Annotated in this window: 47 protein-coding genes (1 of these 47 running past the window's edge); 28 read left to right on the forward strand and 19 right to left on the reverse strand. The window is 64.5% G+C overall.

What is annotated here, in order from left to right; genetic code table 11:
* The first annotated feature begins 87 nt into the window (after positions 1–87).
* Both IVA79_RS30190 and IVA79_RS30195 read left to right on the forward strand, forming a co-directional pair.
* Positions 88–579, forward strand: a complete 492-nt coding sequence (locus tag IVA79_RS30190) for an acyl-CoA dehydrogenase family protein (protein WP_249816240.1) — start codon at positions 88–90, stop codon at positions 577–579.
* 332 nt (positions 580–911) lie between these two features.
* The gene (locus IVA79_RS30195; protein WP_249816243.1) at positions 912–1403 is read left to right on the forward strand and encodes a septal ring lytic transglycosylase RlpA family protein; all 492 of its coding nucleotides are present in this window, start codon (positions 912–914) and stop codon (positions 1401–1403) included.
* A 106-nt stretch (positions 1404–1509) separates the two neighbouring features.
* On the opposite strand, the gene IVA79_RS30200 is transcribed toward IVA79_RS30195, so the two are convergent.
* On the reverse strand, positions 1510–3249 hold the full coding sequence (locus IVA79_RS30200; protein ID WP_247559978.1) for a methyl-accepting chemotaxis protein: 1740 nt from the start codon (positions 3247–3249) through the stop codon (positions 1510–1512).
* 224 nt (positions 3250–3473) lie between these two features.
* Here IVA79_RS30200 and IVA79_RS30205 point away from each other — a divergent pair, with 224 nt between their 5' ends.
* The 4 genes from IVA79_RS30205 to IVA79_RS30220 all read left to right on the forward strand — a co-directional run bounded on the left by IVA79_RS30205 (position 3474) and on the right by IVA79_RS30220 (position 9963).
* Positions 3474–4856 (forward strand): ethanolamine ammonia-lyase subunit EutB, encoded by a 1383-nt coding sequence (locus IVA79_RS30205; RefSeq protein WP_247559980.1) that lies wholly within the window; start codon positions 3474–3476, stop codon positions 4854–4856.
* 158 nt (positions 4857–5014) lie between these two features.
* Positions 5015–6601, forward strand: a complete 1587-nt coding sequence (locus IVA79_RS30210; protein WP_247559982.1) for a B12-binding domain-containing radical SAM protein — start codon at positions 5015–5017, stop codon at positions 6599–6601.
* The gene (eutC, locus tag IVA79_RS30215) at positions 6598–7389 is read left to right on the forward strand and encodes an ethanolamine ammonia-lyase subunit EutC (RefSeq protein WP_247559984.1); all 792 of its coding nucleotides are present in this window, start codon (positions 6598–6600) and stop codon (positions 7387–7389) included. The genes IVA79_RS30210 and eutC overlap by 4 nt, the downstream gene beginning before the upstream one ends.
* Positions 7390–7596: 207 nt before the next feature.
* Entirely contained in the window at positions 7597–9963 is a 2367-nt protein-coding gene (locus IVA79_RS30220; protein WP_247559986.1) for an MMPL family transporter, read from the forward strand.
* Between the two features lie 121 nt (positions 9964–10084).
* Here the strand turns inward: IVA79_RS30220 and IVA79_RS30225 are convergent, their stop codons facing one another.
* Complete coding sequence (locus IVA79_RS30225) at positions 10085–10582, reverse strand: hypothetical protein (protein ID WP_247559988.1); 498 nt, start codon at positions 10580–10582, stop codon at positions 10085–10087.
* Positions 10583–11043: 461 nt separating this feature from the next.
* Here IVA79_RS30225 and IVA79_RS30230 point away from each other — a divergent pair, with 461 nt between their 5' ends.
* The 9 genes from IVA79_RS30230 (at position 11044) to IVA79_RS30270 (ending at position 18625) form a co-directional block, all read left to right on the forward strand.
* Positions 11044–11277, forward strand: a complete 234-nt coding sequence (locus IVA79_RS30230) for a hypothetical protein (protein WP_018315694.1) — start codon at positions 11044–11046, stop codon at positions 11275–11277.
* 192 nt (positions 11278–11469) lie between these two features.
* Entirely contained in the window at positions 11470–12354 is an 885-nt protein-coding gene (gene hpnC / locus IVA79_RS30235) for a squalene synthase HpnC (protein WP_247559990.1), read from the forward strand.
* Entirely contained in the window at positions 12344–13183 is an 840-nt protein-coding gene (gene hpnD, locus IVA79_RS30240; protein WP_247559992.1) for a presqualene diphosphate synthase HpnD, read from the forward strand. The genes hpnC and hpnD overlap by 11 nt, the downstream gene beginning before the upstream one ends.
* The gene (gene hpnE, locus IVA79_RS30245) at positions 13183–14439 is read left to right on the forward strand and encodes a hydroxysqualene dehydroxylase HpnE (protein WP_247559995.1); all 1257 of its coding nucleotides are present in this window, start codon (positions 13183–13185) and stop codon (positions 14437–14439) included. The genes hpnD and hpnE overlap by 1 nt, the downstream gene beginning before the upstream one ends.
* Positions 14440–14489: 50 nt before the next feature.
* On the forward strand, positions 14490–16442 hold the full coding sequence (gene shc, locus IVA79_RS30250; RefSeq protein WP_247559997.1) for a squalene--hopene cyclase: 1953 nt from the start codon (positions 14490–14492) through the stop codon (positions 16440–16442).
* Positions 16439–17188, forward strand: a complete 750-nt coding sequence (locus IVA79_RS30255; RefSeq protein WP_247559999.1) for a phosphorylase — start codon at positions 16439–16441, stop codon at positions 17186–17188. The genes shc and IVA79_RS30255 overlap by 4 nt, the downstream gene beginning before the upstream one ends.
* Positions 17189–17371: 183 nt before the next feature.
* Positions 17372–17647 (forward strand): AbrB/MazE/SpoVT family DNA-binding domain-containing protein, encoded by a 276-nt coding sequence (locus IVA79_RS30260; RefSeq protein ID WP_247560001.1) that lies wholly within the window; start codon positions 17372–17374, stop codon positions 17645–17647.
* The gene (locus IVA79_RS30265) at positions 17634–18026 is read left to right on the forward strand and encodes a type II toxin-antitoxin system VapC family toxin (protein WP_247560003.1); all 393 of its coding nucleotides are present in this window, start codon (positions 17634–17636) and stop codon (positions 18024–18026) included. Before IVA79_RS30260 ends, IVA79_RS30265 begins: the two co-directional genes overlap by 14 nt.
* A gap of 116 nt (positions 18027–18142) precedes the next feature.
* Entirely contained in the window at positions 18143–18625 is a 483-nt protein-coding gene (locus tag IVA79_RS30270) for a hypothetical protein (protein ID WP_247560005.1), read from the forward strand.
* A gap of 1162 nt (positions 18626–19787) precedes the next feature.
* On the opposite strand, the gene hpnH is transcribed toward IVA79_RS30270, so the two are convergent.
* Both hpnH and ispH read right to left on the reverse strand, forming a co-directional pair.
* Positions 19788–20948 carry an adenosyl-hopene transferase HpnH gene (gene hpnH, locus IVA79_RS30275; RefSeq protein ID WP_247560007.1) on the reverse strand — a complete coding sequence of 387 codons (1161 nt, stop codon included), beginning with the start codon at positions 20946–20948 and terminating at the stop codon, positions 19788–19790.
* A 36-nt stretch (positions 20949–20984) separates the two neighbouring features.
* Positions 20985–21911 (reverse strand): 4-hydroxy-3-methylbut-2-enyl diphosphate reductase, encoded by a 927-nt coding sequence (gene ispH, locus IVA79_RS30280; RefSeq protein WP_247560009.1) that lies wholly within the window; start codon positions 21909–21911, stop codon positions 20985–20987.
* 464 nt (positions 21912–22375) lie between these two features.
* Here ispH and IVA79_RS30285 point away from each other — a divergent pair, with 464 nt between their 5' ends.
* A complete protein-coding gene (locus IVA79_RS30285) occupies positions 22376–24964 on the forward strand; it encodes an MMPL family transporter (protein WP_247560011.1) in 2589 nt (862 codons plus the stop codon).
* Here the strand turns inward: IVA79_RS30285 and IVA79_RS30290 are convergent.
* Complete coding sequence (locus tag IVA79_RS30290) at positions 24932–25558, reverse strand: DUF2147 domain-containing protein (protein ID WP_247560013.1); 627 nt, start codon at positions 25556–25558, stop codon at positions 24932–24934. The genes IVA79_RS30285 and IVA79_RS30290 overlap by 33 nt on opposite strands.
* 141 nt (positions 25559–25699) lie before the next feature.
* On the opposite strand from IVA79_RS30290, the gene hpnO reads away from it, so the two are divergent.
* Positions 25700–27091, forward strand: a complete 1392-nt coding sequence (gene hpnO / locus IVA79_RS30295) for an aminobacteriohopanetriol synthase HpnO (protein WP_247560015.1) — start codon at positions 25700–25702, stop codon at positions 27089–27091.
* A gap of 111 nt (positions 27092–27202) precedes the next feature.
* Here the strand turns inward: hpnO and IVA79_RS30300 are convergent, their stop codons facing one another.
* The gene (locus IVA79_RS30300) at positions 27203–28822 is read right to left on the reverse strand and encodes a GMC family oxidoreductase N-terminal domain-containing protein (protein WP_247560017.1); all 1620 of its coding nucleotides are present in this window, start codon (positions 28820–28822) and stop codon (positions 27203–27205) included.
* Between the two features lie 173 nt (positions 28823–28995).
* Here IVA79_RS30300 and IVA79_RS30305 point away from each other — a divergent pair, with 173 nt between their 5' ends.
* Complete coding sequence (locus tag IVA79_RS30305) at positions 28996–30168, forward strand: M20 aminoacylase family protein (RefSeq protein ID WP_247560019.1); 1173 nt, start codon at positions 28996–28998, stop codon at positions 30166–30168.
* A 73-nt stretch (positions 30169–30241) separates the two neighbouring features.
* Here IVA79_RS30305 and IVA79_RS30310 read toward each other — a convergent pair whose 3' ends face one another.
* Both IVA79_RS30310 and IVA79_RS30315 read right to left on the reverse strand, forming a co-directional pair.
* On the reverse strand, positions 30242–31870 hold the full coding sequence (locus IVA79_RS30310) for an inorganic phosphate transporter (RefSeq protein ID WP_247560021.1): 1629 nt from the start codon (positions 31868–31870) through the stop codon (positions 30242–30244).
* Positions 31871–31968: 98 nt separating this feature from the next.
* Positions 31969–33366: a UdgX family uracil-DNA binding protein gene (locus tag IVA79_RS30315; protein ID WP_247560023.1), complete on the reverse strand. Its 1398-nt coding sequence runs from the start codon at positions 33364–33366 to the stop codon at positions 31969–31971.
* 164 nt (positions 33367–33530) lie between these two features.
* Here IVA79_RS30315 and IVA79_RS30320 point away from each other — a divergent pair, with 164 nt between their 5' ends.
* The 3 genes from IVA79_RS30320 to IVA79_RS30330 are packed head-to-tail and all read left to right on the forward strand — an operon-like array spanning position 33531 to position 39353.
* Complete coding sequence (locus tag IVA79_RS30320; RefSeq protein WP_247560025.1) at positions 33531–34319, forward strand: DNA repair protein; 789 nt, start codon at positions 33531–33533, stop codon at positions 34317–34319.
* The gene (locus IVA79_RS30325) at positions 34216–35808 is read left to right on the forward strand and encodes a DNA polymerase Y family protein (RefSeq protein WP_247560028.1); all 1593 of its coding nucleotides are present in this window, start codon (positions 34216–34218) and stop codon (positions 35806–35808) included. The genes IVA79_RS30320 and IVA79_RS30325 overlap by 104 nt, the downstream gene beginning before the upstream one ends.
* On the forward strand, positions 35805–39353 hold the full coding sequence (locus IVA79_RS30330; protein ID WP_247560030.1) for an error-prone DNA polymerase: 3549 nt from the start codon (positions 35805–35807) through the stop codon (positions 39351–39353). The genes IVA79_RS30325 and IVA79_RS30330 overlap by 4 nt, the downstream gene beginning before the upstream one ends.
* Before the next feature lie 153 nt (positions 39354–39506).
* Here IVA79_RS30330 and IVA79_RS30335 read toward each other — a convergent pair whose 3' ends face one another.
* Positions 39507–40277: an SDR family oxidoreductase gene (locus IVA79_RS30335; protein WP_247560032.1), complete on the reverse strand. Its 771-nt coding sequence runs from the start codon at positions 40275–40277 to the stop codon at positions 39507–39509.
* Between the two features lie 321 nt (positions 40278–40598).
* A complete protein-coding gene (locus tag IVA79_RS30340) occupies positions 40599–40886 on the reverse strand; it encodes a hypothetical protein (protein WP_247560034.1) in 288 nt (95 codons plus the stop codon).
* Positions 40887–40943: 57 nt separating this feature from the next.
* On the opposite strand from IVA79_RS30340, the gene IVA79_RS30345 reads away from it, so the two are divergent.
* From IVA79_RS30345 to IVA79_RS30355, 3 genes are all read left to right on the forward strand, one after another.
* Positions 40944–42368 (forward strand): CoA transferase, encoded by a 1425-nt coding sequence (locus IVA79_RS30345; protein WP_247560036.1) that lies wholly within the window; start codon positions 40944–40946, stop codon positions 42366–42368.
* A 145-nt stretch (positions 42369–42513) separates the two neighbouring features.
* Positions 42514–43764 carry an efflux RND transporter periplasmic adaptor subunit gene (locus tag IVA79_RS30350; protein WP_247560038.1) on the forward strand — a complete coding sequence of 417 codons (1251 nt, stop codon included), beginning with the start codon at positions 42514–42516 and terminating at the stop codon, positions 43762–43764.
* Between the two features lie 29 nt (positions 43765–43793).
* Positions 43794–46910: a CusA/CzcA family heavy metal efflux RND transporter gene (locus IVA79_RS30355; RefSeq protein WP_247560040.1), complete on the forward strand. Its 3117-nt coding sequence runs from the start codon at positions 43794–43796 to the stop codon at positions 46908–46910.
* Positions 46911–46913: 3 nt separating this feature from the next.
* On the opposite strand, the gene IVA79_RS30360 is transcribed toward IVA79_RS30355, so the two are convergent.
* From IVA79_RS30360 to IVA79_RS30390, 7 genes are all read right to left on the reverse strand, one after another.
* Complete coding sequence (locus IVA79_RS30360; RefSeq protein ID WP_247560042.1) at positions 46914–47876, reverse strand: amidohydrolase family protein; 963 nt, start codon at positions 47874–47876, stop codon at positions 46914–46916.
* 46 nt (positions 47877–47922) lie between these two features.
* Positions 47923–48480 carry a hypothetical protein gene (locus IVA79_RS30365; protein ID WP_247560044.1) on the reverse strand — a complete coding sequence of 186 codons (558 nt, stop codon included), beginning with the start codon at positions 48478–48480 and terminating at the stop codon, positions 47923–47925.
* 83 nt (positions 48481–48563) lie between these two features.
* Positions 48564–48914: an addiction module antidote protein gene (locus IVA79_RS30370; protein WP_247560046.1), complete on the reverse strand. Its 351-nt coding sequence runs from the start codon at positions 48912–48914 to the stop codon at positions 48564–48566.
* Positions 48914–49204, reverse strand: a complete 291-nt coding sequence (locus tag IVA79_RS30375) for a type II toxin-antitoxin system RelE/ParE family toxin (protein ID WP_247560048.1) — start codon at positions 49202–49204, stop codon at positions 48914–48916. The genes IVA79_RS30370 and IVA79_RS30375 overlap by 1 nt, the downstream gene beginning before the upstream one ends.
* Before the next feature lie 106 nt (positions 49205–49310).
* Positions 49311–50741, reverse strand: a complete 1431-nt coding sequence (locus tag IVA79_RS30380; protein WP_247560050.1) for a TolC family outer membrane protein — start codon at positions 50739–50741, stop codon at positions 49311–49313.
* Positions 50742–50927: 186 nt separating this feature from the next.
* Positions 50928–51707, reverse strand: coding sequence for an enoyl-CoA hydratase (locus IVA79_RS30385; RefSeq protein WP_247560052.1), 780 nt, complete (start codon positions 51705–51707; stop codon positions 50928–50930).
* 110 nt (positions 51708–51817) lie between these two features.
* Positions 51818–52489, reverse strand: coding sequence for a hypothetical protein (locus IVA79_RS30390; RefSeq protein WP_247560056.1), 672 nt, complete (start codon positions 52487–52489; stop codon positions 51818–51820).
* Between the two features lie 291 nt (positions 52490–52780).
* Between IVA79_RS30390 and IVA79_RS30395 the strand changes: the two genes are divergently transcribed.
* Together IVA79_RS30395 and IVA79_RS30400 are read left to right on the forward strand one after the other, a co-directional pair.
* Entirely contained in the window at positions 52781–53326 is a 546-nt protein-coding gene (locus IVA79_RS30395) for a sigma-70 family RNA polymerase sigma factor (RefSeq protein ID WP_247560058.1), read from the forward strand.
* A gap of 2 nt (positions 53327–53328) precedes the next feature.
* On the forward strand, positions 53329–53967 hold the full coding sequence (locus IVA79_RS30400) for a DUF1109 domain-containing protein (RefSeq protein ID WP_247560060.1): 639 nt from the start codon (positions 53329–53331) through the stop codon (positions 53965–53967).
* 10 nt (positions 53968–53977) lie between these two features.
* Here the strand turns inward: IVA79_RS30400 and IVA79_RS30405 are convergent, their stop codons facing one another.
* Positions 53978–55078 carry a DUF2336 domain-containing protein gene (locus IVA79_RS30405; RefSeq protein WP_247560062.1) on the reverse strand — a complete coding sequence of 367 codons (1101 nt, stop codon included), beginning with the start codon at positions 55076–55078 and terminating at the stop codon, positions 53978–53980.
* A gap of 63 nt (positions 55079–55141) precedes the next feature.
* Complete coding sequence (locus IVA79_RS30410; protein ID WP_247560064.1) at positions 55142–56299, reverse strand: GGDEF domain-containing protein; 1158 nt, start codon at positions 56297–56299, stop codon at positions 55142–55144.
* Between the two features lie 439 nt (positions 56300–56738).
* Here IVA79_RS30410 and IVA79_RS30415 point away from each other — a divergent pair, with 439 nt between their 5' ends.
* Both IVA79_RS30415 and IVA79_RS30420 read left to right on the forward strand, forming a co-directional pair.
* Entirely contained in the window at positions 56739–57308 is a 570-nt protein-coding gene (locus IVA79_RS30415; protein ID WP_247560066.1) for a sigma-70 family RNA polymerase sigma factor, read from the forward strand.
* Positions 57305–57671 carry the 5' portion of a hypothetical protein gene (locus tag IVA79_RS30420; RefSeq protein WP_247560069.1) on the forward strand. The gene runs 329 nt beyond the window's last position, so only the first 367 of its 696 coding nucleotides appear in the window; it begins with the start codon at positions 57305–57307; its stop codon lies off the right edge, out of view. The genes IVA79_RS30415 and IVA79_RS30420 overlap by 4 nt, the downstream gene beginning before the upstream one ends.

The raw sequence follows: 57671 nt of genomic DNA on the forward strand, positions 1-57671 counted from the left end.
TGCGCTACGCATGGCTCCGCGCGCCGCCCTCCTACCGCAAGTCCCTTACCCGGACAGATCGAACAGGCTTGACTTACAAATCCCCATATGAGGGTGGGCAAAGGCGCCCTCGCGCCGTGCCCACCACCTCTCTCAGTCGCAAGGAATGCGTGGGCACGCTTCGCTTTGCCCACCCTACCATACTTTCGATTGTGGAGAGACCACCATGGACTTTCAACACGCACGGCCTTCGGCAAGCCGCTCGCCGAGCAGGGCTCCGTGCGCGAGGATATCGCGCTCTCCTTCTGCGAGATCGCCCAGGCGCGGCTGTTGACGCTGCAGGCCGCCGACAAGATGGATCGCGAGGGCAACAAGGCGGCGCGCGATTTGATCGCCGCCGCCAAGATCGTGGTCCCCAGCATGGCCGCCCGTGTCATCGATCGCGCCATCCAGATCCACGGCGCTGCCGGCGTCTCGCAGGATACGTTCCTCGCCCGCGCCTATGTCTACGCCCGCTTCATCCGCATCGGCGACGGGCCGGATCAGGTGCATCTCGCCGCGGTGGGCAAGGAGCTGATCAAGCGCGGCGGGGTGGAGTAGGCTCGAGCCTCCTGTTGCCGAACAACGATATGCAACGTGTCCTGCAGTCTTGCGCTGTTGGAAAGTCGCGCAATGCGCTTCTATCGCCGAGCACGTAAGACTCCGGAGCGGAGACTCGTGGCTCTCGGTGTCATGTTGCTGACGCAATCCCTGTCTTAGACGGTGGCAACTAAAACACTGTGTGGGGACTGCTCTGGTTCCCGCAACGGTTCCGCAGCCAGGGTTGGCTGGAATCCGCACAAGATTGGCGCAAGTTCCGAAACGCTTTCGCGTTCGCTTGCCCATGTTGCGGCGTCGTGAACCGGACGATCGAGAAAATCAAAGGAGATATAATGGTGTTCCGCTCGAGCGCCGCGATTTGCGGCGCCCTGATTGCGCTTGTCGTTTCTGTGTCCGTCGCGCGAAGCGAAACAAATAGGGTTCATTCAAGCGCCGTCGTCGATGCCGCCTCTGGGGATGCGATCGTTGGCGCAGCATCCACGTATAATCCGTTCAAGCCCGGCAAGGAGGAGGGCGGCCCGAGCACAGCCTCCGGCGAGCGTTATGATCCCTCGGTTTGGGCGGCTGCCATCAAGACGAACTTGCGTCAGAAATTTGGTGGAATCAAATTTGGAGCGCGACCGAAATATGCTCTCGTCGAGGCCGTCGGTAAGAAGGTCATCGTCAAGATCAACGACGTGGGGCCGCTCAGGCCCGGTCGCATCATTGACCTCAATGAGCGGACGATGCGCCACTTCGATCCGAGCATGGAGCTTGGAGTCATTCCTGACGTCGCGGTCAAGCCGCTGTCCGGTGACGATTGGACCACTGGGCCGGTGGGCTGAACGCTCAGCCAAGTCATTGATCTCGCTAACCCCGGCTACTGTGCATGGGGTTGTTTTTCAGTTTTTCTTTTGGGCGCCGCCGTCGTCGTGAACGGTGGACGCTTCGTCACCCCGCCTTGGCGATGCGGCCGTCCGCCGACCCCGACCGCAAGTTCCGGAAGAACGTCTCCACCTCGCGCGACAGCGTGTCCGCCGTCTCGGTCAGGCTGCTGGCCGCCGTCAGCACCGAAGCTGCCGCGGTGTCGGTCTCGCCGATGGCGTCGCGGAGCGAGGTGATGTTCGCCACCAGCGTCGCGTTGCCCTGTGCGGCGCTTTGCGCGTTGGAGGATATCTCGCGGGTGGCGGCGTCCTGCTGACTGACGGCGCCGGAGATCGCCGAAGTGACCTCGTTGATCTCGCGCACCGCGCCGCCGATCTCGCTGACGGCGTCGACCGCGTTGCGGGTCGAAGCCTGGATCATCGCGACGTTCTCGCTGATGTCGGCGGTCGCCTTCGCGGTCTGTCCTGCCAGCGCCTTCACCTCATGGGCGACGACGGCAAAGCCGCGGCCGGCATCGCCGGCCCGCGCGGCCTCGATGGTGGCGTTGAGCGCCAGCAGGTTGGTCTGCTCGGCGATCGCCTGGATCAGGCTGAGCACGCCGTCGATGCGCTGCGTGGCCGCGGCAAGGCTCTCGATCTCCGAGATCGACTTCTCAGTGCGCTGGCCGGTCTGCTCGACCGCGCCGGCGCTCTGCCGCACCTGGCGGCCGATTTCCACCACCGAGGCCGACAGCTCCTCGGCCGCGCCCGCCACCGCCGTGACGTTGTGCGAGGCCTGCTCGGTGGCGTTCGCCGCCGTGCCGGCGCGGCTGGAGGCGTCCGCGGTGACGCGGGTGATGGTCTGCGCCGTCTCGCGCATGACGGAGGCGTTGTCGCTGAGGCCGCGCATGATCGCGCCGATCGCTTCGCCAAACGCCTCGACGGATCGCTCGATGTGACGGGCGCGCTCCTCGCGCGCGGCGGAATCCTGCGAGACCTGCGAGGCGAGGTTGCGGTTGCGGTCCATCGCATCCTGGAAGACCTGTATCGCGCGGGCAAGCGCGCCGATCTCGTCGGCGCGACCCGAGTGCGGCACCACGACGTCCTCGGTCCCGTCGGCGACCTGCTTGATGGTGGCGGTGATCGCGGCAAGCGGCCGGGCGATCGAGCGGGCGATGATGACGATGCCGATCACGACGAGGGCCAGAGCCACGCCGCCGAGGCAGGTGAGCACGAAGGACAATTCGCGATTGGTCTCGGTCTGCTGCGCGATTTGCCTCCCGCGCTCGGCATAGACCTTGGACAGCGCCTCGAGATCCTTGTTCAGGGCCGAGCGTACGCTGCGGTTGGCGTCGTTGTCGCCCCATTCGCGGCCGGCGGCCGCATTGATCTCGACGCCGCGGCGCACCAGCTCCTTGCGGAACTCGACGAACTGCTCGATGCGCTTCTTGAAGGTCGCGAACTGCTCGGCATCGTCGGCTTTGACGATGGTCTCCCAGCGCTTCACGACGCCCAGGATCTGCTCGTTGAACTTGAGCAGGCCCTCGCCGTATTTCTTCACGACGGCAGGCTCAGTCGACATGTAGACGCCGCGCGACTCCATCACGACCGCATAGACCAGCGAGTTGACCCGCTCGACGTTCAGCGCGGCGGCGTTCGCCGTTTCGATCGCGCTGGCGAGGTCCGCGCTGCGGCGGCTGTTGTAGTCGGACAGCCCCGCGATCGCCGCCGTGAGCAGTGCGAACAGCGCGAAGATCGCATAGAGCTTGTTGGCAAGCGTGAAGCGGCCGGCGAGGCCGGCGGCATTCCCAGATCGGTCTGATGGCATGGTGTTCAAGGAGCCTGAGATGGCCTGGAGCGGCCCGGTGAGCACGGTCGTTTGGATTTGATGCAAAACTATGCAGAATGAAGATGGATGCAGCGTTAACGGGCAGGCTTTGCGCCTTCGCCCTAAGTCGAAAGAAAGGTAAGATATTTCAGCGTCTTGATCTGAAGGTATAGTCTTGGGATCGCGCTGGACTCGGCCATTGGCCGACGAACCCGGAGGAGCCCTTGGTCTACCGCCACACCATCGACGCCACGATCCACACCTTCGCGGACCTGCGCGACCTCCTTGCCAAGGCGACGCCGCCGCGCTCCGGCGACCGGCTGGCCGGGATCGCCGCCGACACGGCCGAGCAGATGATCGCGGCGCGGATGGCGCTCGCCGACGTACCGCTCGCAAGATTCCTGCAGGAAGCCGTCATTCCCTATGAGGCCGACGAGGTCACCCGTCTCGTCATCGACAGCCATGACGCAAAGGCCTTCGCGCCGGTGGCCTCCCTGACGGTCGGCGGCTTCCGCGACTGGCTGCTGTCGGATGCCGCCACCCCAGATGTCCTGCGCAAGCTGGCGGGCGGCATCACGCCGGAAATGGCGGCCGCCGTGTCAAAGCTGATGCGCAACCAGGATCTGATCCTGGCCGCCCGGAAATGCGAGGTCACCACCGCCTTCCGCAACACCATCGGCCTGAAGGGCCGGATGAGCACGCGGCTGCAGCCGAACCATCCGTTCGACGATGCCAGGGGCATCACCGCCTCGATCCTCGACGGCATCCTGCTCGGGGCCGGCGATGCCTGCATCGGCATCAATCCCGCGAGCGACGATCCGGCCGTCATCGCGCAATTGCTGCGCCTGCTCGACGAGATCATCGCGCGGCTGAAGATCCCGACGCAGGGCTGCGTGCTGACCCATGTCACGACGACGCTATCGCTGATCGGGCAGGGCGTGCCGGTCGATCTCGTCTTCCAGTCGGTCGCCGGCACCGAGGCCGCCAACCGCAGCTTCGGCATCGACCTGGCGCTTCTGAAGGAGGCGCAGGAGGCCGGGCTGTCGCTGCGACGCGGCACCGTCGGGCAGAACGTGATGTATTTCGAGACCGGCCAGGGCTCGGCGCTGTCGGCGGGCGCCCATCATGGCGTCGACCAGCAGACCTGCGAGGCGCGCGCCTATGCGGTCGCCCGCGCCTTTGCCCCGCTCTTGGTCAACAGTGTGGTCGGCTTCATCGGCCCGGAATATCTCTATGACGGCAAGGAAATCATCCGGGCAGGCCTGGAGGATCATTTCTGCGGCAAGCTGCTCGGCCTGCCGCTCGGGATCGACATCTGCTATACCAACCATGCCGAGGCGGACCAGGACGACATGGACAATCTGCTGACGCTGCTCGCCGCCGCCGGCGTCACCTTCATCATGGGCGTCCCCGGTGCCGACGACGTCATGCTGAACTACCAATCCACGTCTTTTCACGACGCGCTCTATGTCCGTGACGTCTTCGGTTTGCGCCGCGCGCCGGAATTCGACGACTGGCTGGCGCGGTCGGGCATTACGGGGGCCGATTTCCGGCTTGCCGGCGATGCAGGCCTGCTGCCTGATTTTGCCTCGCGGCTGATCGCGTGAGGCGGTACGAAGCTCAAACTCTCCCCTTCAGGAAACCATCGGCGCCTCCCGGAATTATGCTTGTGCCACGATATTGAGAAATTCCGGCGACAGCATTACGCTATCTGTCTGGCTGGCAATTTCCGCACCATTCGGTCGAGCGTGGCGGGGGAGCTTTGATGCGAGCTGAAAGTAACGGAACGTCCCGGCGGATCCTCTGTGTATTTCCGCGCTACACCTCGTCGTTCGGTACGTTCGAGTATTCCTATCCGTTGACCGATGGTGTCCGTGCATTCATGCCGCCGCAGGGGCTGCTGCTGATCTCGGCCTATCTGCCGAAAGACTGGCAGGTCAAATTCGTCGACGAGAACCTCCGCCCCACGACCAGGGAAGAGTTCGAATGGGCCGAGGCGGTCTTCGTCAGCGGCATGCACATCCAGCGCCAGCAGATGAACGACATCTGCCGCCGCGCGCATGAGTTCGACCTGCCGGTCGCGCTCGGCGGCCCCTCCGTCAGCGCCTGTCCCGACTACTACCCGTCGTTCGACTATCTCCATGTCGGCGAGCTCGGCGATGCCACCAACCAGCTGATCGAGATTTTGTCGCGCGACACCTCGCGCCCCGAGAGCCAAGTCGTGCTCACGACCAAAGACCGCGTGCCGATGACGGAGTTTCCGATCCCGGCCTACGAGCTCGCGGACGTGAAGAAGTATTTCCTCGGCAGCATCCAGTATTCCAGCGGCTGCCCCTATCAGTGCGAGTTCTGCGACATCCCCGGTCTCTACGGCCGCAACCCGCGCATCAAGTCGCCGCAGCAGATCATCGCCGAGCTCGACCGCCTGCGCGAATGCGGCATGACCGACACGGTCTATTTCGTCGACGACAATTTCATCGGCAACCGCAAGGCGGCGATGGACCTGTTGCCGCATCTGATCGAATGGCAGAAGCGGACCGGCTACGTTGTCCGGCTCGCCTGCGAGGCGACGCTCAACATCGCCAAGCGTCCCGAGATTCTCGAGAAGATGCGGGAGGCCTATTTCATCACCATCTTCTGCGGCATCGAGACGCCCGACCCCGATGCGCTGCACGCCATGCACAAGGACCACAACATGATGGTCCCGATCCTGGAGGGCGTGCGCACCATCAACGCCTACGGCATGGAGGTCGTGTCCGGCATCATCATGGGACTCGACACCGACAAGCCGAATACGTCGGAGGCCCTGCTCGCCTTCGTGGAGGATTCGCGTATTCCGCTGCTCACGATCAACCTGCTTCAGGCGCTGCCGAAGACCCCGCTGTGGGACCGGCTCGAGCGTGAGGGGCGGCTGGTCGAAGACGACGGCCGCGATTCCAACGTCGATTTCCTGTTGCCCTATGACGAGGTCGTCGCCTCGTGGAAGCACGCCATGGCGGTCGCCTACGCGCCCGAGAAGGTTTACGCGCGCTACCAGCATCAATGCGACCACGTCTATGTGAACCGCCTCAAGGTGCCGACGCCGGACGAGATGAAGACCTGGCCGAACATCCGGCGCGGCCTCGTCATGCTGCGCAACATCTTCTGGAAGGTCGGCGTGCTCGGCGACTACAGGCGCGTGTTCTGGAAGTTCGCACTGGGGCGCATCAGGCGCGGCGACATCGAAGGCCTGATCGGCTGCGCCACGATCGCGCATCACCTCATCACCTTTGCCCGCGCGGCCTCCAGCGGCAAGCAGAACGCCTCGAACTACTCGATCCGGCTGCGCGAGGCCGCTGTTCCCGCCGAATGAGTGACAAGTCCGCTCTGGCTCGCCCGACCATCGACCTCAGGTCATTCACGCCCGCACGTGTCGCGCTCGGGCGCAGTGGCGCAAGCGTGCCGACCAAGGCGCTGCTCGATTTCACGCTCGATCATGCCCGCGCCCGCGATGCCGTGCACGCCGCCTTCGATGCGCCGCGTCTGCTCGCCGATCTCGGCGCGCTTGGACTTGCCGTCGCCGAGGTCAGGAGCCAGGCGATCGACCGCAGAGACTACCTGAGGCGGCCGGATCTGGGACGACGGCTTGAACCCGGCTCGGCCGAGCTTCTGGCGCGGGCAGCCTCGGCCCCGTGCCAGCTCGCGCTCGTGATCGGCGACGGCCTGTCCGCGGCCGCGGTCCATGCCCATGCGGTGGCCCTGGTGAGGCACTTGCTGCCGCTGCTCGCGGAAGCGGAAGGGGATGGCGTCGCGGTCGGCCACGTCGTCGTCGCCTCGGGCGCGCGCGTCGCGCTCGGCGACGAGATCGGCGCCATTCTCGGCGCGCGCATGGTCGTGACGCTGATCGGCGAGCGGCCGGGCCTGTCGGCGCCCGACAGTCTCGGCGCCTATCTGACGTTCGCGCCGAAGCCCGGCCGCACCGATGCCGAGCGCAATTGCGTGTCCAACATCCACCACGCCGGGCTCAGTTATGACGAGGCCGCCTTCAAGATCGCCTGGCTGGTCCGCGAGGGACTGGCGCGGCAGGTCAGCGGCGTGGCGCTCAAGGACGAGAGCGCGGACCGCGCACCGCCTCGAATTGGCACATTCCCGCCCGGATGAGCGGCATCCCGGCCCAGATCGCCGCTTCTTGATCGATTTGGCCACACTTCGCCTGCTTGCGAAAAGACCGGTTGACCTGCTAAACCCCTCGCGGCGATTTTCCGCGCATTTTCAAAGGGCAAGCCTCCCATTGGTATGGCGTTTTCAAGCCGTTCGCGGGGCGCGATAAGCTCTCAAGACTGAGCCGATTTAGGAACTGGATAAGGCATGCTCGAAAAGCACAGCGAGAATGAGGTTCATGTCGACAAGGTCGAGCAGGGGCCTACGTCCTCGATCGCCTTCGGGCTGGAGCGGCTCGGGCTGATCGCGGTCCGGGCGCCGATCGTGTCCTGCGTCGTCCTATTGGTCTTGATCGTCGGTGCCGTATTCGGCATCCACCGGATCAAGATCGATGATTCGCTGTCGCAGCTGTTCCGCTCCGACAGCCGCGAATTCCGCCAATATGAAGAGGTGACCAAGAAGTTCCCGGCCGAGGAATTCGACGTCCTCGTCGTGGTGGAAGGCAAGAACCTCCTGGCGCGAAACAATCTCGAGAAGCTGCGCGACTTCGTCACCGACATGCAGCTGGTCGAGGGCACGCGCGGCCTGGTCTCGCTGTTCTCGGCGCGCCAGGCGCCGGCGCCGGGCAGGCTGCCGGCGGCGCTGTTCCCGCCCGAGCTGCCCGAAGGTGCCGACTACGACAAGTTCATCGAGACCGTCAAAAACAACGAGATCATCCGCGGCAAGCTGTTGTCGGAAGACGGCACGCTGGCGCTGATCGTGCTGTCGCTCGATCCGGAGGTGGTCGCCTCCAGCAAGCTGACCAAGACCGTCGCCGACATCCGCGGGCTGATGAAGGAGGATCTCAGCGACACCGGACTCAACGTGCAGCTCTCCGGCGTGCCCGTGATGCAGCTCGAGATCCGCAACGCGGTCGAGCGCGACGGCCTCACCTACAACATTCTCGGCATTCTCGCCGGCTGCATCATCGCCATCATCTTCTTCCGCAAGATCTCCTTCATGGTCGCGGCGGCATTCCCGCCGATGATCGCGATCCTGCTGGCGCTCGGCGCGCTCGGCTGGGCCAATTTCAATCTCAACATGTTCCTGAACGTGATGACGCCGCTCATCATGGTGATCAGCTTCTCGGACTCGATGCAGCTCACCTTCGCCGCGCGCGACCGGCTGATCGCGGGCCAGGACAAGTTCACCGCGTTCAAGAACGCCGTGCTGGTGGTGGGACCGGCCTGCGTGCTGACGCACGGCACCGCCGGCATTTCCTTCATCGCGCTCCAGTTCTCCAACTCCGACCTGATCCGCAAGTTCGGCGAGGCGGGTCTCGCCGCCACCATCATCGCGCTGGTCGCGGTGCTGTCGCTGGTGCCGGTGTTCGGCGTGCTGCTCGTGCGCAACGAGAAGACCTTCGCGGTCAAGTTCCAGAGCGCGGATGCCGGCGTCCAGGCGCTGCGCAATTTCTGCTACTGGATCGCGGTGCGCATGGTCGGACGTCCCGGCCTGTTCAGCCTGATCGCGGTGCTGTTCGTCGGCGGCCTCGGCGTCATCTACGCCAATCTGGAGCCGCGCTACCGGCTCGCCGACCAGGTGCCGGACAAGCGTCAGGCGGTTGCCGCCAGCGACCGGCTTGATGCCAAGCTCACCGGCGCCAATCCGGTCAACGTGCTGATCGCGTTTCCGAAGGGGCAATCGCTTTATTCGCCGGAGACGCTCCAGACCATCGCCGAGGTGCACGCAACGGTCGAGAAGGCCGCGGGCGTCGGCAACGTCTGGTCGCTGGAGACGCTGCGCCGCTGGCTGGCGGAGAAGGCCGGCAGCGCCGACGTCGCGACGCTGAAGGAATATGTCAGCGTCATCCCCGAGCATCTGGTGCGGCGCTTCATCGACGCCGAGCAGGATGCCGTCGTGGTGGCCGGCCGCGTGCCGGACAAGGATTCCAGCCAGCTCCTGCCGATCGTCGACAAGCTCGATTCCGAGCTCGACGCCGTCCGCAAGAAGCATCCCGGCTATGAGGTCGCGGTAACCGGTCTTGCCGCGATCGCCGCGCGCAACTCGGCCAGCATGATCGAGAAGCTGAACCGCGGGCTCACCGTCGAATTCGCGCTGGTCGCGATCTTCATCGGCCTTGCCTTCCGCTCCTGGGTGGTGATGTTCGCCTGCATCCTGCCGGGCATCTTCCCCGTGGTGATGTCGGGAACTGTGCTGTGGGCGATGGGCGAGGGCCTGCAGTTCGCCAGCGTCGTCGCGCTCACCGTCTCGTTCGGGCTGGGCTTGAGTGCCACCATCCACTTCCTCAACCGCCTCCGGCTGGAGAGCAAGCCGGGCGTCGGCTCCGGGCTCGCGGTGGAGCGGGCGACCGTGCTGGTTGGACCGGCGCTGATTCTGACCACGGTGGTGCTGGCCTGCGGCCTCGTCGTCACCGTGTTCTCCGACCTGCCGTCGCTGCGGCTGTTCGGCTGGCTCAGCGCCTTCTCGATGGTCATGGCGCTGGTCGCCGACCTCTTCATCCTCAGGCCGACGGCAATGTGGCTGATCAACTTGCACGCCAAGCTGCAGGGCACCGACAAGCCGGCGATCTGAGCGAAGCGCCGAAGGCCGCCCTGCGCTTTCGCCTCGGCGCGGATGATCCCACGAATGCCAGCAAAAAGCCCCCGGCTCGCGCGAACCGGGGGCCGTGTTTCTCTTGGCTGAGACGAGAGGATCAGCTCTTCGTCATGGTGATGTTGACGCCACGAATCTCGCCCTTGGAGCTGATCTGCACCGTCTGCTTGGTGCCGTTGGTGCGCAGCGAGAGGTTGGCGGCAAAACCGTTGGCCTCGACGAACACGTCGATCTGGCCGCCGCCGGCGGTGCCCTGGAGATTGCCGAAGATGTTGCGGCTGGCCTCGCTCCAATTGCCGGAGATGCGCTCGCCCTGACTCGTCACGTCGCTGGTGAGGTCGAACTTGTAGCTGTCGGACGCGCAGTGCAGAGCCTGCTTCAGGCTGAGGCCGCTGCCGGCGACCTTGTAGTCGGCCTTGCAGCGAATGCGCTCGGTGGAGCCGTCGGACAGCGACACCGTGCCGGTGCCGGTCCAGGCGCCGTCGAAACCGGCAAACGGGCCGGCCGACTGAGCGTGGCCAGTCGAAACCGAGAAGAGCAGCGCCGCCCCAATGCCAGCCGCCTTGATTGCCAGTCCAGATCGCCCAAAGAATGTCATCTCGAATATCCCGTTTTGGAACGACGCCCGCATACACTTGAGAACGTCTCGCCACATCGAAAGTTTAGTGCGCCGAGCCTGTGTCAGGTTCAAAGCCGAGCCGCCACAGATGGCGTTTCACGACGCCTCGCGCCAGGCTTGGAGTGGCCGATTTGCCGCGTTTCCGCATGTTTCCGGCGGGAAAGGCGGGTTGGAGAGATGCAGCTCTGCAACAGGTATGCAGTAAAACGCAGTGCCTCTGAATTATGACGTAGTATCAACCCCTTACATCTGCCAAGGAAGGTCGAGGGAAGACCTGATTTGGTGGGCGCGGCGCCAATTTGGCCGCATTTGCCAGCGCTTGTGCCTTCTCTGAGGCCGCTACAGAAGCGGCGACTTGCCATCAGAACAATCCGTTCCGGTCGTCCGCCCTGTGCAGTCCGGGTCCGGTGCGCTTCTGCCGTCAGAATTGAAGGAATACAATGCGTAAGCTTCTCGTCGCTCTCACCCTGCTGTCGGCATCTGTTTCGACGGCGGCGTTCGCCCAGCAGGGGCGTGGCACGGACGCCGAGCAGAAGGCCTGCACGCGCGACGTGCAGAAGTTCTGCCGTCCGGTCATCGACCAGGGCGATTTCACCATCCTGGCCTGCCTCAAGGAGAACCGGGCCAAGATCTCGCAGGCCTGTGACCAGGTCCTGAAGACCCACAACCAGTAAGCTCGGCCACTGGCCCACAAAGGGCGGCCTTGAGGGCCGCCTTTTCGGGCGCAATCCGCGGAAGGGCAGCCATCGAGAGACAGGATTGGTTTTGCGGCCGTATTCCCCTATATGGGGGCCGCGGCGGATCGCCGGCATCAGCCCGCGAGCGAAGAAGCCCTTTCTATCCAAACGATTGTAAGCCAGCCCTCGATGACCTCTGCGAGCGAATTGCGATCCGGTAAGGGAGACCGCGACGAGAATTTTCCCGTCGCGTCCTGGATCATTCATCCGCGTCATCGCGCCCTGATCCTGGCGTATTACAATTTCGTCCGCACCGCCGACGACATCGCCGACCACGCGACGCTGCCGCCCGACCGGAAGCTTAGCTATCTCGACCTTCTCGAGGCGGAGCTGCTCGGCAAGGGTGACACCCAGACCGAGGCCGTGACCCTGCGCCGCGCGCTCGCCGAACGCGGCATGGCGCCGCGCCATGCGCTCGACGTGCTCATCGCCTTCCGCATGGACGTGACCAAGCTGCGCTACGAGAATTGGGACGAGGTCATTCACTATTGCCGCTATTCGGCGATGCCGGTCGGCCGTTTCATGCTCGACGTCCACGGAGAGAGCACCTCGACCTGGGCCGCATCGGATGCGCTCTGCGCGGGCCTGCAGATCAACAACCATTTGCAGGATTGCGGCAAGGATTTCCGCGAGCTCAACCGCGTCTATCTGCCGCGCGATGCGCTGGCAGCACACGGCGCCTCCGTCGAGCAGCTCGCCCTCGCGCAGTCGCCGCCGGCGATGCTGGCCTGCCTGCAAGGGCTCGCCGTCCGCAACGAGGCGCTGCTCGACGAGGGCAGGTCGTTAGCTGCAGAGATCCGGGATTACCGCCTCGGCGTCGACGTCTCGGTGATCCAGGCCTATGCCGACCGCATCGTGCGCCTCTTGAAGGTGCGCGATCCCTTGCGCGAGCGCGTGCATCTGAACAAGTTCGAGCTTCTCACCTTCAGCCTTGCCGGGATGATCGGCGAGGTCGGCCGCCGCGCGATCGGACGCAAGGCCATTTCCAGACCGGGGACTGCACATGACGCTTGAGGCGACATCGCCCGGCGCCAATTATGGCTCGACCGCATCCGGCAGCTCCTTCTACGCCGCGATGCGCATCCTGCCGCATGACCAGCGCGAAGCGATGTTCCAGATCTACAGCTTCTGCCGCCAGGTCGACGACATCGCCGATTCCGATGGCCCGCGCGAGGAGCGCCTCGCCGCGCTTCAGGAGTGGCGCAACGACATCGACGCGCTCTATCAGGGCAATCCGCCGCCGCGGCTGAAGGACTACGTCGCCTCGGTGAAGACCTTCGGTCTCAAGGGCGAGGATTTCCTGGCGATCGTCGACGGCATGGAGATGGACGTGCCGCAGGACATCCGCGCGCCCGACATGGCGACGCTCGATCTCTATTGCGATCGCGTCGCCAGCGCCGTGGGTCGGCTGTCGGTGCGGGTCTTTGGCCTGCCCGAAGAGGACGGGATCCAGCTCGCCTATCATCTGGGCCGCGCGCTTCAGCTCACCAACATCCTGCGCGACATCGATGAGGACGCCGGTCTCGGCCGGCTCTATCTGCCGCGCGAGGCGCTGCTGCATGCCGGCATCACCTCTGATGATCCGAACCGCGTGATCGCCGAGCGCGCGCTGCCGAAGGTCTGCCTGCCGCTGACGCAGCGTGCGAAGATGCATTTCGAGAAGTCGGACGAGATCATGAACCGCAACAAGCGCCGCGCGGTGCGGGCGCCGCGGATCATGTCGAAATACTATCATTCCATTCTGGATCTGCTGATTGCGCGCGGCTTCAATGCGCCGCGCCAGCCGGTGCGTGTGTCGAAGGTCACACGTATCCTGATCCTGCTCCGCTACGCTTTCATCTGATGCAAAACACAGCTCACATCATCGGTGCTGGGATTTCCGGCCTCTCCGCCGCCGTGCGGCTCGCCAATGCCGGCTTCAAGGTCGCCGTGCACGAGGCGACGCAGCAGGCCGGCGGCCGCTGCCGTTCCTATTTCGACGGCGCCACCAATCTCACCATCGACAACGGCAATCATCTGCTGCTGTCGGGCAACAGTCACGCGCGTGGCTATGCGCGATCGATCGGCACCGAGGCCGGTCTCGTCGGCCCTGAAAGCGCACAGTTTCCCTTCGTCGACATCAAGACCGGGCAGCGCTGGCAGATCGATCTCGGCGCCGGCCGGTTGCCGACCTGGGTGCTCGACGAGAGTCGCCGTGTGCCCGACACCGGCCTTGCCGATTACCTGAAGCTGGCGCCGCTGATCTGGGCCTCGGAAGAGACGCTGGTCGGCAAGTCGATTCCTTGTGAAGGCGTGCTCTATCAGCGCCTGATGCAGCCGCTATTGCTCGCAGCTCTCAACGTCGATCCGCCCGAGGGCTCGGCCGGGCTTGCCGGCGCGATCGTGCGCGAGACGCTGCTTGCCGGTGGACAGGCCTGCCGTCCCCTGATCGCGCGCGATGGCCTCAGCGCCGTGCTGATCGAGCCCGCGGTGAAGTTTCTGCAGGACCATGGCCACACTGTTCAGCTCGGTCACGAGCTGCGTTCATTCGCGACCAGTGACGGCAAGGCCAGCGCGCTGAATTTCGGCGGCGAGGATGTGATCCAGCTCAGTGAGGGCGATGTCGTCGTGATGGCGGTGCCGCCGCGCGCCGCCGCCAGCCTGCTGCCGGGCTTGAAGACGCCGACGGAGTTTCGCGCCATCGTCAATGCGCATTTCCGTATTGAACCGCCGCAGGGTTCGGCGCCGATCCTCGGCGTGATCGGCGGCGTCGTGGAGTGGCTGTTCGCGTTCCCGAACCGGCTTTCCGTCACCATCAGCAATGGCGACCGTCTGGTCGACATGCCGCGCGAGGAACTCGCGCAGGCGATCTGGAACGACGTCTGCGAGGCCAGCGGCGTCTCCGGCGAGCTGCCACCATGGCAGATCGTGCGCGAGCGCCGTGCCACATTTGCGGCGACACCCGCCCAGAATGCCCTGCGTCCAGGGCCGGTCACTGCGCTGAAAAACCTGTTTCTTGCGGGGGATTGGACTGCTACGGGATTGCCTGCAACCATCGAGGGATCGGTCCGGTCCGGTGATCGCGCTGCCGATCTGGTTCTGGCTGCAAAGCGGCCCTGACGGGCAATCTCCCGGCCAACTTTCATCGACTATCGGAGCAATCGAGCGAGATGGATTCCGTGAACGCGACCAGCCGCGAAGCTTTGGAATCGAGCATTGCCTCGGCGACGCAGGGCGTCATCGGTTTCCAGCAATCCGACGGCCATTGGGTCTTCGAGCTCGAGGCCGACTGCACGATCCCGGCCGAATATGTCCTCTTGCGCCACTATCTCGCCGAGCCGGTCAACGCCGCGCTCGAAGCCAAGATCGCCAATTATCTTCGCCGCATCCAGGGCGCCCATGGCGGCTGGCCGCTGGTGCACGACGGCGAGTTCGACATGAGCGCCAGCGTGAAGGCGTACTTCGCGTTGAAGATGATCGGTGATTCCGTCGACGCCCCGCACATGGTGCGTGCGCGCGAGGCGATCCATGCCCGCGGCGGCGCCATCCACAGCAACGTGTTCACGCGTTTCCTGCTTGCGATGTACGGCGTGGTGACCTGGCGCGCGGTGCCGGTGCTGCCGATCGAGATCGTGCTGCTGCCGTTCTGGTCGCCGTTCCACCTCAACAAGATCTCCTATTGGGCGCGCACCACCATGGTGCCGTTGATGGTGCTCGCGGCGCTGAAGCCGCGCGCGCGGAATCCGCTGGGTGTCGGCATCGACGAGCTGTTCCTGCAGGATCCACGCTCGATCGGCATGACCGCGAAGGCGCCGCACCAGAGCATGGCCTGGTTTCTGCTGTTCCGTTCGCTCGATGCGATCCTGCGCGTGGTCGAGCCGATGTTTCCCAGGAGCCTGCGCAAGCGCGCCATCGATGCGGCGCTCGCCTTCACCGAGGAACGGCTCAACGGCGAGGACGGCATGGGCGCGATCTATCCGCCCATGGCCAACATCGTCATGATGTACGACGCGCTCGGCAAGGACGAGAATTATCCGCCGCGCGCGATCACCCGCCGCGGCATCGACAAGCTGCTCGTCATCAAGGGCGAGGAGGCCTATTGCCAGCCCTGCGTCTCGCCGGTGTGGGACACGACGCTGACCGCCCACGCGTTGCTGGAAGCCGGCGGTGACACGGCGGTGCCGGCGGCCAAGCAGGGCCTCGACTGGCTGATCCCGCGGCAAGAGCTCGAGGTGAAGGGCGACTGGGCGGCAAAGCGGCCTGACGTGCGTCCGGGCGGCTGGGCCTTCCAGTATAACAACGCGCATTATCCTGATCTCGACGACACCGCCGTGGTGGTGATGTCGATGGACCGCATGCGCCGGGAGCACGGCGCCACCGGCTATGACGCCGCGATCGCCCGCGGCCGGGAGTGGATCGAGGGCATGCAGAGCGACGACGGCGGCTGGGCCGCCTTCGACGTCAACAATCTCGAATATTATCTCAACAACATCCCGTTCTCCGACCACGGCGCGCTGCTCGATCCGCCGACCGAGGACGTCACGGCGCGCTGCATCTCGATGCTGGCCCAGCTCGGCGAGACCGAGAAGACCAGCAAGCATGTGGCCGACGGGGTCGCCTACCTCCGGAAGACCCAGCATCCGGAGGGATCGTGGTACGGCCGCTGGGGCATGAATTTCATCTATGGAACCTGGTCGGTGCTCTGTGCCCTCAACATGGCCGGCGTCCGCCACGACGACCCCATGATTCGCAAGGCGGCCGACTGGCTGGCCTCGATCCAGAATGACGACGGCGGCTGGGGCGAGGATGCCGTCAGCTACCGGCTGGATTACCGCGGATGGGAGGCCGCGCCCTCGACCGCCTCGCAAACGGCATGGGCCTTGCTTGCCCTCATGGCGGCAGGCGAGGTTGATCACCCGGCCGTCGCCCGCGGGGTGGAGTACCTGATTGCAACACAGAACGAAAAAGGGATGTGGGACGAGCAGCGGTACACCGCCACAGGCTTCCCCCGTGTGTTCTATCTACGTTATCATGGTTACCCAAAGTTCTTTCCGCTGTGGGCGTTGGCGCGGTATCGGAACTTGCGGAACACCAACAGCAGGGTGGTAGGGGTCGGAATGTGACTTTGGGGACGGGGGACTATTTTACCGCGGGTAATACCATCGACCCGCGGCCGATACTGATCGTGACTGGATTGGTTCAGGAGGCCCGCATTGCGGCCGGGCCCGGAATGGCGGTCATCTGTTCATCCAGCAGCCCGGCCCAGTTGCGGGCGCTTCTGACGGTGGTGGATCCCGATACGATTCGCGGCGTGATCTCCTTCGGCGTGGCCGGCGGGCTCGACCCGAGCTTGCGCTCCGGCGACGTCGTGCTGGCGACCGAAGTTCTGTCCGGCGATACCCGCTGGGCTGCCGGGCTCTCGCTCGGCGACGATCTGATCGACCGCCTGACCTCGGGCCGCCGCCGCGTGGTGCGCGGCAGCCTCGCCGGTGCCGAGGAAGTGGTCACCAAGCGCGCCTGTAAGGCGGCGCTGCATTCGGAGACGGGCGCTGCCGCCGTCGACATGGAAAGCCACATCGCGGCCGCCTACGCCGCTGAAGCCGGGCTGCCCTTTGCAGCGGTCCGCGTCATCAGCGATCCCGCCCATCGCGCCCTGCCGGCAATCGCCCGCGCCGCGATCAAGCCGAACGGCCAGATCGACCTCGCCGCCGTGCTGCGCGGCATCGTGCGCAATCCGGCAACGCTGCATGCGCTGGTCTCGACCGGCCTCGACTTCAACCGCGCGCTGCGATCCTTGCGCGGCTGCCGCGACTATCTGATCGGCACGGAGCTGATCGAGAGCGAGCCGCTGGTGTCGAAGGCGGCCTGAGCGGGGCGTCGATCAATTGAGAAACAAAAGGCCCGGTCGTCTGACCGGGCCTTTTGTTTTGAGCTGCGAGATCGTCGTCACAGGCGGGCCATCGACGCGATGTGGTTTCCTCACCGAGCCGCCGGCTTGAATCTGACTCCATCTGTGTTCATCTACATTTTCCTACCTCGGAAGGGTTGGGCCATGGCCGACACGGATAAGCTCACCACTATCGTTTCCACCAAGGGGCAGGTCATCCTGCCCAGCGTCATTCGCAGGTCGCGGGACTGGAAGGCCGGAACGCGGCTTACCGTCGAGGAGACTTCGGAGGGCGTCCTATTGAAGCCTGCGCCGGCCTTTGCGGCGACGCGACCGGAAGAGGTGTTCGGCGTCTTGAATTATCGAGGCAAGCCGAAGACGCTCGAAGAGATGGACGCAGGCGTGCTTGCCGAAGCCAGGCGGCGGCATGATTGCGATTGATACCGATCTGATCGTCCGCTACCTGACCGGAGATCACGCCACTCAATCCGCGCGTGCCCGCGCCCTGATCGACGGCCAGAGGGTCTTTGCCGCCGTCACGGTGCTCCTCGAAGTCGAATGGGTGCTGCGAAGCGCGTACGGCTATCAGGCTGCGGACGTCGTGAACGCGCTTCGTGCGTTCGCAGGACTTCCGACCGTCATGGTCGAGGACGGCGCGATGGTCGCGGCGGCGCTCGACCTTGCCGAGAGGGGAATGGATTTCGCCGATGCGCTGCATCTGACGAGATCGGGACATTGCGAGGCCTTCGTCACTTTCGAGCGCAAGCTCGTCAAGGCGGCGAGACAGGCGGGCCATGCAGGCGTGCGCGAAGCAGGATAGTCGGGGTAGTACTGGATTGACGTGCCGGGGGCTGGCGGTAGCGATCGATTACGGTGACAGTGCTGGACTGCACCGCAATTGGTCGTGGTAGTCTAAGTCGGCCGGGAGATTAGACTATGCAGTTCTCGGATGCGCTTGGCTTTCAAGTGGGGGAGGCCAGGGAGCTCTTCAGACAAGGCGAAGAAGGAAAGGGTATTGCGTACCTGGAAGAGTTTATTTCCAAGGGCTCTATCTTCGCCATGATCGAGATGGCGGAGTATTTGCAGGACAAGGGCGACAATTCGTCGAGCTTAAGCTGGATGGAACGAGCCGAGAGGTCTATCGCTCCGGACGACTGCGAGTCGCTTCTCTATCTTTCAGGAGCTCTTCGGCGTGGGCTTGGAGCTGCCAAGGAACGTTACTTTCGAGCTTTCGATTTGAAGGAGCGAGTAGCGGAGGCTGGTGATTTAGCCGTTATTCGAGAGATGATCGTAAACTATTATCACGGCCTAAATGGTGCTTCGAAGAATCTTGAGCGAGCCATTTATTGGGTGCGGAGAGCCGCCGCGCTCAATGACGAAGGGGCGAAGCAAATTCTTCGAGACGAGGGACTATCGTAGTCGCCCTGCTCATTTGCAAACCGCCAATAGCAGGCATCAGTCAGCGGGCACTCCGCATGGCTTACTTAGTTTCGGTTTCGGTAACAGTGTAGTTTCGGTGCACTTAACCATGATGAACGCGGAGGCTTTAGACGCTGCCTCAATTAAGTGCACTGCGTCACCGCAATGAGGGTGAGGTTCTACTTTGCATGGGGTTGTTTTTGATTTTTTGAAGGCCCGGTATGGCCGAGGGGAAGCGCCGGCAGACGTCTCGCGAAGCGTCGGGCAAAACACCCAACCCCGTCAACCCCTCCTCGCAAAAATATTCCACTTTCCCGAATTTCGGATTTATGGCATACACACGCCATCCCGGCCCTGCCAGAGGGGCGCTTCGCGATCGTCACGAGATGCGGGCCGGGGTGCGGTGGACGCGGTAGCGCCGGCGCGACAGGCGATGACAGGGCGGGCAACCGTGAGTCATGCGCGGCGCGCTACGACACGGCGCAGTCACAGCGGCCAGGTTGGATCTCGGGGGTGAGCACACGCGAGCCTCAGATGTGTCTGGCGAGGCCGTCCGCGGACGGAGAAGTCGTGTGGTCCCGACGCCCGGGGTTCTGGCGTCAAACCTCGCCGTGATGTGGCAGCCGACCGGCGCGCGCATCGATCAGCGGCGAGGCGACGGGGCAATAGTGCAACGCTCCCCGAGGAGAGCACGAAGGACACCGTTAAAACCATCCGCGCAGGGAAGGCCGGGCGACCGGCATCACCTGTGATCCACCCCGTGTGCATCTTTTGTTTGCGCACGGATTGCGGGTGCCGCCGGCGCCCGGCCTTCCCTGCGTCCTCTGGTCTTTCGAGGGCGGTGAACACGAGCAAGACTCGGGCGAAAAGCGCCGCGAGAACGCGGATGTGTGTCTGGGATGAAGAGAGCGCATGGAAGAGCAAGCTGGTGCTGCATACTCCGTCATTGCGAGGAGCCCTTGCGACGAAGCAATCCAGAATCTTTCCGCGGAGGCAGTCTGGATTGCTTCCGCCTTCGCCAAGGCTTCGGCGGACAAGTCGCTGCGCTCGCAATGACGCTGGGTTAGACAGCGTGCCTCCAAGCCCCACGAGACTTGCTCGAAAGAAAAGGCCCGGTCGCGATCGCGGCCGAGCCTTGGTCGTGAGAGATGATCGCGTCCGCTTACGCCGCGGTCGAAGCCTTCTGCGCGGCCTTCGCCTGCGCGGCGGCGGCTTCGTCCTTGCGGATCTCGGAGAGCTTCTTCTGGACCTGCTCGGAGAAGATGTACTGCGCCGGGCGCTGCTTGGACATGTCGATCTCCGGCGCCATGGGACCCGAGGTCCTGACGCCGCGCAGCGACACCCACATCGCCTTCAGCGGGTTGTTGAAGGCTGCGGTCGCCGCGGTCGGCTCGTAGCCGCAATGGGCCATACAGTCGGCGCACTTCTCGTATTTGCCGGTGCCGTAGGTTTCCCAATCGGTGGTGTCCATCAGCTCCTTGAAGGTTTTCGCGTAGCCTTCACCGAGGAGGTAGCAGGGCTTCTGCCAGCCGAAGATGTTGCGCGCGGGCATGCCCCAGGGCGTGCACTCGTATTCCTGGTTGCCGGCGAGGAAGTCCAGGAACAGGCCGGAATGCATGAAATTCCACTTCTTGCCCTTGCCCATCGCAAAGACGTCGCGGAACAGCTTCTTGGTCTTGGTGCGATTGAGGAAGTGCTCCTGGTCCGGCGCACGCTCATAGGCGTAGCCCGGCGACATCGAGACGCCGACGCCGAGCTCGACGGTGAGGTCGAGGAATTTCGCGATCTCCTCGGCCGGGTGACCGTCGAAGATGGTGGCGTTGACGTTGACGGTGAAGCCGCGCGCCTTGGCCGCCTTGATCGCGGAGACGGCGCGATCGAACACGCCCTTTTGCGACACCGCCTTGTCGTGATGGTCCTTCAGGCCGTCGAGATGGACGGAGAAGAACAGATAGGGGGAGGGCTCGAACAAATCGAGCTTCTTCTCGAGCAGCAGCGCGTTGGTGCAGAGCGAGACGAACTTCTTGCGCGCGACGAGGCCGCGCACGATCTCGCCGATCTCCTTGTGGATCAGCGGCTCGCCGCCGGGAATGGCGACCATCGGCGCGCCGCACTCGTCGGCCGCGTCCCAGCATTCCTGCGCGGTCATGCGGCGGTTGAGGATCGCGTCCGGATAATCGATCTTGCCGCAGCCGACGCAGGCGAGGTTGCAGCGAAACAGCGGCTCCAGCATCAGCACGAGCGGATAGCGTTTGCGGCCAAGCAGTTTCTGCTTGAGCAAATAGCCGCCGATACGCATTTCCTTGAAGAAGGGGATGGCCATTACAAGTTTCTTTCTGGGCTTTTCAATTCGGGTGGGTCAGCTCGCAGCCAGTTGGGCCGGAAGCCGGAATTCGATGTTTTCCTCGCGGCCCGGCAGCACCTGGACCTTGACCGGTCCGATCCGCCGCATCGCTTCGATCACGTCATCCACGAGTACCTCAGGCGCCGAAGCGCCGGCCGTGATGCCGACGGTCCTGGCATTTTTCAACCACTCCGGATTGAGCTTGCTGCCGTCGTCAATCAAATAACTCGCGACGCCGGCTTCGGTGCCGATTTCGCGAAGCCGGTTCGAGTTCGAGCTGTTGGCAGCGCCCACCACCAAGATCACGTCGACCAGCTTGCTCAAGTCCCTTACCGCAGATTGGCGGTTCTGTGTCGCATAGCAGATATCCCGGATATCCGGACCTTGAATGTCTGTAAAGCGCTCCTGGAGAGCCGCGATGATGTCCTTGGTATCGTCGACCGACAGGGTGGTCTGGGTGATGTAGGCCACTGGCGCATCTGCCGGCAGCGTCAAGGCCTTAACCTCTTGAACGCTTTGGACAAGCAGCACGGGGCCGGGAACCTGGCCCATCGTGCCCTCGACCTCGGGGTGGCCGGCATGGCCGATCAGGATCAGGGTGCGGCCCTTGCTGATGTAACGCTTCCCCTGATTGTGAACTTTCGTGACCAGGGGGCAGGTGGCATTGAGCACCGGAAGGTCGCGCGCGGCGGCCTCTTCCTCGACGCTGCGGGCGACACCATGGGCGCTGAACACCGTGACGGCCTTCGGCGGCACCTCCGACAGCTCCTCGACGAAGATTGCGCCTTTGTTCTTCAGGCTCTCGACGACGTATTTGTTGTGCACGATCTCGTGGCGCACGTAGACGGGCGGGCCGTACTTCTCCAGCGCCCGTTCCACGATCTCGATTGCACGCACCACCCCCGCGCAGAAGCCGCGCGGTTGCGCCAGATAAACTTCCATTGGTCGCCCATCACGCAAGTTGCACCAATCCGCTTCGCAAGTCCCCGGCGGCACCCCGATACTGACCAATGAGTTGCAATATCCGCACCATTGGTTCGCGCACGCGGTAGCCACCCACCCTCGTCGGGGCTCCGGCGCATGGAGGCACAAGACTTTGTGTCAAAAAATCGGCAGCAAGGAAAGGTCGAATGAAACCTCAGGGCCTCCGGGGTCAAGTTTAAGGTAATATAGTAGGGTGATTATGGCCTGCAAGCTGGGCAATATCTCTGCCCAGCCCTTCGTCACTTTCCCGCCTCAACTCCCCGGCTATACCGACGCCCCCGCATGATTTTGCCCCGGTCTCCCGCCGTTTACCTCGAACATTGTTGCGGCGAGAACCGCCCAAAACAGCAATAGGTTTCGCCCGGGAACTCCGATAAACAGCGGGCGTTTCCGGCAAGCTGTTAACCGCAGAAAGAAAAGAAGTGCTGCAAAGCGTCGTCGTTGCCATCGTCAGGGCCTGCACCCGGTTTGCCCCGCTCGTCGTCGTTCTCGGGCTCCTGCTGGCAGTGGCCGCGGGCCATTACGCGTCCCAGCACTTCGCCATCAACACCGACATCAATTCGCTGATTGCCCAGAATCTGGACTGGCGCCAGCGCGACCAGCAGTTCGACCGGGCCTTCGACCGAGATGCGACGATCACGGCGGTCGTCGAGGCCAAGACGCCCGAAATGGCGAGCGCGGCGTCGGACGCACTCTATGCCAAGCTGAAGGACGACAAGACCAACTTCCAGTCGATGCAGCAGCTCGGCAGCGGCGAGTTCTTCGAAAAGAACGGCCTGCTGTTCCTGCCGACCGAGGAGGTCGGTAAGATCACCGGCCAGTTCGAATCCGCCGCGCCCCTGATCGAGATCATGGCCGGCGATCCCTCGATCCGCGGTCTGACCGGCGCGCTGGAGACGGGCCTTGCCGGCGTCAAGCGCGGTCAGGTCAAGCTCGACAACACCGAGCGGCCTTTCAACCTGATCGCGCAGACCGTCGAGACCGTGCTCAACAAGGGTCAAGCGAGCTTCTCATGGCGCGAGCTCGTCAGCGACGAGCCGCTGAAGGATTCGGACAAGCGCGCCTTCATCGAGTTCAAGCCGATCCTCGACTACAACGCGCTGGAGCCCGGCAAGGGCGCTACCGATGCGATCCGCAAGGCCGCAGCCGATCTGGATTTTCCGAGCAAATACCAGGCACGGGTGCGGCTGACCGGGCCGGTCCCGATCGCCAACGAGGAATACGCCACCGTCCAGGAGGGCGCCGTCATCAACGGCGTCGGCACGGTTCTCGTGGTGCTGGTCATCCTGTGGCTGGCGCTGCATTCGGCGAAGATCATCTTCGCCGTGTTCGTCAATCTCTTCGTCGGCCTTGCGATCACGACCGCGGCCGGCCTGATGATGGTCGGATCGTTCAATCTGCTGTCGATCGCGTTCGCGGTGCTGTTCGTCGGCCTCGGCGTCGATTTCGGCATCCAGTACAGCGTCCGCTATCGCTCGGAGCGCTTCAAGCACAACGATCTGGCGGGCGCGCTGGTGCTGGCGGCCAAGCGCTCGGCGGTGCCGCTGTCGCTCGCCGCGATGGCGACGGCCGCCGGCTTCCTCTGCTTCATGCCGACCGACTACAAGGGCATCGCCGAGCTCGGCCAGATCGCCGGCGTCGGCATGCTGGTGGCGTTCCTCTCGTCGATCACCGTTCTGCCGGCCATGCTGAAGCTGCTGAATCCGCCCGGCGAGAAGGAGCCGGTCGGCTATGCCTTCCTGGCGCCGCTCGATCACTTCCTGGAGAAACACCGTGTGCTGATCGTCGGCGGCACGTTGCTGCTGGCGCTCGGCGGCCTGCCGCTGCTCTACTTCATGAAGTTCGACTTTAACCCGATGAACCTGCGCAATCCGCACGCGGAATCGATCGCGACCTTCCTCGATTTGCGCAAGGACCCCAACACCGGCGCCAATGCGATTAACGTGATGACCACGTCGGAAGAGCAGGCGAGGGCGGTCGAGGCGAAGTTGGAGAAGGTGCCTGAGGTGCTCAGGGTGATGTCGCTCAACAGCTTCGTGCCGCAGGACCAGCCGCCGAAGCTGAAGCTTCTCGCGCAGGGCGCCAAGGTGCTGAACCCCGCACTCAATCCCGACCAGATCGACGCGGCGCCGACGGATCAGGAAAACGTCGAAGCGCTGAAGTCCTCGGTCGACAATCTGCGCCGGACCGCCGGCGATGCGAAGGGCCCGGGTGCGGTCGCCTCGCGCCGTCTGGCGGACGCGCTCGAAAAGCTCGCCAATGGCGACGAGGCCACGCGCAGCAAGGCGCAGGACGTGTTCGTCACGCCGATGAAGATCGTGTTCGACCAGCTCAGGAGCGCGATGCAGGCCGAGCCTGTCACCTTGAAGTCACTGCCGCCCGATCTCGTCAGCGGCTGGAAGAGCAAGGACGGCGTCATCCGCGTCGAGGCGCTGCCCAAGGGCGATCCCAACGACAACGACACGCTGCGCAAATTTGCGGCGGCGGTGCTCGTTGCCGAGCCGACCGCGATCGGCGGGCCGGTCTCGATCCTGAAATCCGGCGACACCGTGGTGCGGGCGTTCATCCACGCCGGCATCTATGCGCTGCTGGTGATCGGCCTGTTGCTGTGGGTCACGCTGCGCCGGTTCGTCGACGTGCTGATGACGCTGGTGCCGCTCCTGGTTGCGGGCGCGGTGACGCTCGAGATCTGCGTGTTGATCGGTCTGCCGCTCAACTTCGCCAACATCGTCGCATTCCCGCTGCTGCTCGGCGTCGGCGTCGCCTTCAAGATCTATTATGTCGTGGCCTGGCGCTCGGGCAGGACAAACCTGCTGCAGACCAGCCTCACGCGCGCAATCTTCTTCAGCGCGCTGACGACGGCGACCGCGTTCGGCAGCCTGTGGCTGTCGAGCCATCCCGGCACGTCCAGCATGGGCAAGCTGCTGGCGCTCTCGCTGGTGACGACGCTCGCGGCCGTGCTGCTGTTCCAGCCGGCCCTAATGGGCAAACCCCGCAATCTCAGGGAGTAGGCAGATGTCGCCGACCGGGTCGGCGGCGCCCTTCTGACCGGGCTTGGCTGCGCCGGCGGACTTCGGAGCTGCAGGCGCAGGCGCAGCTGCGACCGTCGCTCCTGCGGCTTTCGGCGCCGCGCCGGCGGATTTGGGCGCGCCCTTGGCCATGGCATTGGCGGTGCTCAAGGGGATGGGCGGGCCAACCCGGGTCCAGGTCTCGCCACCGCAGAGGAAGCCCATCACGCAGCCCTTGATCTCGAGCTGGTCGCTGCCGGCAGGCGTGATGGTTGCGCTGTAGAGCTGGCCGTCCTTGGCGTTGTAGACCTGCCCTTCCCATTGATCGGCGCCGGGCTTCTTCTTCATGTCGATCAGCGTCGCCATGCCGAGCGTCGGCCTGTTCTTTTTCGAGGCATCCGGGTTGTTCTCGTCGCGGCCGCCGGGCTGTTTTTCCCAGGAAACCGCGCCCCACATGCTGCCATTGCATTGGGCGACACGAATGTTGGCGACGCCGTCGGCAACTCGCCAGTCGCCGGTGGGATCGGCAGCGAGCGCGGGGGTCAGGCAGGTGTAACCACCAGCCAGTATTATTCCGGTGTAAAGGGCCAAACGCATGATAGTTCCTCGGCAGTGCAACATGGTCTAAAGCTGTGCTTGCGAAGATGGTCCGAAAAAGGGCAAAAGGCCGCACAAACCGTTTTCAGGAACGGTCCGTTTTCAGTTGACGAAACGGCCCTCAACCGAAGTATGTAGCGGATGCACAGTCCAAATCCAGACATGTCTCAGCTATTCGCGGACCGTCAGGCCCAGCGTAGCGCCCTGCATAATCGGCATCTGAACGAGCAGTTCGTTCGGGTCCTCAAGACCATCGGTTACGACGTCGGCTTCCAGAAGGGGCAGGGGCAGTATCTCTACGACCGCGAGGGCGCGCGCTATCTCGACCTGTTGTCCGGCTTTGGCGTGTTTGCGATCGGGCGCAACCATCCCGTCATGCGCGAGGCCCTCAAGAGCGTGCTCGACGCCGACCTGCCCAATCTCGTCCAGTTCGACGTCTCGGTGCTCGCCGGCGTGCTCGCCGAGCGGCTCCTGAAATACGTTCCCTATCTCGACAAGGCGTTCTTCGCCAATTCCGGCGCCGAATGCGTCGAGGCCGCAATCAAGTTCGCCCGCGGCGCCACTGGCCGCCCCGGCATCGTCTATTGCGCCCACGGCTATCACGGCCTGACCTATGGCGCGCTGTCGTTGACGGGCGATTCGAACTTCCGCACCGGCTTCGAGCCGCTGCTGCCGGGTTGCACTCCGGTCCCGTTCAACGATCTGGCCGCGCTCGAAAAGGCGCTGGCCTCGCGCGAGGTCGCGGCCTTCGTCGTCGAGCCGATTCAAGGCAAGGGCGTCAACATGCCCACCGACGAGTTCCTGCCCGGCGCGGCCGCGCTCTGCAAGAAATACGGCACGCTGTTCGTCGCCGACGAGATCCAGACCGGCATGGGCCGCACCGGCCGCTTCCTCGCGGTCGAGCACTGGAACGTCGAGCCCGACATGGTGCTGCTGTCGAAGTCGCTGTCCGGCGGCCACGTGCCGGTCGGTGCGGTGCTGACGCGCAAGGCCATCTTCGACAAGATCTTCAACCAGATGGACCGTGCGGTCGTGCACGGCTCCACCTTCTCCAAGAACGACCTCGCCATGGCTGCGGGCATTGCCACGCTCGACGTCATGGAGTCCGAGAAGCTGATCGAGTCCGCCGCCAAGCGCGGCGCCGAGCTGCGCCTCGCGCTGACGCGCATGGTGCCCGGCTACGAGCTGATGAAGGAAGTGCGCGGCAAGGGCCTGATGATCGGCGTCGAGTTCGGCCCGCCGAAGTCGCTGCGGCTCCGCGCCTCCTGGAACGTGCTGGAGGCGGCCAACAAGGGCCTGTTCTGCCAGCTCATCACCGTGCCGCTGTTCAAGGATCACAAGATCCTGACCCAGGTCGCCGGTCACGGCAGCCACACCATCAAGCTGTTGCCGCCGCTGACTATCACCGAAGAAGACTGCAGCTGGATCGAGCGCGCCTTCGACGACGTCATCGCCGGCAGCCACAAGGTCCCCGGCGCGATCTGGTCGCTCGGCAAGACACTGGTCGACAACGCGGTGAGAAGGTCGGCGTAGTTTCGCCGATCTATCTCGGCGACCGTCATTGCGAGCGAAGCCTCCGCGGAGACGATGGAGCGCAGCGTAATCCGGGAGCAGTGTTGCTTCGCTCCATCCGGGCTACGCCGGTCACTTCGCATCCTCCAAGATCATCGCCGCGCCCTTCTCCGCGATCATCGCGGTCGGCGTGTTGGTGTTGCCCGAGGTGATCGTCGGCATGATCGAGGCATCGACGATGCGCAAACCGTCGAGGCCGTAGAAGCGCAGGCGTTCGTCGACCACCGCCATCGGATCGCTGACCGCGCCCATCTTCGCGGTGCCGACGGGATGGAAGATGGTGGTGCCGATATCGCCCGCGGCTTTGGCGAGCGAGGCATCGTCGTCGCCGACGGTGGGACCGGGCAGATATTCGCTCGGGCGATATTTGGCGAGCGCCTTCTGCTGCATCAGGCGACGGGTGGTGCGGATGGCATCGGCGCCGACCTGGCGATCGTCGTCGGTCGACAGATAATTCGGCGCGATGATCGGCTTCTCGTCCGGGCTTGCCGAGCGCAGCCGCACGGTGCCGCGCGAGGTCGGCTGCAGATTGCAGGCGCTCACCGTGATGGCGGGGAAGCGGTGCAGGGGATCGCCGAACTTGTCGAGCGACAATGGCTGCACGTGGAACTGGATGTTGGCGCGTGCGCGCGTCGCATCCGAGCGGGTGAAAATGCCGAGCTGCGACGGCGCCATGGTCAGCGGGCCGCGGCGGCGGAAAGCGTAATCGAGCCCCATCAGGCCGCGCCGGAACAGATTGTAATAGGTCTCGTTCAGCGTGCGCACGCCCTCGACCTTGTAGATCGCACGCTGCTGCAGGTGGTCCTGCAGATTGTGCCCCACACCGGGCTTGTCCATGACGATGTCGATGCCGAGCGGCGACAGCCAGTCGGCAGGGCCAATGCCGGAGCGATGCAGCACCTGCACCGAGCCGATCGCGCCGGCCGAGAGGATCACCTCGCGTTTCGCACGCGCCTCGATCATCTCGCCGTTCTGGATGAAGCGCACGCCGATGGCGCGGCCTTGCTCGATGATGAGGCGATCGACCAGCACGTGCTTCTCGAGCCGCAGGTTCGGGCGCCTCAAGGCCGGCTTGAGGAAGCCGCGCGCCGAGGACCAGCGCCGACCGCGCTTCTGGTTGACGTGGAAATAGCTGGTGCCTTCGTTGTCGCCGGTGTTGAAATCCGGGATGCGCTTGATGCCCATCTCCTCCGCGGCGTCGCCGACGGCATCGAGAATATCCCAGGACAGCCGCGGCGCCTCGATGCGCCAGCCGCCGCCCGCGCCGTGATGCTCGCTTGCGCCCAGGAAGTGATCTTCCAGCCGCTTGAACAGCGGCAGCACGTCGTCATAGCCCCAACCGGTCATGCCGAGTTGGCGCCAGTGATCGTAGTCGGCGGCTTGGCCGCGCATCGAGATCATGGCGTTGATCGCCGAGCAGCCGCCGATCACCTTGCCGCGGGGATAGGCGAGCGAACGGCCGTTCAGGCCCGGCTCGGCCTCGGTCTTGAACATCCAGTCCGAGCGCGGATTGCCGATGGCGAAGAGATAGCCGACCGGGATGTGGAACCAGATCCAGTTGTCGTCGCCGCCGGCTTCGAGGACGAGGACGCGGTTATTGCGATCGGCCGACAGCCGGTTGGCGACGATACAGCCTGCCGTACCGGCTCCGACGACGATATAGTCAAACTCACCTTCGAGCCGCCTCGGCATTCTGCTTCCACCCGGATGGTCACTTAACGTTCTGTCCTAATAGGCAGACGCGGCGGGCCGGGACAAGCCCGGCCATGACGAGAGCACAGGGCGACCCTTGTTCGGCGGGAGTTAGGTGGACCGACGCTTGCATGCTAGACAGTCCTCTATCCCAACAAAGTTCGAGACCCTCCATGCCCATCGTGAACCGCGTCGCCGACCTTCAACCCGATATTCAGGCCTGGCGCCGGGACATCCATGAGCATCCCGAGCTGCTTTATGACGTTCACCGCACCGCAGCATTCGTTGCGGACCGCCTGCGCGAGTTCGGCTGCGATGAGGTCGTGACCGGGCTCGGCCAGACCGGCGTGGTCGGCGTGATCAAGGGCAGCAAGCCGGCCGGCGAGGGGCTCAAGGTGATCGGCATGCGTGCCGACATGGATGCGCTGCCGGTCGAGGAGCAGACCAACCTTCCTTACGCCTCCAAGACGCCGGGCAAGATGCACGCCTGCGGCCATGACGGCCACACCGCGATGCTGCTCGGGGCAGCGCGCTACCTCGCCGAGACCCGCAACTTCGCCGGTGATGCCGTGGTGATCTTCCAGCCGGCCGAAGAGGGCGGCGCCGGCGGCGCTGCCATGGTCAAGGACGGCCTGATGGAGCGCTTCGGCATCGAGCAGGTCTACGGCATGCACAATGGCCCCGGCATCCCGATCGGCTCGTTCGCGATCCGGCCCGGTCCGATCATGGCGGCGACCGACGAGGTCGACATCATGATCGAGGGTCTCGGCGGCCATGCCGCGCGTCCGCACAAATGCGTGGACTCCGTATTGGTCGGCGCGCAGGTGATCACCGCCTTGCAGTCGATCGTGGCGCGCAGCGTCGATCCCCTGGAATCGGCCGTGATCTCGATCTGCGAATTCCACGCCGGCAATGCCCGCAACGTCATTCCGCAAACGGCGACACTGAGGGGCACCATCCGCACCCTGTCGCCGGAGGTGCGCAAGCTGATCGAGAAGCGTGTGCACGAGGTGGTCGCGGGCGTGGCCCAGATCACGGGTGCCAAGATCGACCTGCATTACAAGCGCAACTATCCCGTCGTGAACAACCATGCGGCGGAGACCGAGGTGGCGCGGCGCATCGCCAGGCAGGTCGCAGGGGAAGCCAATGTGCACGAGATGCCGCCGCTGATGGGCGGCGAGGATTTCGCCTATATGCTGGAAGCCCGGCCCGGCGCCTTCATCTTCTGCGGCAACGGCGACAGCGCCGGCCTGCATCACCCCGCCTACAATTTCAACGACGAGGCGATCGTGTTCGGCACGTCCTACTGGGTCAAGCTGGTCGAGGAGTCGCTCGCGGCGTCGTAAGGCCGAAGCCGAAGCAGAGATGAAAAGGGCCCGTGCATCGCACGGGCCCTTTGTCTTAGAGTAATGCGATCGCTCAGAACATCCGCGAGAAGATCACGTAGAGCGTGGCCGACAGCATGATCGCGCAGGGCAGCGTCAGCACCCAGGCCATCAGCAAATTGCGGATGGTCGACCATTGCAGGCCCGAGCCGTTCGCGGCCATGGTGCCGGCGACGCCGGACGACAGCACGTGGGTGGTGGAGACCGGCAGGCCGAACACGTCGGCGGCGCCGATCGTTGCGGCGGCGACGAGTTCGGCCGAGGCGCCTTGCGCATAGGTGAGATGGCTCTTGCCGATCTTCTCACCGACGGTGATGACGATGCGCTTCCAGCCGATCATGGTGCCGAGGCCGAGCGCGATGGCAACCGCGATCTTCACCCAGTTCGGGATGAACTTGGTGGCGGCGTCGAGCGAGCCCTTGTAGGCGTTCAGGGTCGCGATCTCCTCCTTGCTGAGATCGTTCTCCTTGTCCTTCATCAGGAAGCGGATCGCTTCCGAGGTCATGTACATGTCGTTGCGGGTGTTGCCGACGGCTTCCGCCGGGACCTTGTTCAGCGAGCCGTATTGGGCGACTTGATTGCCGACGTCCTTCACCAGCACGGCGAGCGAGGGATAGGTGCCCTCGTTGATGTGGCGCAGCGTGATGTATTGCGTCACGGCCGGACGGGGATCGCCGATGATGCTGTGGCCGGCGCCCTTCGCGGAGATCACCTTGGCGGCGGCATCCGAGGTCTTCTGGAACTGGACGACCTGGGATTCCGGCAGCGCGCGGTTGAGGGCGTAAGCCGTCGGCACGGTGCCGATCAGGATCAGCATGATCAGGCCCATGCCCTTCTGGCCGTCGTTGGAGCCGTGCGCGAAGCTGACGCCGGTGCAGGTTGCGATCAAGAGGCCGCGGATCCAGAGGGGCGGCGCCTTGTTGCCTTCGGGCGCAGCGTAGAGGGCCGGGTTGCGCACGATGAACTTGAGCAGCAGTAGCAGCGTGGCGGCGCAGATGAAGCCGAACAGCGGCGACAGCAGCAGCGCGTAGCCGATCTCGGTGGCCTTGGTCCAGTCCACGCCCGAGGTGCCGTCGCGGCCGCGCATGACGGCGTTGGCGACGCCGACGCCGATGATCGAGCCGATCAGCGTGTGCGAGGAAGAGGCGGGCAGGCCGAAGAACCAGGTGCCGAGATTCCACAGGATCGCGGCGATCAGCAGCGCGAACACCATGGCGAAACCGGCGCTGGAGCCGACCTGGAGGATCAGCTCGACCGGCAGCAGCGAGACGATGCCGAAGGCGACCGCACCGGAGGACAAGAGCACGCCGAGGAAGTTGAAGAAGCCCGACCACATCACCGCGACTTCAGCCGGCAGCGAGTGAGTGTAGATCACGGTCGCCACCGCATTGGCGGTGTCGTGGAAGCCGTTGACGAATTCGAAGCCGAGCGCGATCAGCAAGGCGACGAACAGGAGGATGTAGGGCAGATAGGTCGTGACCTTGGTGCCGGTCGCGCTGACGTCGGCATAGATGCTGTAGGCGACGAACAGCAGGCCCGCGGCGAGGATACCGAAGAACAGGATCATCGTCAGCGGATTGAAGCCCTTGTCGAGATTTGGCCGCGAGGCCGGCTGGACGGGTGTGGGATCTGCTACCGCGCGGTCGAATGCAACATCGGTCATGTCTGGACGCCCCTTAACTTTAAAGTAAGGGTATTGTCCGCGATGGATTTGAAGGCCGGATGACAACCGCCGCGTGAAAACCGTTTTCCCGCCAGTATTCAGGCAGCCCGTGCGGCCTTCTTCTGCAAGCCGGCGGCGATCTTCAAATCTTCGACAAAGCGCTGATACGCCAGCACCTTGGCTTGCGGATCGGGCAGCCGCAGCAGATAGGACGGATGCACCGTCACGAGCGCTTTACGTCCGTCGGGAAGGTCTATGAGCCGGCCACGGTTCTTGCCGATCGGGGTAATCTTGCCGAACACGCTTTGCGCCGCGGTGGCGCCCATCGCCACGATGAGATCCGGCTGGATTGCCGAAACTTCCCGCTCATACCATTGCCGGCAGGCGCGGATCTCAGGCGTATTCGGCTTCTGGTGCAGGCGGATTTTTCCACGCGGCACGAATTTGAAGTGCTTGACCGCGTTGGTGACATAGACCTTCTTGCGGTCGACGCCGGCCTCCTCCAGCGCACGGTCGAGCATCTGGCCGGCCGGGCCGACGAAGGGATGGCCGGCAAGGTCTTCCTTGTCGCCGGGCTGCTCGCCGACCAGCATGATGTTTGCCGACTTCGGACCTTCGCCGAACACGGTCTGGGTCGCGTCCTTGTAGAGATGGCAGGCGCGGCAATGCGCGGCTTCCTCGCGCAGCGCTTCGAGATTGTCGACTGCGGATTTGCGTTTCATCGGAGCCTCCGGCCAAGGGGGGACCCGCCCGCCGGTCCAGCGTTCGGCGTCGGCGAGCAGAGGTTCAAGTATCGAGGCTTCCGACAGGTTCCTGCGGCGCTGCTTCGGCGCCTCGGGCATGATCAGGTGGTTCGGCCGAAAGTGGCGGCGCCAGGTTTCCTCCAATCGGTTTGGGGCGGGCATCTCGGTCTGGCGGATTCCCGGCGTGAACGAGATCGCGTGGCCGTCCCAGTGGGCGCAAATGTCCGGTGTGAGAATCGACCAGGGCATGTCGGCGTAGCGGCGCGCGAAGAAGGGAGCGGCGAATTCGACGATGTGATGCTCCGGCACGAACCAGGCCGCGTAATGTGCCTTGTGCTCACGTCCGATCTCGCGGAAGCGAATGACGTCGCGCATCCGCTGCACGTCACGTTTCACGTTGCCGGCCATCGCTGTCGCCTGAGCGACGTCGGGATCCGTCCTGATCTCGAGCAGATCATGGTCGCTCCGCAACCGCCACAGCAGGCGATAGAGCAGCGCAAAGCGTTCATCGTCGCGGTGCAGAGCCGCGACGCGGGCGAGCTCGATGAAATTGGCCGGCACGCTGAAGGTGCTGTCGGTTTCAGTCGGCGGAAAGCTTGACGCTTCGCATAGTCCGGCCGCTACGCTGTCTTTCGCACGGCCCTGCACGTTCCACGTCACGTCGGCCGGCGCAATCTGATGCAGCGTGAGTGCGCGTGCGGCTTTGCGCCAGCTCTCGAAATCGGTCTCGCTGTCGAGGGTGATGAGGTACATGGCACTTGAATCCTCTTGATTTCGCTCATGAATCTGATTGAGCACCAATTCGATTGACTCTTCGGGGCCCGTTAGCTTTATATTAGAACATATCATGAACAAATGAGCCAGCCGCTGGTTCTTCTTTTGAAGACCACGGCACCAATTCCTGAGGAGCGGCGAGCATGAGCGGCGCACGTGGAAGCGCGCTTGCGACCTTGCGCGGCCAGATCGAGCGCATCGAGACGGCGGAGGTCGTGCATCAATACGATCGCGTCGCACTCGGCCACAGCGAGGTCGATACCGCGCTGAAGGGCGGGCTCGCGCGCGCGGCGATCCACGAGGTGTTTTGCGCTGGGCCTCAAGGCGCGGCGGCAACGGGGTTTGTCATGGGCCTCGCAGGGCGCGTGACGGCACGCAAGCCGCTACTGTGGGTGCGGCAGGATTTTTCGGACATCGAAACAGGCGCGCTGTCGATGAACGGGCTCGCCGAGCTCGGCCTCGATCCGCGCCGCGTGGTGATGGTGCGCGCTGCCGATGTCGAGAGTGCATTGCGAACCTCGGCCGATGCGCTCGCCTGCGATGCGCTGGGCGCCGTCGTGCTCGAGCTCTGGGGCGAGACCAGGCAGTTCGATCTGGTGGCGAGCCGCAAGCTGACGCTGGCCGCGCAATCTTCCGGCGTCACCGGCCTTTTGCTGCGCATGGCGGCGCAGCCTTTGCCCTCGACCGCGGAGACACGATGGATGCTGCGCGCGGCGCATTCGCCGCCAGGGTCAGCGTGGGAAGCCTGGGGCGCGCCGCGCTTCGATGCCGAGCTGTTGCGCAATCGTCATGGCCCGTGTGGCCGGTGGATCATGGAATGGAAATGTGATGAGTGCCAGTTCAGTGAGCCGTCGACGTATTCTCAGCCTGTGGCTGCCGCGCCTGCCTATCGACCGGATCCAGCGGTTCCTTGGCAGCGCCGGGCTGGGTAAACCCCCTCATCCGAGCATCGTCGTCATCAAGGACAACAATGCGCTGGTGATCCATGTGCTGGACGAGGCCGCCGAGCGGCTCGGCCTGTATATCGGCCAGCCGCTGGCGAATGCGCGGGCGATGTGTCCGGATTTGCGGGTGTTCGACGCCGATGTCGTGGCGGATGCGAAGACGCTCAGCGACATCGCCGACTGGTGCGACCGCTTCACGCCGCTGGTGGCGCTCGACCCGCCGCACGGGCTGTTCCTCGATATCACCGGCTGCGCGCATCTGTTCGGCAGCGAGGCGGCGCTGCTCAAGACGCTGATTCGTGCGCTCGCGCGTCAGGGCTTCGCCGTCGGTGCGGCGATCGCCGGGACCTCAGTTTGTGCGCGTACGCTGACGCGGCAGGCATCTAGCAGCATCGTTGCCGATGGCGGGGAGGCGGCGGCGATCGAGCGATTTCCGGTGTCCGCGCTCGGCGCGGGCGAGGCTATCACCACCGGCCTGCGCCGTGCCGGCCTGAAGACCATCGGCGACGTCGCCGCGCGCGCGCCAAGCGAGATCACGGCGCGGTTCGGCGCGCGGTTCTCCACACTGCTCGCGCATGCGCTGGGGCAGGGCGATGCGCCGATCAATCCGCGCAAGCCGCTGCCCGATTACATCGTGGAGAAGCGCTTCGCCGAGCCGATCGCGACCGACACCATGATCGCGATGACGCTGTCGCGGCTCGCTGACACGTTGATTGCCTCCATGGAGAAACAGGGCAAAGGCGCGCGCCGGCTCGAGGCGGCGTTCTTCCGCACCGACGGCGTGGTGCGCATGATCATGGTCGAGACCGGACGCCCGGTGACGCGAAGCGCGGTGATCGACCGTCTGTTCCGCGAACGCCTCGATGCGCTCGCCGATCCCCTCGATCCCGGCTTCGGCTTCGACATGGTGCGCCTGTCGGCGAGCCGCACCGAGATCGTGGTGCAGGAGCAGCGCGATCTCGACGCCCATGTCCACGACAATGACGAGCTTGCCGCGTTGATCGATCGCATCGCCGCCCGCATCGGCGGAAAGCGCGTCGTCGTGCACCTGCCGCAGGATACGCATATCCCCGAATGTGCGGCGATGGCCGCGCCGGCGCAGCATCATCTCGCTGCCGCCATGCAGGCCGAATGGCCCGCACGTGTCGAGAGCGAGCCGCCGCTGCGCCCCTTGCGGCTGTTCGACAAGCCGGAGCCGGTCACCGTGCCGTTTGCGACCGTGCCCGACGGACCGCCGCATCAATTCACCTGGCGTCGCGCAAAACATGCGGTGGTGCGGGTGGAAGGGCCCGAGCGCATCGCGATGGAATGGTGGCGGCAGGACGGCAAGCAGCTGACGCGGGATTATTTCCGTATCGAGGATGCCGAGGGTCTGCGCTTCTGGATCTTTCGCGACGGTCTCTACGAGGGCGAGGTGTTCGACGCCGACGGCAAGCCCGCTCCGCCCAACTGGTATGTGCACGGTCTCTTCGCATGACTACGCCCGCTTATGCCGAGATCGGCATCACCACGAATTTCTCCTTCCTGCGTGGCGGTTCGGATCCGCGCGCCTATGTGCATCAGGCGAGCAAGCTCGGCCTTGCCGCGATCGGCATCGCCGATCACAACACGCTGGCCGGCGTGGTGCGCGCCTGGAATGAGCTCGACAACGACAAGGTGCTGCACAAACCGAAACTGCTGATCGGCGCGCGCATCGTCTTCGTCGACGGCACCCCCGACATTTTTGTCTATCCGCGCGACCGTGCGGCCTATGGCCGGCTCTGTCAGCTTCTCACCAGGGGCAAGCGCGGCGACGACATCACGCGGATCGAGAAGGGCGAGTGCCGTCTCACCTTCGCCGATCTTCTGGAGTTTTCGCAAGGCCAGCTCCTGATCCTGACGCTGCCGCATCGCTTCGAGCCGGCGCAGGCGCTGGATGTCCTCGCAAAGCTTAAAGACAGCCGCGCCGAAGGCGTATGGCTGGCGGCGAGCCTTATCTATCGCGGTGATGACCGGCGCCGCCTGGCGCTGATCGATGATCTCGCGATGAAGGCAAAGGTGCCGCTGCTCGCAACCAACGAGGTGCTTTATCATCATCCCGCGCGCCGTCCGCTGCAGGACGTGCTGACCTGTATCCGGGAAAAGACCACGATCGAGGCGGTCGGGCGGAAGCTGGAAGCCAATGCCGAGCGGTTCCTGAAGACGCCGCGGGAGATGGCGCGGCTGTTCCGCGATTTTCCTGAAGCGATCGCGGAGACCATGCGCTTTGCGGACAGAATCGATTTCTCGCTCGACCAGCTCAAATACCAATATCCTGATGAGCCGGTGCCGCCGGGAAAGACCGCGCAGGGGCATCTGGAGGATCTGACCTGGGCGGGCGTCGACAAATATTTCGACGGCAAGATCGACGACAAGTTGCGCGCGACCTTGGAGAAGGAACTCGCGCTGATCGCCGAGCTGAAATACGCGCATTACTTCCTCACCGTGCATGACATCGTGCACTATGCGCGCAGCCAGAACATTTTGTGTCAGGGGCGGGGATCGGCGGCGAATTCGGCCGTGTGCTACGTGCTCGGCATCACCTCGGTCGATCCGACCAAGGTCGATCTGTTGTTCGAGCGCTTCATCTCCAAGGAGCGGCTGGAGCCGCCCGACATCGACGTCGATTTCGAGCATTCACGCCGCGAGGAGGTGATGCAATATGTCTATCGCCGTTACGGCCGTCACCGCGCCGCGATCATCGCCACCGTCATCCACTACCGTCCGCGCAGCGCCATCCGCGACGTCGGCAAGGCGCTGGGCCTGACCGAGGACGTCACCGCCGCGCTCGCCGATACGGTGTGGGGCAGCTGGGGCAAAGGCCTCAACGACATGCAGGTCAGGCAGGCCGGCCTCGATCCCAACAATCCCATGATCAACCTCGCGGTCGAGCTTGCGACCGAGCTGATCGAATTCCCGCGCCATCTCTCCCAGCATGTCGGCGGCTATGTGCTGACGCAGGACCGGCTCGACACCTATGTGCCGATCGGCAATGCCGCGATGGATGACCGCACCTTCATCGAATGGGACAAGGACGACGTCGATGCGCTTCATATGATGAAGGTCGACGTGCTCGCGCTGGGCATGCTGACCTGCATCCGGAAATGTTTCGACTTGATCGATCAGCACAAGGGTAAGCGCTGGGTGCTGGCGAGCGTCCCGCAGGACGATCCCAAGGTTTACGACATGCTGTGCGATGGGGAATCGCTCGGCGTGTTCCAGGTCGAGAGCCGCGCGCAGATGAACATGCTGCCGCGCCTGAAGCCGCGGACTTTCTACGACCTCGTCATCGAGGTCGCGATCGTGCGGCCGGGTCCGATCCAGGGCGATATGGTGCATCCTTACTTGCGGCGGCGGAACGGTCTGGAGGAGGTTCGTTATCCCTCGCCAGCGCCCGAGCATGGCCCCGCGGACGAGCTCTACAAGGTGCTGCACAAGACGAAAGGCGTGCCCCTGTTCCAGGAGCAGGCGATGCGGATTGCGATCGAAGCCGCCAAATTCACCTCCGAGGAGGCCAACGGCCTGCGCCGTTCGATGGCGACCTTCCGCAATGTCGGCACGATCGGCCAATACGAGGAGAAGCTGATCGGCAACATGGTGGCGCGCGGCTACGATGCCAACTTTGCCAGAAGCTGCTTTGACCAGATCAAGGGCTTTGGCTCCTATGGCTTTCCGGAGAGCCATGCCGCGAGCTTTGCACAGCTGGTCTACATTTCTTCGTGGCTGAAGCACTACCATCCCGACGCCTTCTGCTGCGGTCTGTTGAACTCGCAGCCGATGGGCTTTTATGCGCCGGCGCAGATCGTCGGCGATGCCCGCAAGAACGGCGTCGAGGTCCGCGACATCGACGTGTCCTACAGCTTTGCGCAAAACACGCTGGAGGAGGGGAGCGGCAAATTCTGCGCCGTGCGCCTGGGCTTCCGCCAGATCGATGGCTTCCACTGGCTGGACGAGGATGAGGAGAGACTGAAACGCTCTCAGCTGTCATTCAGAGACTTACCTGAAGAACTTCCCGTGATTGGGCCGGTCTTGCCGCAGGCTCCGTTCACCTCTCCCCAACGGGGAGAGGTCGATTTGCGAAGCAAATCGGGTGAGGGGGCTCAGGTCCCTCGAGAGACCGTACTCCTCACCCGCGCCTTCGGCGCGACCTCTCCCTATGGGAGAGGTGTAGCACCGCCGATGCCTCAGCTAGACTGGGCCGACCGCATTGTCGCCGCCCGCACCCGGCGGCCCTTCACTTCGCTCGAGGACTTTGCCCGCGATACCGGCCTGCCCAAGCGCGCGCTGATCTTGCTGGCGGATGCCGACGCGTTCCGCTCGCTCGGGCTCGACCGCCGCGAGGCGCTGTGGCAGGTGCGGCGGCTGCCCGACGACGTGCCGCTGCCGCTGTTCGAGGCGGCGACCGCGCGCGAGCAGCCGGATGAGCATGCGAAGCCACTGCCGCTGATGCCGCGCGCCGAGCAGGTGGTCGCGGACTACCAGACCATCCGGCTCTCGCTGAAGGGCCATCCGATGGAATTCTTGCGCGAGATGTTTTCGCGCGAGCGGGTGGTGGCTTGCAAGGCCATCAGCCATGAGAACGAGCGGCGCCGCGTCCGCTGCGCTGGTGTGGTTCTGGTGCGGCAACGACCGGGCAGCGCCAGCGGCGTCGTGTTCATGACGCTGGAGGACGAAACCGGCATCGCCAATGTCGTGGTGTGGCCCAAGATCATGGAGCAGTACCGGAAAGAAGTGATGGGCGCGCGCCTCATCCTGGTCGAAGGCTATATCCAGAGCAGCCCCGAGAAGGTGACACATCTCATTGCCCAGCGCATGGTCGATCGCTCGCACGATCTGGTCGGCCTCGCGGGCGATGCCCTGGGCCGCAAGCATCCGGTGCCGGCAGGCGCCACATTGGTCGAGCCGCTCAACGAAGACCCCCGCGCGCTCGCAGACATGCCAGCGCAAAAAATCCGCCACCCCCGCAACGTCCGCATCCTGCCGCCGTCGCGGGATTTTCATTGAAGCTGTGCGTCTCCAGCTCAGCTGCCGTAGGGTGGGCAAAGGCGCGTGAGCGCCGTGCCCACCATTCGCGAAAGCCGTGGGCACGCTTCCGCCTTCGCTCTTCGAGCTACGGCGGACAAGTCGCTTTGCCCACCCTACGCCTGAGCTAACGATCTAGAAATTCACCCGGTTCGAGATCGCGCCGTCCACGACGAGATTCGATCCCGTGGTGAACCCCGACACAGGGCTCGCCAGAAACACCGCCGCGCTGGCAATGTCCTGCGGCGTTGCCATGCGGCCGGTTGGGTTGCGCTTCATCGCGTCGTTGTAACGCTCGGGCATGTTCTTCTCGATCATCTCCCAGACGCCGCCCTTGAAATAGACGGTGCCGGGTGACACGACATTCACGCGGATCTTCTTCTTGGCGTATTGCCGCGCCAATCCCTTGGCCATGTGGATCAGCGCGGCCTTGATCGGGCCGTAGGAGCTGGCCGTGTCGGCCTGCGCTGCCGAGATCGATGAGATGATGACGAAGGCCGCATCGCCGTCTCTCGCGCCGCTCGTTTCGAGGAAGGGCCGGGCGGCATCGAACGCATGCACGGCGCCGAGCAGGTCGAGCTGGAAATTCTGCTGCCAGGATGCGGCGTCGTGGCCTTGCGCCATCGCGCCGGCATTGGAGAACAGCATGTCGATGCCGCCGAGCTCCTTTGCCGCGCCCTCGATCCAGGATTTCAGCGCTGCGCCGTCGATGATGTCGACCGGGCTGCCGGTGGCTTTGACGCCGCTCGCCTTCAATTCGGTGACGGTGGTGGCAACTTGATCGGCATTGCGCGCACACACCGCGACATTGGCACCTTCACCGGCCAGCGTCGCCGCAATCGCCCGTCCAATGCCGCGTGTGCCGCCGAGCACAATGGCGTTCTTTCCTTTGAGACCGAAATCCATTGTTTGGTTTTCCTTGTTGTTGTGCCGCAAGCATAGCCGTTTCTCGAATTGCCCAGAAGCCTCCACATCGTCATTGCGAGCGCAGCGAAGCAATCCAGGAATGCATCCGCGGAAACGGTCTGGATTGCTTCGTCGCAAGAGCTCCTCGCAATGACGTGGAGAGAGGCGCAGCTTGTTGAGCGATCTCGTGCCTCATCCTCAATTGCCGTTGGGTGGGCAAAGACGCGTGAGCGCCGTGCCCACCATTCCTCAACTTGTACAAAAGTCGTGGGCACGCTTCGCTTTGCCCACCCTACAAAAGCTCGTAACAAATTCTTCCCCTCACTCCGGTGCCGCTCCGACCGGTGGGCCGCCGGGCGGGCGGTGCAGGAAGGTCAGCGAGGCGTAGGCGCCGACCCATGAGCCGATCGCGGCGAAGGCGACGTAAAAGGCGTTCTCGGTGTAGCTGATCACGGCGTAGGAGGACAGCATGTACCAGACCGCGCTCCAGGTCGCGGCCGGCACGCGCTTGCGCGCGACGACGGCCGAGGTGAACATCACATAGACCGCGTCGGTGGCCGCCGTTGCGACGAATACGGCGCCCGCGGTGAGGGGATCGATGGCGGCCATTGCAATCCTTTCTCTGAACGTGGGATGGTCGGGAAAACTAAAGCGAGAGAAGCGGCCATGCAAAGCCCCGCCGATATTCTCAAGGGCATCTGGACCTCCGCCGGCGGCGATCAGGCTGCGCTCGAACGCGTGCGGCTGACGGGCGAGGAGCCGCAGATTCCGTCCTCATTCCGTGTTGCCGTCGCCGGACAGACGACGATAGCTGCCGCCGGGCTCGCGGCCGCCGAGATCTGGCGGCTGCGCAGCGGCAAGACGCAGGACGTCCATGTCGACATGCGCCACGCCGTCGCCGAGTGCCGCTCCGAACGCTATCTCCGCCTTGACGACAAGCCGCCGCCGCCGGCCTGGGACGCCATCGCCGGTGTCTACAGGACCGGAGACAACCGCTTCGTGCGCTGTCACACCAACTTTCCGCATCACCGCGATGCCGTCTGCAAGGTGCTCGGCTGCAAGGCCGAGCGCGACGAGGTGCAGGCGGCGCTGATGCATTGGAAGGGAGAAGATTTCGAGACTGCGGCCTACGCTGCGGGCGGCGTCGTTGCCCTGATGCGCAGCTACGACGAATGGTCCGCGCTGCCGCAGGCGCGTGCGCTGGCGCAATTGCCGCTGATCTCGATCGAGAAGATCGGCGAAGCCGCGCCAAAGCCGTGGCCCCAAGGATCATCGAAGGGATCATCGAACAACGATCGTCCACTCTCGGGGCTTCGCGTGCTCGATCTCTCCCGCGTCATCGCAGGTCCCGTCGCCGGCCGCACGCTCGCTGCGCATGGCGCGGACGTGCTGCTGGTGTCGGGACCGGAACTGCCCGCCATTGACTGGCTCACCATCGACACCGGTCGCGGCAAGCTCACCACCTTCATCGAGTTGAAGAGCGAGACGGGCAGGGCACAATTGCGCGAGCTGCTAGAGGATGCCGACATCTTCTCGCAAGGCTATCGCCCGCGTGCGCTTGCCGCCCTCGGTTTTTCGCCGGAGGATGCCGCGAAGATCAATCCCGGCATCGTCTATGTGACGCTGTCGGCCTACGGCCACACCGGCCCCTGGGCCGAGCGGCGCGGCTTCGATTCCCTGGTGCAGACCACGAGCGGATTCAACCACGCCGAGGGGCGTGCTGCCGGCCTCGAGGGTCCCAAGGAATTGCCGGCGCAGATGCTCGACCACGCCACCGGCTATCTGATGGCGTTCGGCGCGATGATGGCCAAGGCGCGTCAGGCGCGCGCCGGCGGCAGCTGGCACGTGCGCGTGTCGCTGGCGCAGACCGGACGCTGGCTGTGGAATCTCGGCAGGCTCGACGGCGGGCTGAATACCCCGGATCTTACGGGGGCGGCCGTACATACTGCGTTCATCGAGAGCATGCCATCTGGCTTCGGCATGTTGAAGGCGGTGCGCCATTCGGCGCTGCTGTCGACGACGCCGGCGCAATGGAGCCGTCCGGCGATGCCGCTCGGCAGTCATCCGGCACAGTGGCCGGTGCCAAGCTGACACGAAGCTGACATGTCGCAAAATTTTAACGTCGACCGCGAGGCGTCCTGCGTTTTTTAGGTTGTTTGAAATCAGAATTCGGCACTATTAGCGCGACCGATGAGGCAGTCATTTGCCGAGATCGTCGCAGACACGACCGGGCTAAATGGTAGTTGAAAATACCAAGCGATTGCAGGTGTTTACAAAACAACGGATGATCACGTCCGTAGTTTTACTGGCTCTTGCCGGTGTCGGCGCCGGTGTCTACGGCTTCCTCACTTCGGGGCCCAAGGAAAAGAAGCACTCCGAGATCTCCAGCCAGTCGCGCAGGAATGCGCAGAACTTCACGCCGACGCCGTCCGAATGGGCGACGCTGACGATCGAGCCGGTCAAGGCCAGGAGCTTCCGCGCCGAGTATGTCACCGAGGGCAAGGTCGCCGTCGATGAGGACCGCTCGACGCCGGTGTTCTCGCCCTATGCGGGCCGCGTCACCAAGCTGCTGGCCAAGCCGGGCGAGACGCTGAAGCAGGGTCAACCGCTGTTCACGATCGAGGCCGCCGACACGGTGCAGGCCCAGAATGATTTCATCGCGGCGATGACCGCGCAGAACAAGGCCAAGTCGGCGCTCGAGCTTTCCGACATCCAGTTCAAGCGCGCCAAGGACCTCTATGAGGGCCATGCCATTCCGCTCAAGGATTATCAGCAGGCGGAAGCGACCCAGGTTCAGGCGCGAAACGACATGCGCTCCTCGGGGACCGCGCTGGAAGCCGCGCGCAACAAGCTGCGCATCCTCGGCTTCACCGACGAGACCATCAAGGCGTTCCAGGACAAGGGCGTCATCGATCGGGAGATCACGATCTATTCGCCGATATCAGGCACGGTCGTGCAGCGCAAGATCGGCCCAGGCCAGTACGTCAATTCCGGTGCCAGCGATCCGGTCTTCGTGATCGGCGACCTCTCGACGGTCTGGCTCACCGCGTTCGTGCGCGAAAGCGATGCCGCGGCGATCTGCATCGGTCAGGACATCACCGTCAACGTGATGGCGCTGCCGGGTCGGCCGTTGACGGCCAAAATCAATTACGTCGCCGCTGCGATTGATCCCAACTCCCGCCGCCTGCTGGTTCGCGCCACCATCGACAACAAGGATGGCCTGCTCAAGCCGGAGATGTTCGCCAACGTCACGATCTACTCGGCCGGTGACCGTGCCGCGCCGGCGGTGCCGAAACAGGCGTTGATCTATGAAGCCGACAAGGTCCGGATCTGGGTCGCGCGCGAGGACAAATCGGTCGAGCTGCGCCAGATCAAGATCGGCCTCATCAACGGCAATCTCGTCGAGGTCACCAGCAATCTGAAACCCGGCGAGCAGATCGTCACCAAAGGCAGCCTGTTCATCGACCGCGCGGCGTCCGGCAGCTGATCGACGACCCAAGAAAATTGAAGACCTGAATGGATCGTCTCGTCGCTCTTGCCGTCAACCGGCGCTTCCTGATGGTCGGCATGTTCGTCGCTGTCTTGATCGGCGGCCTGATCGCGTTCAACCAGCTCAACATCGAAGCCTATCCCGATCCGACCCCGCCAATGGTCGACATCGTGACGCAGAGCCCGGGGCTGTCGGCGGAAGAGATCGAGCGCTACATCACGATCCCGATCGAGACCCAGGTTGCGGGCCTGAAGAACATCACGACCATCCGCACCATCTCGCTCTACGGTCTCTCCGACGTCAAAATTCAATTCTCCTTCGCCTACACCTATGATGAGGCGTTGCAGCAGGTGCTGAACCGGCTGGCGCAGCTTGCGCCGCTGCCGGGCAACGTGCAGCCGCAGATCTCGCCACTCAGCCCGATCGGCGAGATTTTCCGCTACCGTCTCGTCGGACCGCCGAACTACAGCGTGCTCGATCTCAAGACCATTCAGGACTGGATCCTGCAGCGCCGCTTTCGCGCCGTGCCGGGAGTCATCGACGTCACCGGGTGGGGTGGCAAGAGCAAGACCTATGAGATCCAGGTCGACTTCAACAAGCTGGTCGCCAACGGTCTGACGCTGCCGCAATTGCTCCAGGCGGTCGGCAATTCGAACGTCAATGTCGGCGGCAACACCGTCGATATCGGCCAGCAATCGGCCGTCGTGCGTGGCGTCGGCCTGATCCGGTCGATCGACGATCTCGCCAATACCATGGTGGCGCAGACAGGCGGCAATCCGGTGCTGGTCAAGGACGTCGCCACCGTCACCGTGGGCCAGAAGCCACGCCTCGGCATTGCCGGCCTCGACGAGGCCGACGACATCGTGCAGGGCATCGTCCTGATGCGCCGCGGCGAACAGAGCTCGCCGACCATCAAGCGGGTTCACCAGCTCGTTCAAACCATCAACGACTCCAGCATCCTGCCGCCCGGCGTGCGCATCGAGCGCATCTACGACCGCGGCGACCTGATCGAGCTCACCACCCACACGGTGCTGCACAACATGGTGGTCGGCATTCTCTTGATCGTGCTGTTGCAGTGGATCTTCCTCGGCGACCTGCGCAGTGCGCTGATCGTCGGCGCCACCATCCCGTTCGCGCTGTTCTTTGCCGTCATCATCCTGGTGCTGCGCGGGGAATCGGCCAATTTGCTGTCGGTCGGCGCGATCGATTTCGGCCTGATCGTCGATGCCACCGTCATCATGGTGGAGGCAATCTTCCGCCGTCTGACGCAGACGACGCCGATGTCGGAATCCGAGCATATGTCCAACGAGACTCTGTTCGGCATGAAGAGCCACGCCATCCTCAGCGCGGCCGCCGACGTCTCGCGCTCGATCTTCTTCGCCGCGGCGATCATCATCGCGGCCTTCCTGCCGCTGTTCACGCTGTCGGGTGTCGAGGGCAACATCTTCGGACCGATGGCGCGCACCTATGCCTATGCGCTGGCCGGCGGCCTGCTGGCGACATTCACCGTGACGCCGGCGCTGTCTGCGATCATCTTGCCGGCGCATGTCCATGAGACTGAGACCAAGGTGATGCTGATCCTGCACCGGCTGTACATGCCCGTGCTGAATTGGGCGGTGGCCAACCGCAACATCGTGCTCGGTGGTGCGGTCGGCCTCGTGCTGATGACGGTCGCGCTCGGCCGGCTGCTCGGGCTCGAATTCCTGCCGAAGCTGGAAGAGGGCAATCTCTGGATTCGCGCCACGCTGCCACCGACCATCTCGCTCCAGGAAGGTAACTCCTACGTCAACGAGATGCGCAAGGTGATCCGGGCCAGGCCGGAGGTCGAGTCCGTCGTGTCGCAGCACGGCCGTCCCGACGACGGCACCGACGCCGCCGGCTTCTTCAACGCCGAGTTCTTCGCGCCGCTCAAGCCGGTGAGCCAGTGGCCGGGCACGCGCGACAAGGAAGAGCTGACCGCGGAGCTGCTCAAGCAGCTCGACGATCGCTTTCCCGGCGTCGAGTTCAACTTCTCGCAATATCTGCAGGACAACGTCTCCGAGGCCGTCTCCGGCGTGAAGGGCGAGAACTCGATCAAGCTGTTCGGCAGCGACCTCCAGGCGCTGACCGACACCGCCAACAAGATCAAATCGGTGCTGGCCACCGTGCAGGGCGTCACCGATCTTGCAGTGTTCACCTCGCTCGGGCAGCCGACCGTCCAGATCGATATCGATCGCGCCAAGGCCGCGCGCTACGGTCTTGCGCCGGGCGACATCAACGCCACGATCAAGGTCGCGATCGGCGGTGACACCGCCGGCGATCTCTACGAGCCGGGCAGCGACCGTCACTTCCCGATCATCGTCCGCCTCGCGCCGGAATACCGCAGGAGCGCGGAGGCGATCCAGAACTTGCGGATCGGCGCGCCCGGGCCGAACGGCACCGTCACGCAAATCCCCCTGAGCGAGGTCGCCAACATCAGCCTCGTTTCCGGCGCCGCCTACATCTATCGCGAGCAGCAGGAACGCTATCTGCCGATCAAGTTCTCGGTGCGCGAGCGCGACCTCGGCAGTGCGATCCGCGAGGCGCAGCAGAAGATCGCCCAGCAGGTGCAATTGCCGCCCGGCTCGCACATGGACTGGGTCGGCGAGTTCGGCAATCTCCAGGACGCGATCCGGCGGTTGTCGATCGTGGTGCCGATCTCGCTGGCGCTGATCGGCGTGCTGCTCTGGTTCAATTTCGGCTCGATGACCGACACGTTGCTGGCGATGAGCGTGATCCCGATGGCGATCTTCGGCGGCGTGCTTGGTCTGTTGATCTCAGGCACCGCGTTCAGCGTCTCCGCAGCGATCGGCTTCATCGCGCTGTTCGGCATCGCCGTGATGGACGGCATCATCATCCTGTCGCAGTTCAACCAGCTCATCGAAGAGGGCATGGACCGCATGAGCGCGGTGGTGCGCACCGGTGAGCTGCAGCTCCGGCCGGTGCTGATGACGTGCGTCGTCGCCGGCGTCGGCCTTCTGCCAGCGGCGCTGTCGGAGGGCATCGGCTCGCAGGTGCAGAAGCCGCTTGCGGTCGTCGTCGTCACCGGCATGATGCTGGCGCCGGTCGTGATCCTCGTGACCTTGCCGGTGCTGATCTCCTTCTTCTCGCGCCGCGCGCGCTGACCGTCAGAATCCGTAAAGCCGCGCCGGATTGTCGACCAGGATCTTCTTGCGCACGCTCGCGTCCGGCGCCCATACCGGAAGCTGATTGAGCAAGCGCCCGTCATCGATCTGGTAGAGCGGCGCGACGTCGGTTGCCTTGCGTCCCTCGACGCGGCTCGAATCCGGATGCGGCCAGTCGGTGCCCCAGACGATGCGATCCGGGTTGGCCGCGATCAGCGCCTGCGCGAACGGCACCATGTCCTGATAATCCGGCGCGAGCTTCGAGGACCGGTAGGCGCCCGAAATCTTGACATAAGCCTTGCCGGACTTCACCAGCGCGACGAGATCGGAGAAGCCCGGCTGCTCCAGGCCCCGCTCAGCTTCGAGGCCGCCGAAATGGTCGAACACGACGGGCACCGGCGCGGTCTCGACCAAGTCCTTGACCGCCGAGATCATGGCAAGCGTGGTGTAGAGCTGCACGTGCCAGCCGCGCGCCTTCATGCGCTCGACTGCGGCGGCGAAGCGCGGTCGTCCGACATTGGGATCATTGACGCCGCCGGTCGCGAGATTGAGGCGGATGCCGCGGAAACCGTCCTGATGCATTGTGTCGAGCGCACTCTCCGGCGTCTTGTCGTCGATCACGGCGACGCCGCGCGCGGTCGCGCCGCGCGCCTTCATGCCGAACAGAGTGGAGGAATTGTCGGTGCCGTAGACGCTGGGGGTGACGATCACCACGCGCTCGACACGCAGCGCCTTGTGCAGTGCGGCCATCTCCTCCGGCGAAGCCGGCTCCGGCGTATAGACGCGTCCCGCGAAGAACGGAAACTTTTCGACGTCGCCATGAATGTGGGTGTGGCAGTCGCAGGCATGCGCCGGGACGTCGAAATTGATCGGCGTCGCGGGCTGCGCCGCGCGGGCATGGGCTTTGCTGGTCATGGCGACTCCGGCCGCAAGGGAGGCAAGCAGGACGCTGCGTCGGTTGAGCACGATTTCTCTCCCTGTTTTTGTTTGTTGTGGCCGGGACAGTATCACATCAGCCCGGCAGCCGCTCAGCCTCGTTGCATAGCTGCTCGACGAGATCGGCAAGCAGGCGTGAGCCGTCAACGCGCACGACCGGGCAGGGCAGGCCCGCGAGCCACGCTTCATGCTTGGCGAGATTGCGTCCTTCGCGATCCCCGGCTTCGTAGTGGGAGGCCCAATCGACAAAGGACTCGGTCTCATCGTGGCGCCAGCCGCCCGGCGCGACGGCGTCGGCGCCGAAATGAGCGGCCTCGCGGGCACGTAATCGCTTCATCCGGAGCTCGCGCGGCGCAGTCACGAAGACGACGAGATCGAAATACGCGACGAGCTCCTCGCCCCAGCCGGTGACGGATCCGCTCAGCACCCAATCCAGACGCGGCAGGAACATCTCGTGCATCAGGCGCAGACGCTCGGATGGCGGGCGCGTCGTCCGGTAGGGCGGCGCGGTCGGCAGCCAGAAATAGTCGTCGCTGTCGTGATGTGGCAGCGCAAGCCGGCCCGAAAGCGCCCGGCCGAGCGTCGTCACGCCGGCGCCGGAGGCCCCCATCAGATGGATGCGGCGGCTTTTCATGTTCACATCCTGAGACCGGCTGAACCGGCTGTGCGACCGGTAACAGCGATTGCGACGTTTCGGGCGACGTGCGGCGCGCTCCCTCAGGCAGCGCGGCGGCGCTTTGACGTCCGTCCGCTTGTCGCCGGTTGGGCCGACAATGTCAGCCCCAACGCTCCGACGATGCGCATGACCGTGCCGAACTCCGGATTTCCCGTCTCGCCAAGGGCCTTGTACAGGCTCTCGCGGTTCAAGCCGGCTTTCTTCGCGATCGCGCTCATGCCGCGCGCACGCGCGACGAGCCCAAGCGCGTCACGAACGAAATCGGCATCTCCGGTCTCCAATGCAGCCGCAATATAGATGGCTTGCCGCTCCTCGGTGTTGAGATAGTCGGCAGCGTCAGAGCGCGTCGTCGTGGACGCCGTTTTCATCGTTGTTTTTGGCGCCTTTGGCATCACAATGTCTCCGCTAGTTGCTGGGCTAGCTTGATGTCTTGTCGCTGCGTGCGCTTGTCGCCGCCACATAGCAGGATCACGATCTGCGCGCCGCGCTGCACATAGTAAATCCGGTAGCCGGGACCATAATCGATGCGTATTTCCCGGACGTTGCCGCCAACGCTCTTGTTATCGCCGGGATTTCCCATCTGCATGCGGCGAATGCGGACGGTGATCCGGGCGACCGCATTGGCGTCCTTGAGGCGATTCAGCCACTCCGAAAAATGCTCGGTCTGCCTCACCTCAGTCATGAGGTGTGACTGTAGTCCATGGGCTACAGAATGTCAAAGCGATCTCAGTAGCGCGCCAGGATGGCCGGTGCTGGATGGAGCTGGAAGGCGGTGCGACGCCGAGCGCCTACTGCCCCGATGGCGTGCGCAGGCCGTGCCAGGCGTCGCGGACCTGGTGGTAGTGCACCTCGGGCAGATAGTCCGGCGTGTTCAGGCTCAGTGTCTTGACGTCGAGATGGCCGATGGCGCTGAGCAGCGTGTAGGAGGCGATGACGCGGTCGCGCAGCGCGCCGATCAGGCGGGCCTTGGCCTGGATCAAATCGGCCTGCGAGTTCAGCACGTCCACCGTCGTGCGCTGGCCGCCGGCGGCCTCGCGCTGCACGCCCTGCAGCGCGACGGTCGCGGCTTTCACCTCGGACTCCGAAGCCGACACCGTGATCTTGGCGCCCTCATTGGCAACCCAGGCGCTGACCACCGCCGTGCGCGCCTGGTTGCGCACCTGATCGAGCACGAGCCGGCTCTGCGCCGTGATCTCCTTGGCCTGCCGGGTCTGCGCGGCGGCCTGGCCGCCATCGTAGATCGGCGCGGTGACGTTGGCGACGATCGAGGCCTGGTCCTCGGCGAAGGTGCCGAGCGTCGGGTCGTTGTTGCGGCTCTTGCTGGCGCTGCCCTGGATGGTCGCGCTCGGCAGCAGCGCGCCTTCTGCGATGCGGATGTTGGTGGAGGCGACATCGACATCGAAGCTGGCGGCCATCACCGCGGGATGCTGGCGGATCGCCATCGTCATGGCGTCTTCGCGGCTCTTCGGCAGATAACGGTCGACGACCTCGGCGGGCCGAAGCTGCGACGGTGAATTGCCGATCACTTGCGCATAGACCGCCTGGCTGACGGCAAGCGCAACTTCGGCGGCGTTGAGATCGGCAAGGCCGCGATTGAGGCGCGCCTCGGCCTGCGCGCTGTCGGTCGGCGTGACGTCGCCGGCGTTGAGACGGCGCTGGGTGACCGAGAGCGTCTCGCGCAGGAAGGCGACGTTGGAACGCTGCGCCTCGACCAGCGACTGGTTGGCGAGCACGTTGGTGTAGGCGGTGACCGCGTCGAGCAGGACGCCCTGGCCGACATTGCGCAGCGCCTCGCGGCCCGACTGCACCTGCAGTTCGGCGGCTCGCACGTTGTTGGCGGTGCGGAAGCCGTTGAACAGGGTCTGCGTCACGGTGACGCCGATGATCCATGGCTTCAGGTTGCCGGTCTGGATCGTGTTGTCGGGCAGCAGATTGCGCACCGATTGCAGGCCGGCGCTGAGGCTCGCCACGATCTGCGGCCGGTAACCGGCGAGGGCCTGCGGCACGTTCTCGTCCGTGGCGCGTTGTCGCGCGCGTTCGGCATTGAGCTGCGGATTGGTCTGGTACGCCTTGGCCAGCGCCTCCGGCAGGGCTTCGGCCCAGGCGGCGGAGGGCAGGGCGCTGCAGAGCGCCAGCGTGGTCCAAGTCGCAAGCGCAGGACCCACGCCCGATCGATGCCGCATCGTCACGCGACCAGCTCTGGCGGCACGCCCAATCATCTTATCCCGCAACCCTGGCTGTCCGCCCCCGCCGACGGTGGCCTCTTAACTGTTTAACCAGCCGAGGTCCCGCAGGCAAACTGCCGCGGGGAAAACCTCCATGTAATCCGTGCTTGTTGCAGCTTCGTCACAGGGGGCGCGCGGGAACGCGGCAGAGCCTTACACAAGCCTGACCGTTCGCCGAGATTACCGGTTCTTGTTCACCGGCTTGCGTTTCTCGATGAACGCCGCCATGCCCTCGGAGCGGTCCTCCAGCGCGAAGGTCGAGTGGAACAGGTTGCGCTCGACGCTCATGCCTTCGGCGAGCGTGGTCTCGAAAGCGCGGTTCACGGCTTCCTTGGCCATCGCGGTCGCAGGGCGCGACATCGAGGCGATCTTCTCGGCTGCCGCCATCACTTCGTCCATCAGCTTGTCGGCGGGCACGATGCGGCTGACGAGGCCGGAGCGCTCGGCTTCCGCCGCATCCATCATCCGGCCGGTGAGGCACAGGTCCATCGCCTTGGACTTGCCGATCGCGCGCGTCAGGCGCTGGGTGCCGCCGATGCCGGGAATGGTGCCGAGCGTGATCTCGGGCTGGCCGAACTTTGCGGTGTCGGCGGCGATGATGACATCGCACATCATGGCGAGCTCGCAGCCGCCGCCGAGCGCATAACCGGCAACCGCCGCAATGGTCGGCTTGCGGCAACGCGCGATGCGGTCGCCGCCGATCGCGGCAAAATCTTCCGAGAACATGTCGATGAAGCCCTTCGGCTGCATCTCCTTGATGTCGGCGCCGGCGGCAAAGGCTTTCTCGCTGCCGGTCACGACGATGCAGCCGATGGCGTCATCGGCCTCGAGATCGTCGACGGCAGCTGCGATCTCGCGAAAGACGCCGAAGGAGAGCGCGTTGAGCATCTTCGGCCGGTTCAGCTTGATGATGCCGACCGCACCGATGCTTTCGACGATGATGTGTTCGAACGTGCCCATGCTCCACCCACGCTTTTGATTGGGCGGGCAATGTGCCCGCTGGCGCGGATGGCTTCAAGGGGGCCCGGGACGCAGGACGCGCGGGCCGCGCGTCCTGGCGGAACCGGCAATCAGGCCATGAACATGCGCGCGGCCGAGGCCAGCGTCAGCAGCGTGCCGACGCCGATGAAGATCTTGCCGATTAGCGAGCTCTGGTCCCAGGCCGAACTCTGCTGGCTGCTTGCCATCACCGGTGCCGGCCGGGGCTGCGCCTCGGTTGCGGCGACCACAGTCTTCTGCGCCGGCGGGCTGTTCTCTTGCAAGGCGCGGTCGATGTCGTTGAGCTGATCGGGCGCGACAACTTGGCCGTCGGCAGCCGCGGCATTGGTATTATCGGCCGCGGCCTGGACATTGTCGTTGGCGCGGTCCGTCATCGCGGAGGCCGCAGCCGCGGTCGGCGCATCGGCGGCGAGCTGCGCATTGGCATTGGCAACCGCCGGCGGCATCTGGCTGGAGGCCGGCATGTCATTGTCGGCCTTGTTGTCGGCCTTCGGCTCCTCGGCCTTTGCCGGGACGTCGTTCTTGTCGGCCTTGTCGTCGGATTTCTGCGCCGTCTTGCTGCTGTTGGTGCGGCGCGACTCGTGGCGCCGGTGCTTGCTCGGCTTGGTCGCCTCGGCCTGTTTGCCCGCGCTGTCCGAATTGCCGCCCGTGGCTTGGGCCGGCGCCGCCTGTGCAACGCCGCCGAACAGCACGAAAAGCCCGGCAAGAAGAATCAATGCCGCGCGCCCGCTGGCTTTCATCATGTTGACGATCTCCCCAATTCCGCCCGTCCCGGGAACGAACAGAGACCCGGGGGCGTGACGACAGCGGGGCAGAAAATGGGAATCTTCGGGCTACACCGGGCAAAAACGGGGCAAAGCGGGGTGATGCAGCCGGCCGCCGGGTGCGGGGCGAGCCGATCGGTGTTATGAGCCGTCGCAGACGTTTCCGGCCGTATCGATCGCGAGTTTCCGGCGCGGATCACGATTTCGTGATCGTGAGGGACCCGCGTAACAAATTGAACGAACGGCCGAATTGCATGGTGAGGGGCGCGCGTGCGCGGACGTGAGGACGAATGGACCGGCCTGATGCGGTCGGCCATGGCAGGCGATGATGCGGCGTATCATCGCCTGTTGAGGGCGGTCACGCCGGTGCTGCGCGCCGCGGCGAGGCGTGGCTTGGCGCGGGCCGGGCAACCTCCGGACCAGGCCGAGGATATCGTGCAGGAGATACTGTTGGCGGTGCATCTGAAGCGGCACACTTGGGACAGCGAGGCCCCCTTCGCGCCCTGGCTGTTCGCGATCGCCCGCAACAAGCTGATCGATGCGCTCAGGCGACGCGGCAGACGCGTCTTCGTCAACATTGACGATTTCGCCGAGACGCTGCCGGGCGAGGCACCGCAGGAGACGGCCTCCGCGGGCGAGGTCGCAACCCATCTCAACACGCTGCCGCAGCGCCAGCGCGACGTGCTGCAGTCGATCGCGGTCGAGAGCGCCTCGATCAAGGACACGGCGGCGAAGTTTTCGATGAGCGAAGGCGCGGTGCGGGTCGCACTGCATCGCGGACTTGCAGCACTGACTGCCAAATTGCGGGACCACTAGTCATGGATACCGATCAACTCATTCGCTCGCTCGCGGCCGACAACGCCCATCGGGTGCCGCGCGTCGGCGCCGTGTTGACCATGGCGCTGCTGGTGGCCGCGCCCTTGTCGATCCTGATTTTCGCGACCTTCCTCGGCGTGCGGCCGGACGTGATGAGCGCCATGCGCAACCCGTTCTTCGACATGAAGTTCGCGGTCACGCTGTCGCTTGCGATCCCCGCGATCATCATCAGCCTGCATCTGTCGCGTCCCGAAGCCTTGATGCGCGGCTGGGGCTGGCTGTTGCTGCTTCCGGTCGGTCTGCTTGCGGTTGCGATCGGCAGCGAGGCGATGATGGCGCCGGCCATGCCGATGACGATGCGCATGATGGGCAAGAATTCCAGGGTGTGCCTGTTCGCGATTCCCGCAATGTCGCTGCCGCTGCTCGCGGGCGCACTGTTCGGCCTGCGCCATGGCGCGCCCTCGCGCCCCGCGCTCGCCGGTGCGCTCGCCGGCCTGGTGTCGGCCGGCCTTGCCGCGACGCTCTATGCCTCGCACTGCACCGACGATTCCCCGCTGTTCGTCGCGACCTGGTACACGATCGCGACCGCGCTGGTGACGGCGATCGGAGCGGTGGTGGGATCCAAAGTCCTGCGCTACTAGCGAGCCGGCATCAGGCCGCCGGCGTCGTGCTCTGCATACGGTGGAAGCGCAGCACCTGCTGTGCGGTCGAGCTGCGGAGCGCCTCGTAGGCGTCGCGCAGCGTCAGCATGTCGGTCTGCGAGGCGCCCGAAAGCTTCTCGCGCATGGCGATGATGGCCCGCACGCTCGGCCAGGACATGCCCGCCACCTTGGCGAGGATCATCACGCCCTCGGTACGGCTTTCGATCATCATGGTCTCGGCGGTCTCGACCGCGACGCCCGCGAGCGCGGCGAGGCCTGCATTGGTTTCGTCGAATTTGCCCTGCTCGGCGAACGTGGTGACCTGGAATTCGTTGAGACGGCCGTCCTCGTGCAGCGACTTCACCAGCGCGCGAGCCATCTCGGTTTGCTTCGTCATGGCGGCGGCGCGGATCCGCTGGGCCACTTCCTGAACCACGCTCGACACCTCGTCCACGAGCTCCGGATGCGCGGCTTCGAGCTTCCTGCGCACGCTCGAGGACGCCTTGGCGACCAGCTTCAAATAGTGATGACGCGGCAGGTCCGGCCGCAGGCCGATGCAGGCGGCGAGGTCGTCGTCGCGCTCGGCGCGGGTGACGAGATCGGTGAGGCTTCCCTCGGAGAACTGAGCGCCCGGATTGCTGACGGTCGACTGCACCACGTCCTCGTTGCCGCGCGTCACCAGCACGTCGGTCAGTGCTTCCGACAGCACCCGTCGCAGCGAGATCGCCTTGAGATGCGCCTGGCCCCTCGTGCGCGCAATCTCGATCAAGGTCGTCTCGTCCAGCCGTTCCGATTTCGACAGCACCGGGCCGGAGACCTCGATGACCTCGTCGAGCGCGAGCGTGCGGATGATTTTCGGCGGCGCGGCCGCGATCGGTGCGAGGCGGTCGGCGAGCAGCGCCTTGGCCGAAACCTCGATCTGCTCGATCAGGCACTGGAACACGTCGTCGAACACGCGGATGTGGTCGTCGGAATAATCCACCGCGTTGCCCACGAAGAGATCGGTCACGCGGCGCAGCGTCTCGACCCGGCGCGCGACGGTGCCGTGCGAGAGCGCAGCTTGCAGTTCCTCCAGCAGATTCTCGGATGGCCTTGCGGATCTGGATCTCATTGCCCTGTCCTGGAGCGTTCGGTCCGGCGTCGGCTTCTGTCGCACCGGGAAGAAATGGGTTGGTCAGCTCGTTGCAATGCGGTTGCGCCCTTGCGCCTTGGCGGAATAAAGCGCGCGGTCGGCGCGCGCGAGAAACGTGTCGGCAGTATCAAGGTCGCGCAGCGCCACGACGCCCGCAGAAATGGTCACGTGCATGCCCGGCGAGAATGCGCTCCAGTCGAGATCGGCGACGATGCTGCGCAAGCGCTCCAGCATGCGCAGCGCGGCATCGCCCGACGTGTCCGGCAGCAGCAGCAGGAATTCCTCGCCGCCGTAGCGGCCGAAGCAGTCGGCCGGGCGGATGTTGGCGAAAATGGTGATCGCGAAGGTGCGCAGCACCTCGTCGCCGACGGGATGGCCGTGGGCGTCGTTGATGCGCTTGAACCAGTCGAGATCGATCAGCGCGATCGCGCAAGGCGCCGACGCCTGCCGCGACTTTTCGATCTCGGCGTCGAGACGGCGCATGATGCAGCGGCGATTGTAGGAGCCGGTGAGCTCGTCGAGCTCCGCCAGTTCCTCGATGCGCTGATAGGCGGCCTTCAGTTCGATGCTGCGCCGGTACAGAATCTTGCGCAGGGTGGCGCCGAACAGGCCGAGGAAGGCGCACTGGCCGATCACCAGCACGAAGCAGAGCATCGAGGCGGTTCGCTCCAGGCGAGTCGTAACCGGCAGTCCGATCGGCAGATCCGAGCCGAGGAAGACCAAGGCAAGCCCGCAGGTGGCAAGGCCCCAGGTGACCATCGCCTGGCTCGACGTCATCCGCAGCGTGCCAAACGCGAAGATCAGAAACAGCACGGCGAGGAACGCAACCCCGACCGTCGGCACTGCGAGCAGGAACAGCAGTTGCAGCGACATATGCGCCGAGATCTGGAAGACGGTGAGATAATGATCCTCGAACCGGTCGCCGAAGCCGGCTTCCGACAGCACGGTGAAGGTGCCGATGATCAGGAGGCCGCCGAGCCAGAACAGCGATGGGACGGCCATGGAGACCGTCCCGCCATAGGCGTAGAGCAGCAGGACCGAGCCGCCCAGCGAGTAGCTCGCCACCTGGCCGATATACATCTGGCGGCGCTGGCGGATCCGGCGCGCCAGGACGTCGGGGGCCGCTGCCTCGGGCGTGAGGACGAGATCCGCGACCTCAGCGGCACTCCTCTCGGGAAAGGACGTCGCGGCCGTGCTCATGGTCCCGCCAATGGTGGATGTCAGCGTAAAAATCTACGTGGCAAGCCTTTAGGTTTGGTATCCTTTTGAAACCGAATCCGAACCGTGCAGCGCGGAACAAGGTGATGGGCCGGCGGAAGAAATTTTACCGGTGATCAGGCATCCGTTGCGATGCGGTCGAGCCAAAGGCGGGCTTGGCGAGACATATGTCGTGCAGGGTTGCTATGGAACCGGATGAGGCCGGGCCGCCTGTGCCGGACAGGCATTCCGCAGGGAAGTATCTCAGTATTATGTTACCGATCTGGATCGTGGTGGCCGATGGCCGTGGGTGGGACAAGAAAAATGCGCGTATGTGGGGTGGATCACACAGGCGCCCGTATGACTGCGGTAGGTTAAACAATTTTGCCCCCCGCGTCGAACCGTCCGCCGTATCGACCCGACCAACTTTGCGAGACGGCCTTTGAGCGTGACACAGGCGGCTTCGGACGAGGTCCTGATCGCCAGGATCGCCCAAGGTGACCGGCTCGCCATGCAGGTGCTGTACGGGCGGCACCATGTCAGGGTCTACAGGTTCGGTCTCAGGCTCGTGCGGGACGAGCAGGCGGCGGAAGACCTCATCAGCGAGGTGTTTCTCGACGTCTGGCGTCAGGCCGGCAAGTTCGAGGGCCGATCCGCCGTTTCCACCTGGCTGCTGGCAATCACCCGATTCAAGGCCCTGTCTGCGCTCCGGCGCAGGAAGGATTTCGAGCTGGACGAAGAGGCCGCCAACGCGATCGAGGATACGTCCGACGATCCGGAAACGGTGGTGCAGAAAAAGGATACCAGTGAGGCGTTGCGGGAGTGTCTGACGGGCCTCTCGCCGGACCACCGGGAAATCGTCGATCTCGTCTACTACCACGAGAAGTCCGTGGAAGAGGTGGCCGAAATCGTCGGAATACCGGAGAACACTGTGAAGACGCGCTTGTTCTATGCGCGCAAGAAACTGGCCGAACTGCTGAAGGCAGCCGGCATTGAGCGAGGCTGGCCATGATGGCATTGAGCAAGAAGATGCTGGAGCAAGAGCCCAGTGAAATTGAACTGCTGCTGCCCTGGCACGCCGCCGGCACGCTGAACGCGCGCGATGCGCGCCGTGTCGAGGAAGCGCTAGCGCGCGATCCCGAGCTTGCCAAGCAATATGCCGCCATCCGCGGCGAGTACGAAGAGACCATCCATCTCAACGAGAGCCTAGGGGCTCCGTCGACGCGCGCGATGCAGAAGCTGTTCGTCGCGATCGACGCCGAGCCGGTGCGGGCGAGCAGCTCGCTGCCGCTGTCGGCGCGCATCTCGACCTTCTTCGCGAGCCTGTCACCGCGCACGCTGGCGTGGTCGGCGAGCCTTGGCGCCGTCGCGCTCG

This window comes from Bradyrhizobium sp. 138 (assembly GCF_023074075.1).
In the GTDB taxonomy this organism is placed as follows: Bacteria; Pseudomonadota; Alphaproteobacteria; order Rhizobiales; family Xanthobacteraceae; genus Bradyrhizobium.

Bases quoted from the DNA above. Each gene is read 5' to 3' on its own strand.
- IVA79_RS30190 (WP_249816240.1), top strand. From the start codon at position 88: ATGAGGGTGGGCAAAGGCGCCCTCGCGCCGTGCCCACCACCTCTCTCA.
- IVA79_RS30195 (WP_249816243.1), top strand. From the start codon at position 912: ATGGTGTTCCGCTCGAGCGCCGCGATTTGCGGCGCCCTGATTGCGCTT.
- IVA79_RS30200 (WP_247559978.1), bottom strand. From the start codon at position 3,249: ATGCCATCAGACCGATCTGGGAATGCCGCCGGCCTCGCCGGCCGCTTC.
- IVA79_RS30210 (WP_247559982.1), top strand. From the start codon at position 5,015: ATGCGAGCTGAAAGTAACGGAACGTCCCGGCGGATCCTCTGTGTATTT.
- eutC (WP_247559984.1), top strand. From the start codon at position 6,598: ATGAGTGACAAGTCCGCTCTGGCTCGCCCGACCATCGACCTCAGGTCA.
- IVA79_RS30220 (WP_247559986.1), top strand. From the start codon at position 7,597: ATGCTCGAAAAGCACAGCGAGAATGAGGTTCATGTCGACAAGGTCGAG.
- IVA79_RS30225 (WP_247559988.1), bottom strand. From the start codon at position 10,582: ATGACATTCTTTGGGCGATCTGGACTGGCAATCAAGGCGGCTGGCATT.
- IVA79_RS30230 (WP_018315694.1), top strand. From the start codon at position 11,044: ATGCGTAAGCTTCTCGTCGCTCTCACCCTGCTGTCGGCATCTGTTTCG.
- hpnC (WP_247559990.1), top strand. From the start codon at position 11,470: ATGACCTCTGCGAGCGAATTGCGATCCGGTAAGGGAGACCGCGACGAG.
- hpnD (WP_247559992.1), top strand. From the start codon at position 12,344: ATGACGCTTGAGGCGACATCGCCCGGCGCCAATTATGGCTCGACCGCA.
- hpnE (WP_247559995.1), top strand. From the start codon at position 13,183: ATGCAAAACACAGCTCACATCATCGGTGCTGGGATTTCCGGCCTCTCC.
- shc (WP_247559997.1), top strand. From the start codon at position 14,490: ATGGATTCCGTGAACGCGACCAGCCGCGAAGCTTTGGAATCGAGCATT.
- IVA79_RS30260 (WP_247560001.1), top strand. From the start codon at position 17,372: ATGGCCGACACGGATAAGCTCACCACTATCGTTTCCACCAAGGGGCAG.
- IVA79_RS30265 (WP_247560003.1), top strand. From the start codon at position 17,634: ATGATTGCGATTGATACCGATCTGATCGTCCGCTACCTGACCGGAGAT.
- IVA79_RS30270 (WP_247560005.1), top strand. From the start codon at position 18,143: ATGCAGTTCTCGGATGCGCTTGGCTTTCAAGTGGGGGAGGCCAGGGAG.
- hpnH (WP_247560007.1), bottom strand. From the start codon at position 20,948: ATGGCCATCCCCTTCTTCAAGGAAATGCGTATCGGCGGCTATTTGCTC.
- ispH (WP_247560009.1), bottom strand. From the start codon at position 21,911: ATGGAAGTTTATCTGGCGCAACCGCGCGGCTTCTGCGCGGGGGTGGTG.
- IVA79_RS30290 (WP_247560013.1), bottom strand. From the start codon at position 25,558: ATGCGTTTGGCCCTTTACACCGGAATAATACTGGCTGGTGGTTACACC.
- hpnO (WP_247560015.1), top strand. From the start codon at position 25,700: ATGCACAGTCCAAATCCAGACATGTCTCAGCTATTCGCGGACCGTCAG.
- IVA79_RS30300 (WP_247560017.1), bottom strand. From the start codon at position 28,822: ATGCCGAGGCGGCTCGAAGGTGAGTTTGACTATATCGTCGTCGGAGCC.
- IVA79_RS30305 (WP_247560019.1), top strand. From the start codon at position 28,996: ATGCCCATCGTGAACCGCGTCGCCGACCTTCAACCCGATATTCAGGCC.
- IVA79_RS30310 (WP_247560021.1), bottom strand. From the start codon at position 31,870: ATGACCGATGTTGCATTCGACCGCGCGGTAGCAGATCCCACACCCGTC.
- IVA79_RS30315 (WP_247560023.1), bottom strand. From the start codon at position 33,366: ATGTACCTCATCACCCTCGACAGCGAGACCGATTTCGAGAGCTGGCGC.
- IVA79_RS30320 (WP_247560025.1), top strand. From the start codon at position 33,531: ATGAGCGGCGCACGTGGAAGCGCGCTTGCGACCTTGCGCGGCCAGATC.
- IVA79_RS30325 (WP_247560028.1), top strand. From the start codon at position 34,216: ATGAGTGCCAGTTCAGTGAGCCGTCGACGTATTCTCAGCCTGTGGCTG.
- IVA79_RS30330 (WP_247560030.1), top strand. From the start codon at position 35,805: ATGACTACGCCCGCTTATGCCGAGATCGGCATCACCACGAATTTCTCC.
- IVA79_RS30335 (WP_247560032.1), bottom strand. From the start codon at position 40,277: ATGGATTTCGGTCTCAAAGGAAAGAACGCCATTGTGCTCGGCGGCACA.
- IVA79_RS30340 (WP_247560034.1), bottom strand. From the start codon at position 40,886: ATGGCCGCCATCGATCCCCTCACCGCGGGCGCCGTATTCGTCGCAACG.
- IVA79_RS30345 (WP_247560036.1), top strand. From the start codon at position 40,944: ATGCAAAGCCCCGCCGATATTCTCAAGGGCATCTGGACCTCCGCCGGC.
- IVA79_RS30350 (WP_247560038.1), top strand. From the start codon at position 42,514: ATGGTAGTTGAAAATACCAAGCGATTGCAGGTGTTTACAAAACAACGG.
- IVA79_RS30355 (WP_247560040.1), top strand. From the start codon at position 43,794: ATGGATCGTCTCGTCGCTCTTGCCGTCAACCGGCGCTTCCTGATGGTC.
- IVA79_RS30365 (WP_247560044.1), bottom strand. From the start codon at position 48,480: ATGAAAAGCCGCCGCATCCATCTGATGGGGGCCTCCGGCGCCGGCGTG.
- IVA79_RS30370 (WP_247560046.1), bottom strand. From the start codon at position 48,914: ATGCCAAAGGCGCCAAAAACAACGATGAAAACGGCGTCCACGACGACG.
- IVA79_RS30375 (WP_247560048.1), bottom strand. From the start codon at position 49,204: ATGACTGAGGTGAGGCAGACCGAGCATTTTTCGGAGTGGCTGAATCGC.
- IVA79_RS30380 (WP_247560050.1), bottom strand. From the start codon at position 50,741: ATGATTGGGCGTGCCGCCAGAGCTGGTCGCGTGACGATGCGGCATCGA.
- IVA79_RS30385 (WP_247560052.1), bottom strand. From the start codon at position 51,707: ATGGGCACGTTCGAACACATCATCGTCGAAAGCATCGGTGCGGTCGGC.
- IVA79_RS30390 (WP_247560056.1), bottom strand. From the start codon at position 52,489: ATGATGAAAGCCAGCGGGCGCGCGGCATTGATTCTTCTTGCCGGGCTT.
- IVA79_RS30400 (WP_247560060.1), top strand. From the start codon at position 53,329: ATGGATACCGATCAACTCATTCGCTCGCTCGCGGCCGACAACGCCCAT.
- IVA79_RS30405 (WP_247560062.1), bottom strand. From the start codon at position 55,078: ATGAGATCCAGATCCGCAAGGCCATCCGAGAATCTGCTGGAGGAACTG.
- IVA79_RS30410 (WP_247560064.1), bottom strand. From the start codon at position 56,299: ATGAGCACGGCCGCGACGTCCTTTCCCGAGAGGAGTGCCGCTGAGGTC.